This is a genomic window from Pseudomonas sp. GL_091 (genome assembly GCF_057837725.1).
This window is the reverse complement of the sequence record NZ_CM174451.1, coordinates 2,543,919-2,599,932: the sequence shown is the minus strand read 5'-3', so window position 1 is coordinate 2,599,932 and position 56,014 is coordinate 2,543,919. Positions and strand designations below refer to the sequence as shown.

Below are 56,014 nucleotides of genomic sequence, written 5' to 3'. Positions count from 1 at the left end.
GGCACTCCAGGTGTTGTTGTCCACTTCACCGGCATGGGTGTCGCCCGCTCGCCAGAAACCGCTGCTTTTGTAGCCCTGGGCACGTCCGGCCGCGTTGCCGTTCTTGCCATCGGCGCTGCTGTTGAAATAGCGCAGATCAGTCTTTAGCGCGCCGGGGCCGATGGCCATTGTGTGGATCAGGCCGAGGAAGTGCTGTTGGTAGAAATCTTCGAGACTGCCGTAGTAGTACTGGGCGGTCAGGTCCTTGGTGATCTTGTAGTCGCCACCGGCGAAGACGAAGGTGTCGGAGTCGGCCAGCGCGGTGCTGGCCGGGGTACCGGCGGGACGCGTCGCGCCGCCGATGCGCAGATCGATATCGTCGGTGGAGCTGCGGGTCTTGGTGCTTTGCAGTTGACCGGCGGTAAGGGTCAGGCCGTCGATTTCGCTTGAGGTGATCTGCCCGCCTTCAAAGGTTTGCGGCAGCAGGCGACCGTCGTTGAAGTTGATCACCGGCAGCTTGGGTTGCAAGGTGCCCAGGCGTGCTTCGGTCTTGGAAATGCGCACTTTGCCGGTCACGCCGCCCTTGGAATACTCATCGACCGCATGGCCATCGCTGTCCGTGGGAAACAGCGCCCCCGGCGTGCGGTCGATACCGGCCTTGCCCGCGCGACCGCCGCTGTCCAGCTTCAGCCCCGTCATGGCGATAGCGTCCAGGCCAAAACCGACGGTGCCCTGGGTAAATCCGGAGATCACGTTGAGTTGCAGCCCCTGCCCCCACTCCTTGGCCTGGCTGGTGTAGGCGGCATTACCCACCTTGCCCTGGCTTTCCCGGTTGTCCGAATTGAAATAGAAATTGCGCAGGCTCAGCGAGGCCTTGCTGTCATCGATAAAACCGGCGGCGATGGCCTGGTGGGTCAAACCACCCAGGGTGATGGCCAGGGCCAGGGGTTGCAGCTTCATTGTGTTTACTCCGGTGCGGGTCTCTTTTTTTTTGGCGTCCAGGGTCCTGATCCCCTCGTGATCTGACGTTTTCGCCCATCGCTATATATTTTTGTATATAGCGATGGGCGAAATTTAAGGCATGCAGGTCTGCAAGCGCCGTCAGTGGTACGGGATTGAGGCTCGGAAAAGATCGAAACAGGTCTGGCGGCCTGCATCTTTCTAGAAGCTGACTTTTAAGTCAATAAATTTAACAAAAGTGAATGGAACGTTTAATCACGCCTGCTAAAGCTTTTGATGGGCTGATCGGCTCATCGAACTTCCCTTCGATTCATGATCAATCCGGCAACAGTGTTTATCCCCCCGACCGATTTTTGCGCCCCCGCCAAACGCCTAACATCGGCTCTACCCAAGTGAGCAAACCCAATCAGATGCAACCCGCTCACAAGGCTGAACACCCCTTGCAGGACAACATTTCAAACCACGAGGTGAAGATCATGAAACTGTTGAACATCGCACTCTTTGTTGCCCTTGGCGCCGCTGGTGCCCAGGCCTTTGCAGAAGACAGCCACTCGACTGCCGCCACCGGCCAATCACCCGTTGAAACCTACACATACGGCACCAGGCTGGATATCAAACGCGTCATCGATGTATCAGAAATAGCCAATGAATGCGGACCGGTCCCGGCGCGTATGACCTACGAAGATTCCCAAGGTCAACGCCGCACCATCGAATATCAAGTCATGGGCAGCGGATGCTCGAACGGTTGAGCACGGTACGGACGATGGAGGGTCGACACTCCATGCGTACAGCACCAGCCACATCGCTACACAGATGCACCGACAATTTTTTCATCAGCGGCGAGCAACCCCGGAATGGAATGCTTCAGAAATTCCACCCAGGTTTTTATTTTTGCATCCACGAACTTGCGTGACGGATAGATCGCAAACAGGTTCAGTTCTTCAAGCCGATACCCCGGTAATACCCGCACCAAGGTCCCCGCCCGCAGGCCCTCGACAGCCGAAGCAATCGGCTGAATGCCAATCCCCATCCCGTTCTTGATCGCGAATGTCATGGCGTCAGCCGTGTTGACGTGAAAGGGCGACGCCCGCGTGCTGAACGTTTCTATCCCCTGGGGACCTTCGAATACCCAGTTCTCGGCCGGCATGACCGTGTTGACGATTCGCAGGCAATCATGGCCGCCAAGATCACTCGGCGACTCGGGAGTCCCGCGCTTGCTCAGGTAGGCCGGCGAGGCGCAGAGAATGCTGTAGGTGATGCCCAGCCGCTGGGCGACGAATCCGGAATCGGGCAGGTCCCGCGCCAGCACAATCGACATGTCATAGCCTTCCTCGAGCAAATCCGGCAGCCGATTGGTCACGGTCAGGTCAAACAGAACCGAAGGATAGGTTTCTCTGTAGCGGGCAATGGCGCCGATCACGTAATGGTTGCCGATGGCCGACATGGCGTGAATTTTCAGCCGGCCTGCGGGCATGACCTGAGCGGTGCCCGCCTCTTCGTCGGCCTCGCGCATGTCCTGCAGGATCCGCTCGCAGCGCTGCAAATAGCGCACGCCGGCTTCGGTCAGTGCCAGGCGTCGGGTGGTGCGGTTGATCAGCCGCGTCTGCAGCCTGGCTTCCAGGCTGGAAACAGCTTTAGAAACGTTGGTCGTGGTGGTGTCCAACGCCGCGGCCGCCGCGGTGAAGCTGCCACTTTGGGCCACCGCCGCGAAACAGCGCAGGGTCTGGAAAACATCCATCGTTTCACCTCAAGGGATCAGCAAACAGGACGGCCCCGTGACGGACCGCCCTGGCGTCAGCAACTACTGCTTGCGCGGGATGAACCCGGGGACACCGGTTTCAACCACCGAGTTGAAGCGTATACGGGTTGTGATGTCTTGTTGAATCTCCATCATGGCCCTGAGCGGCAAGGTCGAGATATCGATGTTTTCCCGGATATGGCTCGGCGTTGCCGAAGTGGTCAGGAACGCCACCCCGCGTTGTACCGCCCAGGCCAGCGCAACCTGGGCCGGGGTTTTCTGCAGGCGCCGGGCGATGCCGGTAAGCACCGGGTCTGCCAGCACATTTGGTTCCATGCCATGCCCCAGTGGCGCAAACGCCAGCACGATGATCCCGTGTTCCTTGCAGAATTCGAGCAACTCCCACTCCGGCAAATAAGGGTGGGCCTCGACCTGCACCACGGCGGGTTTTATCCGGGCGACGGCAACCAACGCCTTCAGCGCCTGCAGCGTGATATCGGACACACCGATGGACCTCGCCCGTCCCTCATCCACCAGCCGCTCAAGCGCCCGCCACGTCTCGATCAGTGTCACGCCGTCGTCGTAGATGACATTGCCCTGCTCGTCCCTCGGGTCCTGGTTGTCACCGGGTTGAAAGGCAAACGGCGTGTGGATCAGGTAGCAGTCGATGTAGTCCACTTGCAGGCGCTGGCAACTGGCTTCGAAGGCGGGCTCGACGCGCTCGGGACGATGGTTGGTGTTCCACAGTTTGGTGGTGATGAACAGCTCCTCGCGGCGGATCTTGCCCGCCTCCAGCACTTCCTTCAGTGCAACACCCACCTGCGCTTCGTTGCGATAACGCTCGGCACAATCGAAATGGCGGAAACCGGCGGCCAGCGCTTCCTTCACCGCTTCAGTCGTGGTGGCGAGATCGCGGAACAACGTACCGAACCCAACCGCCGGCATCTCGACCGCCCCATGATTGAGCAGGAATCCGGTATCGCGCAGTCCGTCGTGAAAGGCTTCATAAGTCATGTCATTACTCCAGGCCGCAGCCGTTATTGATACGAAGGTTTCTGCCCGTCGCCAGACGCCACGCGTTGCTCGAAGGCACCGACGGCATTGCCGCCCAGCGCAATGAACAGCTGCACGGTGTCGAGGTACTGCGCGGTATTCACGCGGATCTGTGCCAGCAGCGCCTGCTCGTAGGCACGCTGCGCTTCCAGGACCTGGAGGATGCTGTTCTCGCCTTGTGCAAAGGCTTGCTGGTTCAACTGCAAACTGGTTTCGGCCGCGCGCAATGCGTCGGTCTGGGCCAAGTGTTCCTCGGCGTCGTGGTTGATCGCTTGCAAGGTGTCGGCGACCTGGCCGAACGACGTGATGACCGTTTGCTGGTAACCGGCGAGCGTCGCCTTGTAACCGTCGACGGCGGCCTGCTGCTGCGCCTTGAGCGTTCCGCCGTCGAAGAGCGGCCCGGCCAGCCCCGCAGCGAAACCCCAGAGTGCCGCGCCGCCATTGCCGGAAGCCGCCTGCGCCAGGGACGCCGACAGCGTGACATGGGGATAGAGGTTGGCCGTCGCCACGCCCACCGCCGCGCTGGCCATGTGCAGTTGCGCTTCGGCTTGCAGCACATCCGGCCGGTCGTGGGCCATCTCCGAAGGCAGGCTCATCGGCATGTTCGACGGCAGGGCAAACTCGCTCAAGTCGAAGTCGGGAGCGAGCCAGTCCGCCGGCCCCTTCCCCGTCAGAATCGACAATGCGTGGCGTGCCGCGTCACGTTGCTGAGCGAGGGGCGGCAACAAGGTGCGGTCCTGGGCGAGACGGGTCTCGGCCAGCGACACATCGATCTGCGTGGTGGAGCCATTGAGGTGGGCCATGTGCACCAGTTCAAGGTTTTTCGCGTCATTGGCCAGCAGCTTTTCCACGGCCTGTATCTGCGCGTTGGCGGAAGCCACCAGCAGCGCCTGGCTGGCGACGTTGCCGGTCAGGGTCAGGTACGCCGCTTCGTAGCGGTGCCTTTGCAGGTCGGTAAACGCCTGCTGTTGTTCAACCAGCCGCTTGTTGCCGCCGAACACATCAAGGTCGAACCCCACTCGCGGTCCTATCGCGTAGAAATTGGCGATGGAGGGTTCCCTGGCGTTGTGCAGCCGTTGACGACCGGCCACGGCAGCGAAATCGACCTGCGGATACAGCGCACCCTGCGCCGCCGCAACAGAAGAAGCGGCTTGCCGGATCGTTGCATCGGCTGCCACCAGATCCAGGTTGCCGTCGATTGCACGACGCACCACGCGGTCGAGTTTCGGCGAGCCAAAGGCGGACCACCAATCGCCATTGACCTTGCTGCCGAGGTCGATACGAGGGTTGCCACCCTGGGCCAGACGCTGCTCGGCCTGTGGGTCATAGTGCTGCGACGCACTCGCCGCCGGTGCTTGATAGTCGGGGTCAACGGTGCAGGCCGTCAGGAATGCAAGCAGCGACAACGCCGCGATCTTCGTTTGCAGCAGATATCTGTTGATGACCAGCGCATAAGCATTCATTTGGCAAACTCCACGAAAACTAATTGGCCGCAACGGGCTTGCGAAGAAACAACACCAGCGGGCTCACCACCAGCATCACCACCATCAGGATCTTGAACTGGTCGATCACGGCGATGAACGCGGCCTGGCCGGTGATCATTTCGTTGAGCCCGTCGAGCACCTGCAACGGCGCCGAGGTCAGCGAATGCGCAGCCGCGCGGTAGGGCGTCAGGTTGCTGGCCAGCGCCGAGTGCATCGCCTGGGTGTTGTTGAAGAAGAACAGCTGCACGATCGCCACGCCCAGCGTGCTGCCGTAGACCCGGGCCAGATTGAACAGGCCGGTGCCTTCGGGGCGCAGCGTGGGGTCGAGCGTGCTGAACGCGACCTTGGTCACCGCCGGCATCAGGATGCCCAGGCCCACGCCCTGGATCGCACCGGCGACGGCCACGGGCCACTCGTCCATCAGCGGCGAATAGCCGAGCATCAGCCAGTTGGCATAGATCACGATGGCGACACCGGCCGCCACAAAGAAGCGACGGTCGAAACGCTCGGGCAGCCGCCCCATCAGCAGAAAAGCGCCAACCAGGCCCATGCCACGGGGAATCGTCAAGGCGCCGGTGGTGTCAGGCGGATAGCCGAGAATCTCGTCCAGCATCGGTGAGGTCAGGGCCATGGTCGACAACAGCACGAAACCGAGGGCGAAAAAGATCACCGTCGACAACACGAAGTTGCAGTCCTTGAACAGGCGCTTGTTGAGGAAATGCACGTTCGAGGTCAGCACATGCACCACGAACAGGTAGATCCCCAGCGCAGACGCCACGGCTTACAGCCAGATCTCGGGCGATGCGAACCAGTCCAGGCGCTCCCCCCGGTCGAGCAGCATTTGCAGGCTGATCATGCCGAGGGTGAAGGTGCCGAAACCGAAGAAATCGAACACCGGCGGTATCTCGGCCTTCTTCTCGGTCAGCAACAGCGCCGCCACCAGGAAGATAAACGCCGACAGTGGCACGCTGAGGTAGAACATCGGCCGCCAGCCAAAATGCTCGGCGATCCAGCCACCGATACTCGGGCCGCTGATGATGCCGAACAGCACGATGGCGGTCCAGCTCGCGCCGAACTTCGCACGCTTGTCCAGCGGCAAGGTTTCCATGGCGATCGCCATCGACAACGGTGCCAGCACGCCACTGGCGATGCCTTGAACGATGCGCGCCCCCACGAACTCCAGCGGCGTCGTCGCCGCCGTGGCGAGCAGCAAGCCAAGGACAAACAACGCCAGCGCCGCCTGATACACCCACTTCAAGCCAAAGCGCCCGGCCAGCCAATTCGCGAGCGGCATGCTGATCGCACTCGCGGCCAGGTACGAGGTGAAAATCCAGCCCGCCTGATCGTCGCTCATCGACAGGCTGCCCTGGATCAATCTGAGCGCCGCGTTCGGCAACGGCAGGTTCGCCGACTGCATGTAGGTCGCCAGCAAGGCGGCGAACCTGAGCGAACGCGCGCCCTCCCCACCGGGGCTTACCATCGATTGGGCGTTCATCAGGAGTTACCTGCGCTCAGCAACGCCTTGAGCGGGTGCCACCAGGGGCTTTGAAACCGGGTGTCGATCCGCACGGTAGCGCTGGTCCCGGAGAACAGCGGCAGTGCCGGGTCCACTTCGTCGAGCTCGAGCCGTACTGGCACCCGTTGCGTGACCTTGACCCAGTTACCGGTGGCGTTCTCCGGTGGCAGCAATGCGAAATCCGACCCGGCCCCCGGGCTCATGCTGGTGACGTGGGCCTTGAACACGCGATCCGGGTAGGTATCGATGCGGATGGTGGCTTCCTGGCCCGGGCGCATGTGGGTCACGTCGGTCTCGCGGAAGTTGGCCTCGATCCAGACCTCGTGACCGGACAACAAGGCAAAGGCCGGTGCGCCGCTATTGAGATGGTTGCCCACCTGCAGGTCGTCGACCTTGGCCACGATGCCATCCTGCGGCGCATACACCGTGGTGTACGAGAGGTACAACTGCGCCTCGTCGAGCTGCGCCCTGGCCTCGCGCACCGTCGGGTGACTGTCGGCATCGATGTTCGGATTGCCGTTCAACGCAACCACGGTGCTGGCGATCTGCTGCTCGATGGACGCGATCCGTTGCTGCGCCACTTTCACGTCGGTGTCGGCGCGCTCGTAGATGGACTTCGACACGAACGCCGAGGCGATCAGGGCCTTCTTGCGGGCAAAATCCTTTTGGTCGAAGTCAGCCGACTCTTTCGCCGATTGCAGTTCCGCCTGTTGCTGGCGATAGCTGGCCTTGAGCCCGTCGATACGCAGCCGCGCCACGCTCAGTTGTGCTTGCGCGCGGTCGACGGCGATCTGGAAGGGTTTCGGGTCGATCCGGAACAGCACCTGGCCCTTGCGGACCTGCTGATTGTCCTCGATGGCGATCTCTGCCACTTGCCCGGAGATCCGCGCATTGATCGATGCCTTCGCCACCCGGGCGTACGCGTTATCGGTCGAGACATACGCCTGCCCCGACACATGGTGGGCATAGCCCAGCGTCGCGAACAGGATGGGAACACCCACCATCAGCCAGGGACGCAACCTCTGTTTGAGTGGTTTGCGGATACGCGAGCCAGCCGGGTTGGGGCCAGGGTGCTCGAAGGTCTGCGAAGCCGGGATATCGAACGATTTGGTCATGATCGAGTTCACCTCTAGCCGGGTAATCGGGCCGGCATCGGCAACAAGCGCCAGCGGCCCGGATGTCAATAAATGCTGTAAACAAGCAAGCCCGTGCGCAGCCTGGAGGATCACTCCCACCGCGTCGGTTTCGTCGCCGCAACACTCAGTTCGCGCTCGGCTACCACAAACCCTGACTCAAGGAATTTCTGATTCCTTAATTTTGTGCGATGGTGTAAGAATATCCCTCGACCCACCCTCCCACAAGGATTTTGTACGATATGGCACAAAATAAATCGACAGAGGGCAAAAGCCGCGGCCGCCCTCGGGCCTACGACCCGCAGACAGCGTTGCAGCAGGCACTCGGTGTGTTCTGGAATACCGGCTATTCCGGCGCGTCCCTGGACAGCATCGCCGCCGCCGCCGGCATGAATCGCCCCAGCCTCTATGCGGCATTCGGCGACAAGCACGCGCTCTACATCAAAGCGCTGGAGCAATATTGGGAGTTTGCCGCGGCGTCAATGCACGAGTCGCTGACGGACCTGGACCTGCCGTTGGCCGAGGCCTTGCAGCTTTTCTACGAGGGGCAGTTATCGATTTACTTCTCGGGCGACGGCCAGCCTCGCGGTTGCTTCGCCATCGGCACGGCAACCACCGAGGCGGTCGAGGACCCGGAAATTCGCGAGGTGCTGTCCGACCGGTTGAGCCGGCTGGATGCCGATCTGGAAATTCGATTGCAAGCGGCGAAAGAGGCCGGCGAGCTGAAAGACAATGCAGACCCGGCCGCCCTTGCCGTGCTCGCCTCGTCTCTGCTGCACAGCATTTCGATACGTGCCCGGGCCGGTAAATCCCGAGCCGAGTTGACGGAACTGGCACGCAATGCGATCAGAGTGATCTGCGGTGAGTGAAAAGCTCGAAGATATCCTCGCCGGGCAATTGGCCGTGATCTTCTGCGGCATCAACCCCGGAATGACGGCCGCCGCCCAGGGGCACCATTTTGCGGGGCGCGGCAATCGTTTCTGGCGCACGCTGCATCTCGCCGGGTTTACCCCCGAGGAAGTGCGGCCGGAAAACGATCGGACAATCTTGAGCTATCGATGCGGATTGACTGCGGTGGTGGAACGGCCGACGGCCAGTGCGGATCAGCTGTCCTTGCACGAGTTCACCGCCGCCGCTGCCGACTTCGAACAGAAAATCGCACGCCATGCGCCGCGTTTCGTGGCGTTTCTGGGCAAGGCGGCGTATGCCGCGCTGTCCGGTCAGCGGGACATTGCCTGGGGCCTGCAAACCAAAACCTTCGGCCATGCCACGGTCTGGGTCCTGCCCAACCCCAGCGGGAGAAATCGTGGGTTCAGCCTCGAGCAACTGGTCACGGCGTACCGTGAACTGCGCTTGGCCGTCGACGAACAGCGGCGAGTGTAATCACGTCGGCGGAATCGTCGCCAGCATACCGATCAGGATGGTCAACAGCAGAAAACCGCCGAGAAAAATCGTCATCTTGGCCATGGGGCCTCCCACACAATGAATTGGCGGTACAGGGGGCGGCGTGTGCTGCCCGAACGTCGTACCGAAGACTTATTGTGGGCTGGCGGCTGTATCCGTTACAGAGGCAGATTGCGCTGAAAAATACGGATCAGATCCACTTTCAGGCTGTACTTTCGGGGGTTTTCCAGGCAAGAGCTTGCGCGCGACGTCCACGAAAGGCGTGACGATCAACCCCTGCAGCGTCAGGTAACGCTCGTGATCCTGCTCACCGGTGCCGAAATGGATGACCTCGGGTGTGGACCGGGTGACATAGAGCGTGCCGAACATCCAGTCCCACAGTGACAGATTGATGCCGAAGTTCTTGTTGAAGTGTCGCGGCGCATCACTGTGATGAATCTGGTGTTGCGCCGGGCTGCTCAGCACCCGCTCCAGCACCGGCCCGAAGGAAAACCAGACATGGCTGTGACGCAGGTTGGCCGCCAGGGCATTGAAGATGAACACGATGTAGGTCACGCCAAACAAGGTATAGCGGCTGATCTCCCCGCCACAGACGTACCAGAAGACACCGGCAAACGCGCCGACGCAGATGATGTCCGTGAGCTTTTCGACCACCTCTTCCAGAAAGTGCACGCGGCTGGCCGTCGCCGGCACCAGCACGGGCGCCGAATGATGGACTTTGTGGAAGGCCCACAGATACCGCGAATGGAAAGCGCGATGGCCCCAGTAATGGCTGAAATCCTTGACCAGAAATACGCCCAGCCCATAGAGCAGGGTCAGCGCCAGGTGCTCCTCCACTTGCGTACGCGCGCCCCACAGCTGGGTGAAGAACCCGATGTAGTCCGCTGAACGCAAGACATACGGATCGACCAGACCGACGATGGGCAGCACCAGGGCAACCTTGAGGATGGCGAGTACGAAGTAGTAGCGGTAGTCGAGCAGCGCCGAGCGGTGCAGGTACACCCGGCGGCCGCCGATGAACTGCCCGAATGAGCGCGCGTCGGTCAAACCCCGGGATTTACGCAGGTGGAACAGGCAATAAGCGACGCCGTAAGACATGCAGAGAAAGGCTAGACCGAGCCTGCCGTTGAAGTCGAAAATGCCCAGGAACTGCCGGGTGACCGGCTCGATCACCCACTGGGATAAATAAAGATGGATTGTGGCAAGAACATCCATACCGAGCTGCCCGACGTAAATGGAAGGGCAATTGTAAATGAGAATGAGTCTTTAGTGTGTTGAATTATGACCGGCTGTCAGCCACCCAGCGCAATGATTGCAAGGATCAGTACGGCCCCCGTGGCGGCCAGGATCGCCCCACCCTGCCATTGCGTGGCGCCAGCGTATCTGGCGAGCAGCCAGCCTGCGATGAACAGCACCACGAGGCCGATCAGGTTGGACAGGCGGATGGCGAGTGCCGTCTGATCGAGCAGCATGAATGGCACCACCAGCGGAAATGTCGAGCACACGACCAACAGGAAAACACCGAGAGCGCCTTTGAAGTCGCTCCAGCCGAGGCCGGCCCTGATCGGCAAGGGGGGCTGCTCGAGCAGCCGACGGCGCAACAACTCCAGGCCCTCGCTGCCGGCCGCCGCAGCGAATTGCAACGGCAACACCTGCGCAACGAGCGCCTGACCGACCGCGGCGTCCGTGCCATTGCGCAGGGCCAGGTACAGCTTGATCCTGCGCGTGCGCTCGACCAGTGCGCGCAACAGGTACATGACAGCATCGGCCAGTCCCCAGGCGAGGTTGCAGCCGAGTGCGGCAATCATCATCGTGCGTTCGGCTGCCTGGTCTGCCGTGGCCACACTGATGGTGCCGGTGAACGTCATGGCCATCAGCAGGCCGAAGATCACCTCGGTAATGCGCTCGACAGGGTCAAGTACAGGCACCCTTTCGAATTGGCCATGGGTTTGCATGAATTCACCTCGCCGGGGTCTGCCTGCACGATATCGGTCAACGCTTGGGCCAGGCACCGGTTGCCCGAGCTGGATATCCGCGTTCCCGTCAAGTGTAGATTGAACGGCTACACTCATGCGCACACGCCACCTGTTTCAAGAGGAGTGATTCATGCTTGATTACTTCGCGCTGGGCATACTGATATTTGTCGGGCTCGTCTTGTTTTACGGGATCATCCTGCTCCACGACATCCCCTATGAAATTGCCGTCCACCGCAACCATCCTCACCAGGATGCGATCCACGCCACCGGCTGGGTCAGCCTGTTCACCCTGCACGCGCTGTGGCCGTTCCTGTGGATCTGGGCGATGGCCTATCGAGAGGACCGGGGCTGGGGTTTCAGTGACGGACATTCACCCAAAAGTCATGTGGTTCACCTCGAACAACAGGTCGCCGAACTGCAAGGCCGGATCGAGCGCCTGGAGGCGGCTGTGGGCACGGCACCGGGCAGGCTGCCAACGGACAATCTCGGCGAGGGCCTCTGAGCCATGGATCTTTTACTCATTCTGACGTATGCCGCACTCTGCGTTGCCATCTTCAAGATCTTCCGCATCCCCCTGAACAAATGGACGGTGCCCACGGCGGTGCTGGGCGGGGTCGTGATTATCGGCACGCTGATTTTCACCATGAACTACAACCACCCCTACTCCGAGGTGGCGCGTTCCTATTTCGTATCGGTTCCGGTGATACCCGTGGTCAGTGGCCAGGTGATCGACGTGCCAGTGAAGACCAACCAGCCCCTGGAAAAAGGCGATGTGCTGTTTCGCATCGATCCCACGCCTTTCGAATACCGGCTGAAATCCCTCAAGGCACAACTGATTGCCGCCCAGGCCGATCGCGCCCGGATCACCGAGCTGATCAAGCGTAATTTCGGCACCCAACGGGAACTGGACATTGTGGTCGCTCGCAGTGATGACCTGAAGGCGCAAATGGACAACGTGCAGTACGAACTCGACAACACCACGGTCCGCGCGCCGAGCAAAGGCTTCGTCACCCACGTTTCGTTGCGTCCGGGCATGATGGCGACCAAGTTGCCGCTGCGCCCCTCGATGGTCTTCATTCCCGCCGAAGGGCATTACTTCGCGGCGTGGATGCGGCAGAACAGCCTGTTGCGCCTGACCGAGGGCGACGAGGCCGAAGTCGCATTTGACGGCATCCCCGGGAAGGTGTTCGAAGGCAAGGTCAAGACCGTGGTTTCGGTCATCGCCGAAGGCCAGGTCCAACCGTCGGGCACGCTGATCGGCTTCACCGGTTCACCTCCGGCCGGCCGGGTTCCGGTGATCATTGAAATCACCGATCCCGACTATGCCCAGTACGCCGACCAGATGCCCGGCGGCGCCTACGGCCAGGCAGCGTTGTACAGCCAGCATTTCCATCACATCGCGATGATGCGCAAAATCCTCCTGCGCATGGCCGCCTGGATGAACTACATCTTTCCGTTCCACTAACCGGGCAGCATCGGCAACTGGCTCAATCCTTGAATTGGGTCAGTTGCCGGTTCAGCGAACCGGCCGGATCGCGATAGAACACGTCGTCGGCGTACGGATACCACCAGTCCTGAATCTTCGGCTGGTGGTCGATGATGACCATTTTCGAACGGCGGAACGCTTCCAGCCCCTGACGCCCGAGCTCACGCCCAAGACCCGACATCTTCCAGCCGCCGAACGGCAGCGCATCGTTGTCGATCAGCGGATTGTTGACCCAGACCATCCCCGCCTCCAGACGCTCGGCGGCTTCCATGGCTTCGGCCAGATCAGTGGAAAACAGCGAGGCACCGAGGCCGAACGGCGAATCGTTGGCCAAGCGCACCGCCTCATCGAAATCGCTGACCCGGCAGATCGCCGCCACCGGGCCGAAGCACTCTTCCTGCAGAATCGCCATGTCGCCGGTCACGCCGATGAGGATGGTCGGCTCATAGAACCAGCCGACGCTGTGCCCAGGTGGAATCCGCCCGCCACACACCACTGTCGCGCCCTTGGCCACGGCGTCATCGACCAGGCGCATGACTTTATTGCGCGCCGCCTCGCTGACCATCGGCCCGATCTCCGAACGTTCCAGGCCATGGCCAATGCGCAAGGCACGGGTGCGCTCGGCGAACCTGGCGACAAATTCGTCATGGATTTCATCGACGACGTAGAAGCGTTCCGCCGAGGTGCAGATCTGCCCGCTCAAGTGGAACGCGGCTGTCACCGCCCCCGCCGCTGCCACTTCCAGCGGTGCATGCCTGGAGATGATCAGCGGATCGCTGCCACCGGCCTCGATCACGCACGGTTTCATTCGTTCGGCGCAGGCCACGGCCACCGCCTTGCCTGCCGCCACACTGCCGGTGAACGCCACCGCGTGGGTCTGCGCCGACTGCACCAGCAACTGTGCAGTCGCTGCATCACCCGGCACACAGGACACCAGCCCCGGCAATAGCGCGGTGAAATGCTCCATGAACTTGAGGGTGCACAGGGTCGTGGCTTCCGCCGGTTTGATGATGCAGGCATTGCCCGCCGCCAGGGACGCGGCAACGGTCCAGCACATCAACAGGATCGGAAAGTTGAACGGCATGATGTGCACGCTGACGCCGTACGGCTCGTAACGCACATGCTGGAACGAACCGATCTGCGTGGTGCCGGCGACCTTGCCGGCATCGTCCCGGGCCATTTCCGCGTAGTAGCGAAAGATCGGCGCGCAGTTCGCCAATTCGCCCATGGCTTCGGGAAACGGCTTGCCCATCTCCAGGGTCATCAGGCGTGCGACTTCACGGTTGCAGGCCACGTTCTGTTCGATGGCATTGGCCAGTTGATGCAGGCGCGCGGCACGGCTTTTGGCATCCACTACGCGCCATTGTTTTTGCGCGGTGGTGGCGGCTTCGATGGCGGCTTGCACGTCGGCTTCGCCACACACGCCGACTTGCCCGACCGGTTGCAGGGTCGCCGGGTCGAGCACTTCGCGCACACGGCCATCGGTCAGCGGCAGGAATTCAGAATTGATGAAGCGCAATGCGGTGTCAGGGTTGAACGTGGCCATGGGATGATCCTTGAACCAATCGATAAGGGGTTTCACGCAACGTCGCCAGGGTCTCGGCGGGCAGTTCTTCACGCCAGCCCGGCACGTGCCGGTCGAGCCATTGCCGCAGCGGCGCAAAGGCCTCGGCATCCAGGGCGCGGATGAACAAACCCAGGGTGCGCGGCAGGTGCGCCAGGTAACCGTGCTTGCCGTCACGGCCGGCCAGGCGTACGAAAATCCCCAGCACCTTGGCGTGACGCTGGGCGGCCAGGCACCGGTAATCTTCGAGAAAACCCGGCGCATCCAGCTCCGGGCGCTGCAACAGGTAATGACTGATCAGTGCCGCCCGCAGCGCTTCGGGCACATCGCGCCGGGCGTCTTCGAGCAGCGACATCAGGTCATAGGCCGCCGCCCCGACCAGGGCGTCCTGGAAATCCAGCAAGCCGCAGGCGGCCACGCCTTCACGGCCTTGCAGCAGCATCAGGTTGTCGACGTGAAAGTCGCGCAGCACCAGGGTTTCGCGGCGTTTTGCGACGTTGCGGCAGGCGTCGGCGAACAGCGCCAGATACGACTCGCGCAGATTTTGCGCCGCGCCCTTGCCGATCAGCAGCGGCGCGTACCAGTCGATAAACAGCGCGTACTCGTCCGCCAGTCGCTGCCCGTCGTAAGGCGCCAGTTCCGTGGCTGGCGCTGCGCGATGCAACGCCACCAGCGTATCGACCGCCAGGTGATACAACGCCGACTCCGAATGCCCGGCCAGCAGCAGCCGGGTGTAGGTGTCGTGACCAAAATCCTCGATCAACGCCAGCCCCGCCGCCTCGTCCACCGCCAGCAAGGCCGGCGCGGACAGGCCCAGCCCCTGCAACTGCCGGGCGATCCGCACGAACGGGCCGATGGGCTCGCTGTGTGGCGGCGAATCCATCAGCAACAGGCCGGCGCCGTCCAGGCGAAAATAACGCCGGGTCGAAGCATCCGCCGGCAAGGCGACCAGCAAGGCTCCGGCGTAACCGGCGCGGGCCAGAAAGGCGGCGCGCTGGGCTTCACGGGTTGGCAATGACGCCAGTGCATCTGTCATGGCAGTCACCGGATCATGTAGACCTTTTTGATAGTCTCGTGGACGGTGCACACACCCTTCCAGTCCTTGCCGAAGAAGGCGGCGGTGTCCGGCTTGATCTCGATCACTTCGCCAGACTCGTGGACGTAAGTGCAGCGGCCTTCGAGAAAGTGGCAGAACTCGTCGCTGGTCACATGGCAGAACCACTTGCCCGGGGTGCAGATCCAGATACCGCATTCGGACTGGCCTTCGGGGCCTTTGTGCAGCACCACGCCGGAGACACGGGATTCGCCTTCAAGCATGGTCGGGATCACGCCCCAATCCTTAACGTCGGTGATGCTCAGCGGGTCGTACAGAAACGGGGTCGTCATGTGTTGCTCTCCAATAAATCAGGTTTTTGTAGGAGCGAGCTTGCTCGCGATGGACGTCAACGATTACGCGCCATGCCAGATGCCAAGCGGCGCCCTTGGGTTTTTCGCGAGCGAGCTCGCTCCTACAGGGGGTATTCAGGCTCAAGCCAGCATGTACACGTTGCGCAGGGTCTCCCGGACGTCGCACTCACCGGTCCAGCCGGCCGGGAACAGCACCAGGGTGTTGGGGCGCACTTCGATCACTTCGCCGTTGTCGTTACGGTAAGTGGCGTGCCCGGCGATGAAATGGCAAAGCTCATCCCGGGGAATCGACAGCCGCCAGCGGCCGGGAGTACACACCCACAATCCGCTTTCCGGGCTGTTGTTCGGGCCCTTGAACAGCAAGCGGCCGCTGGAATGCGAGACGCCTTCGACGGCGTCACTCTGCACGCCCCAGTCCACCAGGTCGGTGCGGCTGCTGACGGCTTCGAGGTACGGCGTGATACCCGCCGTAGTGGATGAATCAGGCATCGTTGAGCACCTTGTCGAGAATCGCGGCCGCGTCTTGCGGCCCTTTGCGCGATTGCATCTGCGCGCTGGTGCGCTGCAGGCGTTGGCGCATCGCCTCGTCGTTGAGGCACGCGTGGAGTTTTTCCGCGAGCTGTTCTTCGCTCCATTCATAACGGTCGAGCTTGAAGCCGTGACCGCTTTCTTCGGCGCGCATGGCGTTGTCGTGGCCGTCCCAGACGTAGGACATGACGATCGCCGGTTTGCCGAAGAACAGGCATTCGGTGAAGCTGTTGTTGCCGCCGTGGTGGATCACCGCATCGACCTGGGCGATCACCGAGGGCTGCGGGAACCAGTTGGAAATCTGCACGTTGTCCGGCAGGTCCGGGTATTCGTCGAGGTGTTCGCCGACGTTGAACAGCGCCCGGTAAGGCAGCTTGCCCACCGCCTCGATCAGGCGCTTGAGCAGCTCTACATCGCCGGACCCGAGGCTGCCGAAACTGGCGTACAGCAGCGGCTTGTCGTTGTGGGCACGGAACTGCGGAATCTCGTAGGGCGTGTCGTGGCGCACGCAACCCTGCAGGTAATGGAAGCGCTCGGCCGGCAATGGATGGCGGCGGTCGAACTTCACCGCATCAGGGTACAACAGCAGGTTCATGAACGGCGAGGCTTCAAAGAAGGTGCCCAGCGGATAGGGTTCCTCTCCGTGGGCCTTCAGGAACTGGTTGAAGTCGTCGTGGATCGGCCCGACCACTTCCTCGAAACGCTGGCGAAACTGCGCGTGGCCGGCCTTGTCGTCGATGCTCATGCCCGACAGGTGCGGCGGGATATCCGGGTCTTCGATCTCGTTTTCCGAGCAGGAAATGATCCGCACCCACGGCTTGCCGTATTGCTTGATTGCCGGGAACAGGATCACGTTGTCGACGCAGATCAGGTCGGGCTTGACCTTGTCCAGCACCGCCGGCAGGTCCTTTTGCGCCCACTTGGCGGTTTCGACGATGGCCGCCCAGCATTCCTTGACGTAGTTGTCGATCTGCTCCAGCGGCGACTTGCGGAAATTCGGAATGTGGCCGTTGATGAAATCCACCCAGTAGCGAGCCATCTCTTCGGCCGGCATCGGCGCCGACATGTTGACCATGTGCTCTTCAAAACCATAACCGGCGTAGACACCGCTCATGCCCGGGTCGGTGAGGAACACCGCTTTATGCCCCAGGGCTTCACAGGCCTGGGCGATTCCGACTGAGTTCAGCGCCGGGCCGTAGGCGGCTTCGGGGAAGAATGCGATCACTTTGTGTTTCATCGAGTGCTGCTCCTGCCTGGTCTTTTTATTGTTCAGCGCGTCAATACGCGGGCATGCCGGGCCTGCCAGCCCAGCCGGATGGTCGTGTCGATTGCAAAATGGGCGAATTCGAACTGTGAGGACGGCACGCGCACGATCAGCGGCTTGTCGCTGAGGGGTGTCTGCACGTGCAGGTTGGTGTCGAGACCGTGGTAGGCGACTTCGACGATCTTGCCGCTGACCTGATTGGCGCAATCGCCGCCCTGCTCCGTCAGCACTTGCAGGCGTTCGGGACGAACCACCACGGCGACGGATTGGCCGGTCACCAGCGGTGCGTCGGTTTCGACGCTCAGCTCCTGGCCGTTGACCCGCACCGAGTGCTGGCCCGAGCGCACGCCTTCGAGCAGGTTGCTGACGCCGATGAAGTTGGCGACAAAACGGCTGTTGGGGTTTTCGTAGAGTTCGGTCGGGCTGCCGCACTGGCACACCTTGCCGCCATCGAGCACCGCCATGCGGTCGGACATCACCAGGGCTTCTTCCTGGTCGTGGGTGACGATGATGAAGGTGATGCCGCTCTCGTGTTGCAGGCGCTTGAGTTCCAACTGCATCTTTTCCCGGAGCTTCTTGTCGAGAGCGCCCAAGGGTTCGTCGAGCAACAACACCCGCGGACGTTTGACCAGTGCCCGGGCCAATGCCACCCGCTGACGCTGGCCACCGGAAAGCTGATCGGGCTTGCGCTCGGCCAGTTCGCCGAGCTGCGCGGTGCTCAACACTTCATCGACCCGGCGGCGGATTTCGCTTTCCGGCAGGCGCTCCATTTCCAGGCCGTAGGCGATGTTCTTGCGCACGGTCATGTTGGGAAACAGCGCGTAGGACTGGAACATCAGGTTCAGCGGACGCTTGTTCGCCGGCAGCGGCGATATGTCATTGCCATCCAGGTAGATGCAGCCACCACTGGGGGTCTCGAAACCGGCGAGCATGCGCAGCAACGTGGTCTTGCCGCAGCCCGACGGCCCGAGCAGCGCGAAGAACTCGTTCTCGCGGATGCTCAGCGACACCTCGTTGACCGCCAGGCCGTTGCCATAAGACTTGCTGACCTTATCCAGGATCAGTACCGCAGATGAATTATTCATGGGTGCGAGGAGCCTTGTTGAGACGCTGCGAAGCCAGCAGCGCGGTGATGCTGACCAGCATCACCAGCGTCGCCAGAGCGTTGATTTCCGGGGTGACGCCGAAGCGGATCATGGCGTAGATCTGCATGGGCAACGTGGTCGAGGCCTGGCCGGAGCCGGAGTTGAAAAAGGCGATGATGAATTCGTCCACCGACAGGGTGAACGAGAGCAAACCACCGGCCAGCACACCGGGAAAAATCACCGGCAGCAGTACCCGGCGCAAGGTAGTGAACCAACTGGCGCCGAGGTCGATCGAGGCTTCGAGGATCGAATAGTCGAAGTGCTTGAGCCGCGTGCGCACCACCGCGCAGACGAAGGCGATGTTGAACACCGCGTGGCTGATGATGATCGAGTGCAGCCCCAGGCCGACCTTGAGCAGGTTGAAGAAGCTGAGCAGCGCAATCGCCAGCACGATGTCGGGAATGATCATCGGCGCCATCAGCAAGGTGTCGACCACCTGGCCTTTGTGGTTGTCCTTGCGGCGCAACTCGATGCCCAGCGCCAGGAACGTGCCGAGCACGCAGGCAATGAAGGTCGCCGACAAGGCAACGATCAAAGTGTTGAGCGCGGCCGACAGAATCGCCGTGTTGTGCGCCAGTGCCGCGTACCACTTCAGCGATACGCCGCCCCAGGCGGTGGGCAATCCGGACTTGTTGAACGACAGCAGGATCAACACCAGTATTGGTATATAAAGGAAGGCGTACACCAGCCCCAGGTGCGAACCCAGCACGGTGGCGCTGACAGAACGAGACTGACTCATGAGCGCGCCCCTTCTGCTCGACGGGCCACCAGGGCCTGGATGAACAACAGGATCAACATGATCGCGATCAGGAAGAAGCTCAGCGCCGCACCGAACGGCCAGTCCCGCGCCGTGAGGAATTGCGAATAGATCAGGTTGCCAACCATCTGCACCTGCTTGCCGCCCAGCAGGTCGGCAGTGATGAAGTTGCCGATGCTCAGCACGAAGACAAACACCGCGCCCGCCGCGATACCCGGCACGCTCAGCGGCAGGATGATCCGGCGAAAGGTCATCCAGCCCGAGGCGCCGAGGTCTTTCGAGGCGTCCCACAGTTCGTTGTTGATCCGCGACAGCGACGAGAAAATCGCCAGGATCACAAAGGGGATGTAGTTGTAGACCAGCCCCAACACCACGGACGACTCGGTGTACAACAGGCTGATGGGTTCACCGCTGTAGCCGAGCATTTGCAGCAAACGGTTGATCAGGCCTTCGCGGTTGAGCAGGACGATCCAGGCGTAGGTGCGGATCAGGTAGTTGCTCCAGAACGGCAGCATCACCAGAAACAGGTACACCGCCTGACGCCGCCGTGGCGCGCGGGCAATCGCATAGGCCGCCGGGTAGCCGATCAACACCGCGAACACCGTGGCCAACCCGGCAATCTTCGCCGACTTGAGCAGGATGCCCAGGTACAGCGGATCGAACGCGCGCTGGTAGTTTTCCCAGGTGAACAACCAGTCGATGCCGCCATAGGCACCCCGTTCGACGAAGCTGTAGACCAGCACCAGCAGGCACGGAATCACCAGGAACATCAGCAGCCAGCCGAAGCCGGGCGCAAGAAGCCAGGCCGACAGACGCCTGTCAGCATGCAAAGCACTCATTACCCATATCCTCCCGCCTCAGGACAAAGGCGGCTTGCGAGCGTGGCGAGGCATGCCGGGCATGCCTCGGGTCGACGTGGTGTTAGTTCTGCGCCGCCATGATTTCGGTCACGGCGCGGGTGTAGGCCTTTTGCGTGGTGCCGCCCAGGTCGCGCAATTGCTCCATTTTCAGCAGCTCGGCGGGGGCGATGGTCAGGTTGGGGTATTGCTTGAGCAGGTCGGCGGACAATCCGGCCATTGCCGCCTGGTTGGGGACTTTGTAGAGGATGTTTTCGGCGACCCAGGCGTGGTTGTCCTTGGCCAGCATGAAGTTGATGAACTTGAAGGCTTCGTCCTGGTGCTTCGAGCTCTTGAGCACCACCATGGTGTCCACCCACAGGTCGGAACCTTCCTTGGGCACCACGAACTTGATCGCCGCGTTGGCCTGGGTGCCGTAGTTGCACCAGCCGTCCCAGGCGTGGGCCATCAGCGATTCGCCAGAAGCGAGCTTGGAGTAGAAGGTGGTGTCGTCGAAGGAGAGAATGCGTTTTTTGGTGGCGATCAGTTGATCGCGAACCGCAGCGATTTGTGCGGGGTCACTGTCGTTGACCGACCAGCCCTTGGCGAGGAAACCGGCGCCGAGCATCCAGCGGTCGGTGGCGAGCATCGTCACCTTGCCCTTGAGGGCATCGCTCGGATTGAGCAACTCGTTCCAACTCTGTGGCGCCGGCGTCACCTTGTCGGAGCGATAGCAGATGCCGGTGGTGCCCCAGGTGTAAGGCACGGAGAACCGGTTGCCCTGGTCATATTCCAGGTGCGTGGCTTCGGGGTAGAGGTTTTTCAGGTTGGGGACCTTGACCGGATCGATGTCCGCCAGCAGCCCCTGTTTGTGCAGGACTTCGGCGAAGGGCGAGGAGACGAACACCACGTCGTACCCTTCACCACCGGACGCCATCAGCTTGCCCATGATTTCTTCGTTGGTGGCGTGCAGCGCCTTGTCGACGTCCACACCGCTGGCCGCCTTGAACTTCTCCAGCGCATCCGGGGCCATGTAGCCATCCCAGATGGAAATCACCATGTCTTTCGCACTTGCAGCCTGTGAAGCGATCGCCAGGGAAACGGCCAATCCCACGCACAGAAGATCATTCAGCTTGCTCATAAATACTCACCCGACGATTGTTTATTGTTGTGTTCGAAGGCAGTACGGCAAAACGAGAAACGATTGCTGGTGTTTTTTTTTAGAAATTAGGACCAGTATCAAAAGATGTCAACGCTTTTTTCCGGCCTGACGATTGGCCAGCGCATGACATAAGATGAGCACCTGAGCCCGACAGCGGATCACCACGAGAAAAGACGCTTGAGCACGACAGCCGAAAAAAAACCGCGCACCAATCACCTGGAACTGGCCCGCCGCATCCTCGATCACACCCAGGAAGGCGGCCTGGTGGCCGGCGACCCGGTGGCCGAACAGGCCCTGGCCCGCACGTTCCAGGTCTCGCGCACGCTGATTCGCGGCGCGCTGAAAGTGCTGCTGGAAGAAAACCTGCTGAGTCACGAAGCCGGCAAGGGCTACCGATTGCTGGCCTCGCCATCGGGCCAGGCCTTCAACGCCGCCCTGCCGCAAGCCGAGGAAGAAGAACTGGCCGCCTCGGTACTGCGCGACCGCATGGCCGGGCGCCTGGGCGACAGCATCAGCATCAGCGAACTGATGCGCCGCTACGAAATCGGCCGGCCGGCGGCACAAAAGGCCCTGCAGCAATTGAGCGAAAACCAGGCCATCGAGCGCGGCCCCGGCCAGTCCTGGCTGTTTCGTCCGTCGCTGAACAGCTTGGCCGCTCTGGAAGAAAGCCTGAAATTCCGCCTGATTCTCGAACCCGAAGCCTTGCTCAGCCCGAGCTTCAACGCCGACCCGCAACGCCTGGCGCTGTTGCGCAGCGCCACGCAAAGCCTGCTCGCCCGCCCCGTGGAAGACTTCGACATCCAACAGTTTCGCGAACTGGACATCAGCTTCCACGAACTGCTGGCCCAGAGCTGCGGCAACCGCTTCATCAGCGACGCCCTGCTCCAGCATCAGGGCCTGCGGCGCCTGCCGAACCTGCTGCCCTCGGTGAGCGTGCACCGCCTGCAGGAAGCCCTGCGCGAACACCTGCAAATCATCGCGCAGATCGAACGCGGGCAGATGGAGATCGCCGCCGACCTGCTGCGCCTGCACCTGCGCCTGAGCGCCGCGCAACGCCCGCAAACCGCCAACCGTGGCATCCCGCAAAGTCATCTGTTCGGGCGGCGCTAACCGGCTCGCAAAAACATGATGATTTTTTTTTGAAAATAAGACAGCATCAAAAACACCTTCAGGAGCGGCGGGGCTGACCCGCCATGGACAGTCCCTCGCCATGCAAAAACAAAAACTGATCGCCCTGTTTCCGGAAGCCAGTTTCGGCGCGGCCTTGAACTGCATTGGTATCGCTCAGTCGCTGCGAGAGCTGGGCGCCAGGCCGGTGTTCATCTGCCATGAGCATTTCCAGGGGTTGTTCGCCGAATACGGGTTCGACGAGTACCCGATTCCGCAAGCGAGCCCATTGTCGGCGGCGGAACACCAGCACTACTGGGAGCGCTTCATCGAGCGCAGCATTCCGTACTTCGACCAGACCCCGCTGGCACAGATCGACAGCTATGTGGCGCCGGCCTGGGAAGCCATCATCGACACCGCGATCGAAGCGGAAAAACCCTTGCAGCAGTTGCTCGGCCGCCTCAAGCCCGACGTGATCGTGCTCGACAACGTGGTGATGTTCCCGGCCATCGCCAACGCCGGTTGCCCCTGGGTGCGGATGGTGTCCTGCGCCGAAACCGAACTGCCGGATGCGGCCGTTCCACCCTACCTGTCCGGATGCCTGGCCAGCGACACCCAGGCCTGCGAGCGTTACACCAAGCAGTACCTGAAGGCTGTCGCACCGGCCCATGAACGCTTTTCGCAATTTCTCCTCGGCAACGCCACCGCGCCGTGCCCAGCGGGACAGTTCCTCACCGACTCGCCATGGCTGAACCTGCTGCTGTCACCGACGCCAGTGCGCTATGAGCGCCAGCAACCGCTGGACCCACAACGCTACGTGTACCTCGACGGTTGCGTGCGACGGGAAGCGCCGTACATCGTCCCGGACTTTCCACGGCACAACGACGCGCCGCTGATCTACCTCAGCTTCGGCAGCCTCGGCGCCGCCGACACCGGGATGATGAAGCGCCTGATCAACACTATCGAAACCTTACCGTACCGCTTCCTGGTCAACGTCGGCGCCTACCGCGACATGTACACCACCGTGCCGGACAACGTGTACCTCGACAGCTGGTTTGCCCAGCCGGCGGTGCTCAAGGAATGCCAGTTGTTCATCCACCACGGCGGCAACAACAGCTTCTGCGAAGCGCTGTACTTTGGCCTGCCATCGCTGATCATTCCCTATTGCTGGGACGGCCACGACAACGCCGCCCGCGCCGAGGAAGTCGGCGTCGGCCGCTACCTGCCGCGCTTTGCCGATCCACTGGCCGCCCTGCCCGCCGCTCTCGAACAGCTGCTGGCCGACCAACCGATGAAACAACGCCTCAAATCGTTCAGCGAGCGCATGCAGGCGACCCGCGGCACCGACATTGCCGCGCGCGCGATCCTGGCGCTTCCAGACCTCTAGCCATAACAACAAAAAATCGTCGGGCAACCGAACGCAATCGTCGCTGCCCGACACACCGCCGGAGTTTCAGCATGAATGCCCCACCGCGTCTCGATTCGCTCGACAACGTCCTGCCCCATCCCTTTTGGCAAGACACCGTCACCCCACCGCCCGCCGCACCTTCCGTCACCGGCACGGTGCAGTGCGACCTGGCGGTGGTTGGCGGTGGCTTTACCGGATTGTGGACGGCGTTACTGGCGCGCCAGCGCAACCCGGGGCTGAGCATCGCGATCATCGAGGCGCGACGCTGCGGCGGTGAGGCCAGTGGGCGCAACGGCGGGTTTTGTGCTCCAAGCATTTCCCATGGAGTGTCCAACGCCCTCAAGCGTTGGCCGGATGAAGCAGAGCAACTGATCCGCCTGGGCCGGCAGAACCTCGATGAGTTGGCCGCCGACCTGCAACGCTTTGGCATGCACGTCGAGTTCGAACGCCAGGGCAAACTCAACGTCGCCAGCCAGCCTTGGCAGGTCGACGGGCTGCGCTCGATGCAACGCAACTATGCGCGGTTCGGTATCGACTGCGAGTGGCTGGAAGGCCGCGATCTGGAACAGAAACTTGATTCACCGGCGTATGTGGCCGGCCTGTTCGAGCCCAATTACGCCCTGCTCAACCCGGCGAAAATGGCCGCTGAACTGCGCCGTGTTTGCCTTGAGCAAGGCATTCAACTGTTCGAAAACAGCCCGGTCCTGCAACTGGATGCGAACAAAGACAACTTGCGCCTGCGTACAGAAAACGGCGAAGTGACCGCTGGAAAAGTCGCCCTCGCCACCAACATCGCCCCGCCGCTGCTCGGCCATCTGGCATCGAGCGTGATCCCGGTCTACGACTACAGCCTGGTCAGCGAACCCTTGAGCGATGCGCAGCTGCAAGCCATCGGCTGGACCGGCCGCTACGGCATCGCCGACGCCGGCAACCAGTTCCACTACCTGCGCAAGACCGCCGACAACCGCATTCTCTGGGCCGGCTTTGATGCCATCTACCATTTTGGCGGGCGCCGCGACGAAGCCCTGACCCAGCGCCCGCAAAGCTTCCAGCGTCTGGCCGAGCAGTTTCACCAGACTTTCCCGGTCTTGGGCGACGTGTGTTTCAGCCACGCCTGGGGCGGCATCATCGACACCTCGGCGCGCACCACGATGTTCACCGGTTGCGAACACCAGGGCCGCGTCGCCTACGCCTTGGGTTTCACCGGCCAGGGCGTATCTGCCAGCCGTTTCGCGGCATTGAACATGCTCGACCTGCTGGCCGGCGAGCGCACCGAACGCACCGAATTGCTGATGACCTCCAAGGCGCCATTCCGCTTTCCGCCCGAACCCTTGCGTTACGTCGGCGTGAAACTGGCCCAGCGCTCACTGGCGCGGGAAGACCGCGACGGTCACCGCAACCTGCTGCTCAAGACCTTCGATGCCTTTGGCATCGGTTTCGATTCCTGACCCGGAGACCACCATGTCCACAGCCCTGCCCCGGCACGTCATCGACTTCGCCAGCGAGCTTGCCCCCCGTGAAACTGAAATCAACGACCCGGCCGTGGTCGACGCGCCTTATCGCAGCAAGAGTTGGCGGCACTTTGTGCAGCCCGGGAAAAACGCCGTGGCCGGCATCTGGGAGGCGGGACCGCACCGGGAACGTTGCCAGTGCGATTACGACGAGCTGTGTCACATCCTCGAAGGCAGCGTACGTCTGACCGATGCCGAGGGCGTCGCGCGCACGTTCGGCCCCGGTGACTCCTTCGTGGTCGCCAGCGGATTCAATGGCACCTGGGAAAACCTCACGACGGTGCGCAAGGTCTACTTCATCCTCGGCTAAACGGCCCCGACCGCGACGTCCGGCTGCTGACGCACCTGATTACGCCCGTTGCGCTTGGCCTGGTACAGCGCGTCGTCGGCGCGGGTCAACAGGCTTTCCGGTGTGTCGCCGGGTTGTACCTGGGCCACGCCGAACGAGGCAGTGATGGTGTCCAGCACCGTGTCGGTGCCCCGGGCCTTGACCCGCAGCGCCTGGATTTTCAGGCGCAAGCGCTCGGCAAAAGCGCCCGCGGCGGCCAGGTCCGGGCAGTTCTTGAGCACCACGCAAAACTCCTCACCGCCATAACGCGCCGCGAACGCTTCTCCGGGGAGCGAATCGCGCAACACCCGGGCGACATGCTGCAGCACGCGGTCGCCCAAGGGATGGCCGTACTGGTCGTTGAATTGTTTGAAGTGGTCGATATCCAGCATCACCAGCGCCACGCCCGTCGCCACGTTGCTCATGGCCTGCTCAAGCTGGCGGTTGAAGGTGGTGCGGTTGAGCAATTCGGTCAGGCCATCGAGGGTCGCCGCCAGTTGGGCGCGCTCCAGTTTGTCCCGCAGGCTTTTGATTTCATGCTGCGCCGACTGCAACTGGGCGAGGAAATGCTCCTGCTGCCCCTGCATCAGGCGGGTGCTCTGTTGCAGCTGGACCAGGATGCTCGGCAAGCGCTCGCTGGCGGGCTCTTCGAGCATTTGCAGGTATTGGCCGAGGCTGGCCTGGAAATTCTGATTGCCTTTCACGCTGCGCGAAACATCGCGCTCCATGTCATCAACCAGATTGATCGCGTCCTGCTGCCCGGAGCGGGCGTCCGCCAGCTCATCGCGGATGATGTACTCGCGAAACAGTTTGGTGGCCGAATCCGGCGGGAAATAGTCGAAGTCGTTGACCAGCCGGTCCAGGTGCCGATTGAGCTCCGGCTCCTGGCCCTTGCTGTAGGTGTACCAGAGCGCGTAGTGCACCGGGTTGGGCGCAATGTTGTGACGAACCATCAGCGGCACTGCTTGCTTGAGCAATGCCGCGGCCTCGCGGGAGTCTTCCGGATACTGCGCTAGAACAGTCGCACGCGTGTCTGATTGGCTCATGGTTTCACTGTGGTTGTTATTATTTGGCGATTGGCAAACTCGCTGAGCATAGCCATACGCCCGACAAACGACCATCCCGAATTACACAATCATTTCAACCCGGTACGCCCGTTCCACAGGCCCGATCAACTGTTGGTCGGCATCAGACCGGCCATGTTCTGGCGCCAGCGGTACGCGGTATCACGATTGGCCAGCCAGTAGTACAGCGGTGTGGTGACGATCAGGCCGATTAACTGACTACCATCACCACTGCGCGAAGGCAGCAAAGCTTGAACCCGAGGTTTTACACGAGGCTTTTTTGTAGGAGCGAGCCTGCTCGCGATGGCGGTGCATCAGTCAACGAAGATGTTGGATCTGATGGCCTTATCGCGAGCAGGCTCGCTCCTACAGGGGTTCTTTGGTGCCTGTATCAGCGCGCAGCCCAGGCATTGAAGCGCTGTTCAAGCTCCTCGCCATGGTCGACCCAGAACTCCGCGTCCACGGCTCGCGCGCCGGCCAGGTTGGCCTCGGCGGTCGGCAGTTGCTCCTGCACGTCCTTGGGCAGCAATGGCAGGGTCTGGCGATGCACGGGCCCGTAAGGGATGGTTTCCGAGAAGACTTTTTGCGTCTGCGGCTGGCTGGCGAACGCGATGAAATTTTCCGCCAGCGCCTTGTTCGGCGTGCCTTTGACCACCGCCCAGTATTCCGGGTCGTACAGGCTTTGCGGCCAGACGATGCTCAGCTTCATGCCTTCCTTTTGCGCCGAGGCAATCCGGCCGTTGTAGGCGGCGCTCATCACCACGTCCCCGGCCACCAGCCATTGCGCCGGCTGCGCGCCCGCCTCCCACCACTGGATGTTCGGCTTGATCTGGTCGAGCTTGGCAAAGGCCCGCGTCACGCCTTGCGGGGTGTTCAAGACCTTGTACACGTCGTCCGCCTTGACGCCGTCGGCCAGCAATGCGATTTCCAGGGTGTACTTGGCGCTCTTGCGCAGGCCGCGCTTGCCCGGGAAGTCGGCGACATTCCAGAAGTCGGCCCAGGACTGCGGCGCCTTGGCCTGCTTGCTCTGGTCGTAGGCCATGACCATCGACCAGACGTAAGTGGCCACCCCGCACTCGGTCAGTGCACCCGGCACGAAGTTCGCCGAATCACCGAAGCGTCCCTGATCGAGCTTCTCGAACAGGCCCTCCTCGCAGCCGCGCAACAGCTCGGGGCTTTCGACTTCCACCACGTCCCAACTGGTGTGGCCGGCGGAGACCATGGCCTTGATCTTCGACAGTTCGCCGTTGTACTCGCCGGCGATGATGTTGCCCGCGTCACTGGCGTTGAAGGGCTGGAAATAGGCCTTATCCTGGGCCTGTTTGGTAGCACCACCGAAGGAAATCACGGTGAGGTCCTGGGGGGCCGCCCACACACTGGCACTGAGCAACGCCAGGGCAAACGGAACACTGCAACGCAAGGATCTGGACATGGATCGCTTCCTCAGGCCTTGGCGGCCCGTTGTTGTTATGGGTGTTCGGATTCACTCAAGTAAGCCGCCAGGCGATCCATCAGGCGGTCACAGGCCGCCATCTGAACAACGCTGACAAATTCATCGGGCTTGTGCCCCTGGTCCATGCTGCCGGGGCCGCAGACCACCGAAGGAATGCCGGCCTGATCGAACAGCCCGCCTTCGGTGCCAAAGGCCACGGTGCTGAACTCGTCGCTGCCGCACAGTTGGCCAATCAGCCGGGCCGCCGCGCTGTCGACGGGTGTCGCCAGGCCGGGATAGGCCGAGATTTTTTCAAAGCGGATACCGGTATCGGTGTCCACGGCCTGCATGGCCGGCAACAACGTCTGCTCGGCGTAGTCCTGCAGTTCGTCGACGACCACTTGCGGGGCGAAGTCCGGCAAGGCGCGGATCTCGAAGTCGAAACGGCAGTCCGCTGGAACGATGTTCAGCGCTGTACCGCCCTGGATCACTCCGACCTGCACGGTCGAGAACGCCGGATCGAAGCGCTTGTCGTGCAATGACGGCCGGGCCAGGGTGGCGCCGATGTCGCCCAGCCGACCGATCAGGCGCGCGGCCTGCTCGATGGCATTGACCCCATAAGGCGCGTAGGCCGAATGACAGGCAGCGCCGCGTACGTGGCATCGCATCGCCAATTTGCCCTTGTGGCCGAGCACCGGCTTGAGTTCGGTCGGCTCGCCGATCAGACACAACGCCGGAGCCGGGATGCGTTGGGGCAGCACTTCCAGCAAGCCGCGCACACCGAGGCAACCGACCTCTTCGTCATAGGAAAACGCCAAATGCACCGGGCGCTTCAAAGGGCTGGAGAGAAACATCGGCACCGCCGCCAGCACGGAAGCCAGATAGCCCTTCATGTCCGCGGTGCCGCGGCCGTAGAGCTTGCCGTTCGCCTCGCTCAGGCTGAACGGCGCGACCGTCCAGGCCTGGCCGTCCACCGGCACCACGTCGGTGTGCCCGGACAGCACGATGCCGCCGGCCACACGCGGGCCGACCGTGGCCAACAGATTGGCCTTGGTCCGCTCGGCGTTGTAGATCAGTTCGCAATCCACGCCCAGTTCGTGCAGGTAGTCACGCACGAATTCGATCAGCTCCAGGTTCGAATCGCGGCTGACCGTGGCGAACCCGATCAATCGCGCGAGCATGGCGCGGCTGCGCAACTCACTCATCGCCGGGCACTCCATACGCGGGGGCCAGGGTCGGATTGAGGGCGCGGGTCAGGTAGTCCTGCAATTGCGGCTCGTAGGCCGTCCACAGCTTGCCCAACTCGCCAATCGGGTTTTCATCGGCCCAATCCACCCGCAGGTCGACCATCGGCCAGGTCAGGTCACCGACCACCGACAGCGCCGCCGAGTGCACCGCGCCGGCTTCGCCACCGGCATCCTGCCCGGCCTGCAAGGCGTTCATCAGCCGGGTGGCGAGGCAGCCTTCGCTGTTTTCGAACGCCGCGACCATCGACTCGATCACCCCACTGTTGGCCAGCAGGTTGCCGGCCGCCACGCATTGGTCACCGGCCAGGGCATTGTTGATGCCCAGGGCATGGTTGCCGCTGAACACCGCCGTGCGCCCATGGGCATCCACCACCGCCACCTGCCGATACTGGCTGTAGCCGTTGCGGGTCAACGAGTGGTCCAGCGCCTGGGGCGGCGCCGAGCCGTTGGCCAGTTCATCGAGGATCTGCGGGCCGAGGGCCGGCAGCGTGATGTTCTGGCTCGACACCGCGCCGACACCGGCACGCAGCCACGGGCAGCGCGCGCCGACGGCAATGCTCGAAGAGCTGATGGCAATGCCCAGCTGGCCGGTCTCGGCGCAGCGACCCACGATGGAAAAAGTCATGGCGAACTCCTTATTCAGGGATGACAGCGATCACATCAATTTCCATCAGCCACTGCGGCTGGCCGAGGGCGCTGACCACCAGGCCGGTGGAAATCGGGAACACGCCCTTGAGCCACTTGCCGACCTCCTGGTACACCGGCTCGCGGTAGCGCGGGTCGATCAGGTAGGTGGTGGTCTTGACGATATGGCTCATGTCGCTGCCCGCCTCCTCCAGCAATTGCTTGACGTTGCGCATGGCCTGCTCGGCCTGGGCACGCGGATCGCCAAGGCCCACCAGTTGGCCGTTGAAATCGGTGCCGACCTGGCCACGCACATACACGGTGTTGCCGGCGCGCACGGCCTGGCACAAATCGTTGTCCAGCGTCTGGTTCGGATAGGTGTCTTTGGTGTTGAACATGCGGATGCGGGTATGAGTAGGCATTAACGAACTCCCATGAGGCTGGCTTTCTGAATAGGTGCACGGGCAGCTTCCGCTTGACGCTGGGTCGCATCCCGATAGTTGAGATAGGTGTGCTGTTTAACGATGTGATCGGCGATGTGCTTGGCGTCGTGCCAAACGCCCCAGATGAATGCGGAGCCGCGGCGGGACTGCCAAGGCAACCCGACGAAATACACCCCCGGCTCGGCCGACACGCCGCGCTGGTGCTGCGGTTTGCCGTTTTCCTTGAAGGCATCGACCTTCAGCCAGCTGTAATCGGTGGAGTAACCGGTGGCCCAGATGATCGTGGTGACACCGGCCTTGAGCAGGTCCAGCTCCAGGATTGGATTGGTCACGCAGTCCGGGTCCGCCAGCATGGCCCGGGCTTCGGGTTCCAGCGGCAGGTCAAGGCCGTTGCGTTCGATATAGGCGTCGGCCTTGTCGAGCAGCGCCAGGTAGTTTTCATCGCCACGTTTAATGTTGTCGGCGAGGTTGTTTTCGAAATTCACCACAGCGCCGTTGAACGCCTGGGTCAGGCCGACCAGGGTCATGCCCTGATGGGCCAGGCGGCGGAAGTCCACGGTGTGGCCGCCACGGGCGCCGCTCACGGCGATGGTCACGTGTTCTTTGCCGGGCTGCATGGCCTCGGCATCCCACTCGCCGAGCACCCCCAGCCACCAGCAGAAATCACGGTTGCGATAGGCACGGGGCGGACGATCGTGTGCCCCCACCGACAGGTAGACCTGCTTGCCGGAACGTTGCAGTTCATCGGCGATCTGCACGCCCGAGGAACCTGCACCCACCACCAGCACCGCGCCTTCGGCCAGTTGCCGCGGGTTGTAGTACTGGGCGGAGTGAATCTGGGTGATGCCGGCGATTTCGGGAGCAATCGGCGGAATGGCCGGACGCTGGAACGGACCAGTGGCGACCACTACATGCCGGGCCTCGATTACACCGTCGGAGGTTTCAACGGTGAAGCCCGGACGGTCGGCATTGCGCTCGACTTTCTTCACGTCCACGCCGGTGCGGATCGGCGCGTTGAACTTCTTGGCATAGGCTTCGAAGTACTCAGCCACCTGCTCTTTCCCGGCGAAGGCATCCGGGTCCAGACCGTCGAATTCCAGCCCCGGGAAACGATCGTGCCAGGCCGGACCGTTGGCTACCAGCGAATCCCAGCGACCGGTGCGCCAGGCTTCGGCGATACGATTGCGCTCCACAACGAGGTGAGGCACACCGAGCTTGCTCAGGTGTTCACTCATGGCCACGCCGGCCTGGCCGGCGCCAACAACAAGCGTATCAATTGCGGTTTTATCAACTGTCATGGCTGTGCACTTCTGAAAGGTGGTTTGATTCAGGTCGGTCATGGCTGCCGCCTCGATTCTGATCACTGTTGTTCTTCTGCTGCGGCTATCGGTGTCAGGGTGTTGGCCGCATTCTGTTCGGAGCCGGGAAATAGCGAAATTATGTTTTTTGTGGTCGCTGGCGAGGAAAAAGCGTCGAGCCGACCGGTTGGCTGTGCAAGGTTGCGGTCGACCCGATCCCGGCCTATGGTCCAAGCGATGCAATGACCGCGACCGGCGCGAAGACCCGGCGCGGATTGCTGTCCATCCAGTGCGGATTCACGCAAGGAGTGATGACATGCCCGACAATTCCCGTCCTGCCGTGCTCGAACTGATCGGCAATACACCTCTGGTACGCGTCAGCCGATTCGATACCGGCCCGTGTACGCTGTTTCTCAAACTCGAATCACAGAACCCCGGCGGTTCGATCAAGGACCGCATCGGTCTGGCGATGATCGATACCGCCGAACGCGATGGTCGCCTCAGGCCCGGCGGCACCATCGTCGAAGCCACCGCTGGCAATACCGGCCTCGGCCTGGCCCTGGTCGGCCGCGCCAAGGGCTACCGCGTGGTGCTGGTGGTGCCGGACAAGATGTCCACCGAGAAGGTCTTGCACCTCAAGGCCATGGGCGCCGAGGTGCACATCACCCGCTCCGATGTCGGCAAGGGCCATCCCGAGTACTACCAGGACGTCGCCGCACGGCTGGCGGCGGAAATTCCCGATGCGTTCTTCGCCGACCAGTTCAACAACCCGGCCAACCCGCTGGCCCACGAATGCAGCACCGCGCCGGAGATCTGGGCGCAGACCCAGCATGATGTGGACGCCATCGTCGTCGGCGTCGGTTCGGCCGGTACCCTCACCGGCCTGACCCGCTTCTTCAAACGGGTGCAGCCGGACCTGGAAATGGTCCTGGCCGACCCGGTCGGCTCGGTGATGGCCGAATACAGCCGCGGCGGGACCCTCCCCACCCCCGGTTCCTGGGCGGTGGAAGGCATCGGCGAAGACTTCATTCCGTCGATTGCCGACCTGTCCAGCGTGCGCCACGCCTATTCGATCAGCGACGAAGAAAGCTTTGATCACGCCCGCCAACTGCTGCGCGCCGAAGGCATACTCGGCGGCTCGTCCACCGGCACCTTGCTGGCGGCGGCGTTGCGTTACTGCCGCGAACAGACCCAGCCGAAACGGGTGGTGAGCTTCGTCTGCGACACCGGTACGCGTTACCTGTCGAAGGTCTACAACGACCAGTGGATGAACGATCAGGGCCTGCTGCAACGCAAGCACTACGGTGACCTGCGCGACCTGATCGCGCGGCGTTTCGAGGATGGCCGGGTGATCAGCGTCGGCCCGGATGACACGCTACTGACGGCTTTTCAACGCATGCGCCTGGCGGATGTCTCGCAGCTACCGGTGTTGGTGAACGGCAAACAACTGGTCGGCGTGATCGACGAGTCCGACATCCTGCTGGGCGTGCATGAAGACGTTGCGCACTTTCGCAAGGCCGTATCCAGCGCCATGACCGACAAACTGCAAACCCTGTCCCCCGGCGCCTCTCTGGCGGATCTGGAAGCCGAACTGGGCCGTGGCCTGGTGGCGATCATTCAGGATGCCTCGGGCTTCCACGGCCTGATTACCCGAACCGACATGCTCAACCATTTGCGGAGATCCCTGCCATGAGTCAGCACGATGAAAACGCCCCGCCACGGGGCTTTGCCACCCGGGTGATCCATGCCGGGCAAACGCCGGACCCTTCGACCGGGGCCTTGATGCCGCCGATCTACGCCAACTCCACCTACCTGCAACAGAGCCCCGGGGTGCACAAAGGCCTGGACTACGGGCGTTCGCACAACCCGACGCGCTGGGCGCTGGAGCGTTGCGTGGCCGACCTCGAAGGCGGCACTCGGGGTTTTGCCTTCGCCTCGGGGCTGGCGACCATTTCCACGGTGCTGGAGCTGCTCGACGCCGGCTCGCACATCGTCTCGGGCAACGATTTGTACGGCGGCACCTTCCGCCTGTTCGACAAGGTGCGCCAGCGCAGCGCCGGACACCGCTTCAGCTTCGTCGACCTGACCGACCTGGCGGCGTTCGAGGCCTCCCTGCAAGACGACACCCGCATGGTCATGGTCGAGACCCCGAGCAATCCGCTGTTGCGCCTTACGGACCTCGCCGCCATCGCCCGCACCTGCCGCGCCCGCGGCATCATCTGCGTGGCCGACAACACCTTCGCCAGCCCGTGGATCCAGCGCCCGCTGGAACTGGGCTTCGACATCGTGCTGCACTCGACCACCAAGTACCTCAACGGTCACTCTGACGTGATCGGCGGCATCGCCGTGGTCGGGCAGAACGCCGAACTGGCCGAGCGCCTGGGCTTCCTGCAAAACGCCGTCGGCGCCATCGCCGGCCCGTTCGATGCCTTCCTCACCCTGCGCGGCGTGAAGACCCTGGCCCTGCGCATGGAACGGCATTGCAGCAACGCACTGGACCTGGCGCAGTGGCTGGAGCGCCAACCGCAAGTCGCACGGGTCTACTACCCCGGCCTACCGTCGCACCCGCAACACGAACTGGCCCAACGGCAAATGCGCGGTTTCGGCGGGATGATTTCCCTTGACCTCAACAGCGACCTGGCGGGCACCAAACGCTTCCTTGAGAGCGTGCAGATCTTCGCCCTGGCCGAGAGCCTCGGCGGCGTGGAAAGCCTGATCGAACACCCGGCGATCATGACCCACGCCACCATTCCACCCGATACCCGCGCAGAACTGGGGATCGGTGATGCCTTGGTGCGGTTGTCGGTGGGGGTCGAGGATGTGGAGGATTTGCGTGCGGATTTGGCGCAGGCGTTGGCACTCATGTAGGAGCGAGCTTGCTCGCGATGGCGGTGGATCAGTCGACATTGACGCTGACTGACACTCCGCCATCGCGAGCAAGCTCGCTCCTACAGTTTCTTTTTGGCCCTCTCCCCTGCTGCAACGCTGGTCAAGCCCACAAGAGTCCCTATAATCGCGGCGTTTTCGTCTACCCTCACGAAGCGTCGTGCAGCAATCAGCTTGTGCGGGGCGCATCGACATTTTTCCGCTATTGAACCGGAGAACTTCCATGCTCAAACGTACCCTGGCAATGGCCATTGGCCTGACCTTGTCCCTTTCCACCCTGCTGGCACAGGCCGCCGAGACCCTCAAGGTCAGCGCCATTCCTGATGAAGCCCCCACCGAATTGCAGCGCAAGTTCAAGCCCCTGGGCGAGTATCTGGAGAAGCAACTGGGCATGAAGGTCGAGTTCGTACCGGTGTCCGACTACCCGGCGGTGGTCGAGGCGCTGGCCACAGACCGTATCGACATGGCCTGGCTGGGCGGCTTCACCTTCGTGCAGGCTCGACTGAAAACCGGCAATGCCATTCCATTGGTACAGCGTGAGCAGGATGCGCAGTTCACCAGCAAATTCATCACCGCCGACCCGGCCGTCAAGTCGCTGGCCGACCTCAAGGGCAAGTCGTTTGCCTTCGGTTCGGTGTCTTCCACGTCCGGCAGCTTGATGCCGCGTTATTTCATGCTCAAGGACGGCATCAAGCCTGAAACCTATTTCAGCCGCGTCGGTTACTCCGGCGCCCACGACGCCACCGTCGCCTGGGTTCAGGCTGGCAAGGTCGATGCCGGCGTACTCAATGCCAGTGTCTGGGAAAAACTGGTCAAGGCCGGCAAGGTCGACACCGACAAGGTCAAGGTCTTCGCCACCACGCCGGCCTACTTCGACTACAACTGGACCGTGCGCGGCACCCTCGACCCGGCCCTGGCTGACAAAATCAAGGCGGCCTTCCTCGCGCTCGACCCGGCCAACCCGGAGCAAAAAGCGATTCTGGACCTGCAAGCCGCCAGCCGCTTCATCGAGACCAAGCCTGAGAACTACAAGGGCATCGAGGAAGCCGCGCGCGCTGCCGACCTGCTGAAATGACACTGCATCTGAACCGGGTCAGCCTCACCCACGGCAATGGCGTGCGTGCGCTGCATGAGATCGACCTGCACATCGCTGCCGGTGAGCAGGTCGCCATTATCGGCCCGTCCGGCGCCGGCAAGTCGAGCCTGCTCAACGTGCTGGCCACCGCCCTGCGCCCGGACGACGGCGCGGTCGAGGTGCTCGGCGAGCACGCCTGGCAGCTTGGCGCGCATCGGCGTCAGCAGCTGCGGGCGCGCATCGGCCTGGTTCACCAAGCGCCACCCCTGCCACCGCGGCAACGGGTGGTCACGGCGGTGCTGGCCGGAAAGCTGGGGCAATGGAGTTTTGCCAAAAGCCTGCTGAGCCTGCTGCATCCGGTGGATGTTCCGGGGGCGCGGGCGGCACTGGTCAAGCTGGACCTGGGTGACAAGCTGTTCGCCCAGTGCCAGCAATTGTCCGGCGGCCAACTGCAACGCGTGGGCATTGCCCGGGTGCTGTACCAGGCGCCCGAAGTGCTGCTGGCCGATGAGCCGGTGTCGGCGATGGACCCGGTACTGGCCGGGCACACCCTGTCGATCCTCTGCCGCCACGCCCGGGAACACAACGTGACCCTGGTCGCCAGCCTGCATGCGGTGGAACTGGCCCTGACGCACTTTTCACGCATCATCGGTTTGCGCGACGGTCAGGTCCTGTTCGATCTTCCCGCCAGCGACGTCGACCACGATTTGCTCGACAAGCTCTACGCCAACGAGCAACTGCTATCGCCGCCCGTTCCGGTGGCGCCCTTGAGCCTGCAGATTCCACGATGCTGACGCGCGATACACGAGACCCGGCCACCCTGCCCCGCCTGTTGCTCAGTCTGTTGGCGCTTGCGCTGCTGTGGCCCGGTATTCATTTCAGTGAACTGGATTTGGGTGTGCTGCTCCAGGCCGACAGCCAGAGTGAGATGGGCCGGTTTGTCTCAGCCTTCTGGCCACCGGCCCATGGCGAAGAGTTCCTTCAGCTGCTGTGGCAAGCCACGCTGCAGACACTCGCCATCGCCACCGCCGGCATGGCTTTGGCTTTGCTGTTGGCCGTGCCTGCCAGCTTGTTGGCCAGCCGCGCACTGTCGTTGTCGGCAGCTTCGCGCAGCGGTCGCCCGAGCGCCTTGGGCCGACTACTGCGCTGGCCGGTGCGCGGGTTGCTGATCTTCCTGCGCAGCGTGCCGGAAATTGTCTGGGCCTTGCTGTTCGTGCGCGCCGTCGGCCTTGGCCCGACGGCCGGGGTGCTGGCGATTGCCATCACCTACAGCGGCATGCTGGGCAAGGTCTACGCGGAGATCTTCGAGTCGGTCGACCAGCGTCCCGCCCACTCACTGCTGCAAGCCGGCAGTGGCCGGTTGGCGGCGTTCTGCTACGGCATCCTGCCCAATGTCGCGGCGGAGTTGCTGTCGTACACGGTGTACCGCTGGGAGTGCGCGATCCGCGCGTCGGTGGTGATGGGCTTCGTCGGTGCCGGCGGGCTGGGCCAGCAGATTGACTTGTCGTTGCGCATGTTCGCCGGCGGTGAAGTGGCGAGCATGTTGCTGACCTTTTTCGTCCTGGTGCTGTTCGCCGATCAGATCAGCCGCCTGCTGCGCTGGAGGTTCGCATGAATCGCCTGATCAACCTGCTGCTGATCCTGTGCATCGGTGCGGCGGTCGTCGCTTCGTTCCGCTATCTGGGGATCGACCTCGGTGAACTGACCGGCAGCGCTAACCTGAAGCAGATGGGCGCCTACGTGCTGCGTTTTCTCAGCCCGGACCTGAGCGCCGGCCATCTGCAAGCCATCGGCCGTGGCGCAGTGGAAACCATGGCCATGTCGGCCCTTGGCACCCTGCTCGCGGCGGTATTCGGCCTGGTGCTGGCACTGCCTGCGGCCGGGCGTTTCGGTTGGCCGCTGCAGAGTGCGTCGCGCCTTGTGCTTAACGCCCTGCGCGCCATTCCCGAACTGGTGTGGGCCGCGCTGATGGTGCTGGCAGCCGGACTCGGCCCCAACGCCGGGACCCTGGCATTGGCGATGCACACCACCGGGGTGCTGGGTCGATTGTTCGCCGAAGCACTGGAAAACACCCCGCCGCAACCGGCCGAAGCCATCCGCTTGCAGGGCGGCAACGTCGTCTGGGCCTTCTGCTACGGCACCCTGCCCAACCTGTTTCCGCAACTGTTGGCGTACATCCTGTACCGCTGGGAAAACAACATCCGCATGGCCAGCGTGCTGGGATTTGTCGGAGCCGGCGGTTTGGGGCAGATGCTCTATGTCAGCCTCAGCCTGTTCCAGGAGGCCCAGGCGAGCACGGTGATCCTGGCCATGTTGTTGTTGGTGTTTGCCGTTGATGGGCTGAGCAGCTGGAGTCGGCAGCGCTGGGTCAAGGCGTGATGGGGAATTGCATAGACTTGCTCACCTGATTGCATCGACCTGAGCAACCATTTGTATGGAGTTGACTACCGCGTTTTATGGCTATGACCGGTTGAATCCACAACCCAAAGCGGCCAGTGTGTCGTCGTGATCGTGGGCAAGTCGGATCGCCGCCTTAACATATACAGGGGCGCGCATCGGCTGACAGGACGCAAGGGGAGACAGAAACTGAAAGTTCATTAGCGGTCAGCTGTGGATGAACGTCCAGAGATCGGTATTCAGTTTATCGATAGCGTCTTTAAAGTCCTTGGTGGTGATTTTCTGACTTTCGTTCTCTAGCTGGTTGCCGAATACCTTACGCACCACTTTGGCCATTGTTTGATTGGTTCTTGCGTCAATGAACTCTGCTTCAATGAATAGATTAGTGTCTTGATCCCTGTGACCGGTAGCTGCCTGTGTCGCTCCGACAACGGCCGCAATCGGCATCACTTCATACCACTTCATGCCTTCGTTCGAAGCGCTGACGCCAGTGATTGCCGCACGCAGAATCAGGGGGCGTGACCTGGCCGGTGCGGCGGCGGCGTTAGACACCCTCTGGTATTTCTGGCCCAGCACAATTTTGGCCTTTCTGGACATGAAGTCCTGCAAGTCGGCCAGCGTCTGTTGATTGACCTGCTCATTGGGTTTGGGCGAGGGATAAAACTCCAGCGTTCTGAACGCTATGGTGTCATACGCATTCGGGTTCCACGACGGGCTCACCCAGCGCATTGCCTTCTCACCCGTGGCGGTGGTCACTTCTTGCAGGTTGTTGTAGTTGGACAGGAAGCCCGAATATTGCTCACGTTCAGTGACTTGGGAGGTGCAACCGCCGAGTAGCAGGTATGTCAGTGCGACGCCAACAAACAGTTTATGGTCCAAGGACATGGTGGGCTCACTCCACGATTTAGTCGTGCTCAGTCAACTGAAAAACAGAAACGCCAAGTCATGTTCCCCTTCACGGCTTGAATGCAGACGTTGTCGAACTGATAGGAGATTTGATTGCCATTGTGAACTGGATCTGCTGCGCCGACATGTCGCAGAGCCAGACCCCAGCCCAACTGGCGTTGATGCCCCCAGAGCTTAGCCCGTTCTTGCAGATCTGCGGCACGATCTCAAGGTCCGGCACTGGCCGTTTTCTGCCTGTGGTGAGAGGCTGAAAACGACCCAATATAGCCTTCCAGCATCCAGGTCAGATATTGTAATTACTGGGGAGACAGCAGATCTCAGCCTGTCATACAGGCGGAAAGTCCTCATACGATTTTGGGAAGTACCCCCAAATTCTCAGAACGTCGGCGCGCACGTCAAACTCGAAACCAATTTTTGCGACCACCTTCGATATTTCGTCTGTATGGTCAATGGTTGTACGCGCAAGCAGCCGTCCTTTTGAGGGGACTGCTTCCGACAAGCCAATGTCGAACCATTCGACGGACGCAAATGGAAACGGCAAATGGTAAAACCATTCGACATCCCACTCTGAGACATGTCCTGTGACGCACTTGGATCGGTACGACGGACGCCACCCCTGAAGCTCGCGGAAATGGTTGATCAGCTCATCCCACTTGGTATTGTTCGATGCGCTTGCCAGGTTTCTCGCAGCCACGGCAGCACGGATTTTCTTCCGTATTGGATCATCATTGCGCGCGCCGGCCCTCGGTAGTTCGCACATATTCAGTCCTATCGATTTTTTGGTGTTCAAGAATGAATGACCGCTCCTGGCCCAGAGTGTGTAAAAACGCTAAATCGGGTTTTCTATAGCGACGCTAGGAGACCGTGCTCAGGTTTTGCAAACTGATCAAGGCCACGACGTTTCCAGGAACAGTTAGTACGGCTCAGCAGCCTCTTAAAGTCTTTTGGATGGGGTAAAAAAGACCGGTTTTCACGCCGTTAGCGCTTTCATCAAGCCAGTGGTGCCGATGATTTTCATAACCCTTTTCAGATTGTAGGCGAGCACATTCAGGCTCATCTCCGCACTCACCCCGTTAAGCTTTCGGGTCAGGAAGTGCGTCGCGCCCATCCATTGTTTGAGCGTCCCGAAGGGATGCTCAACAGTCCGTTTTCGGATTCGCATCATCTCCGGCGCGTTGCTCAGCCGGGTCTGCATTTCCTCCAGCACGGCTTCATGCTCCCAGCGCCGGACTCGCCGCTCCGTGCTCGGTGTGCACTGCGGTTTCATGGCGCAGCCCCGGCATTTCGAACTCCAGTAACGGTGCAACGTCAGGCCTTTTTCAACGTTGGTATAGCGCCAGATCAGCGCCTCTCCAGCCGGGCAAATGTATTCGTTTTTTGCCGTGTCATAGATGAAGGCATCGTTATTGAAACGCCCGTCAGCCTTGGCTCCGAAGGTCATCGGCTTGGGCACATAGGCGGTGATGTTGGCATCGTGACAAGCCAGGATTTCTTCGCTTTTGAAGTAACCTCGGTCAGCCACTACCGACAGCGCTTCTGGCGCCATCGCTTCGCGGGCCTGCTTGGCCATCGAGCTGAGTTGATCGCGGTCGGAGCCGACGTTGGTGACCTCATGCGCAACGATCAAATGGTGCTGGGTATCGATTGTTGACAGCCTTGAATTTACTGCCATCGATGGCAACAAGATTTTCTCCAAACAATCCCAACTGCTGACAGAGCACGACGAACTGACGACAAACGCCTCGGATGGCCTTGCAGTTGTCTTTTCGGAAGTTGGCAATGGTCTTGAAATCGGGCATCAAACGCCCGGTCAGCCACATCAGCTCGATGTTGCGTTGGGTTTCTCGTTTCAGCCGTCGGCTCGACTGAATGCGGTTGAGATAGCCGTAGATATAGATCTTCAGCAGGATCGCAGGGTGGTAAGCAGGACGGCCTGTGTCAGCGGGAATAGCGCCGTCAAAGCCCAAGGAGACCAAGTTGAGTTCGTCGACGAAAACGTCGACTACACGCACTGGATTGGTGTCGCTGACGTAATCGTCGAGGCTCTCGGGAAGCAAGGTGCCTTGACCCCGATGTTCACCTTGAATAAAGCGCTTCATGGGCGATCCTTGCGATGAAATCCTCAGAAATCATAGCAATGGTTTTCGGGCTGGATAGATACTCAATCGTAGACCTATTGAACCAGCTGCCGGATCCCTAGAGACAAAATCAAACCACCGCATAATCGATCAATAGCTTTTTTCCTCCTTCGATACGCTGAAGCGATCTGAGGTTGCGAAAGAGCGATTGCGACCACTCCATACCAAGTCATCGAAACCACCACTACGACTGCCAGCATCGACAAAAACGTGCTTGGTGAAACGTGGGTGGGGGCTGCCGCTGAGAAAATAGCGGCATAGAAGGCCATGGATTTAGGGTTGCCAATGTTCGTAACGACCCCCTGAATGAATGACTGCCGAAAGTTTCCGACGACAGCATTATTACAGGGGGCAAGCGCGCTCTTCCCGGCCTTGAGCAGCAGTCGGAATCCAAACCACATCAGATAGGCTGCCCCCAGAATTTTTACGATCAGCGCCGCCCAAGGGAACGCAGCAAATACAACGCCAATACCTGCGATTGCACAGGTGGCCCAGAATAAATTGACCAATACGATGCCTGCTACCAAGGCCAAAGCTTCTGACCGCGTAGCAGCTACCGCTTTGTGGACTACTGCAACGAAATTTGGCCCTGGAATAACGACACCTGCCAGGTAAACCAAAAAGACTGTCAAAACGGCGGGACCATCGATCATCTGCATTCCTTGCGAGTGTTGTGGCTAGGGACGGTCTTTCAGATCAAGTCCTCCCGCAGACTCAACGTACAACGAAATAATAATTCGATACAGGGCTTTTGAGAGTAGTTGTGTTTTTACACGCTCTCGGCCGAAAGCTGCCGACCATCAAGGGCTGCTACCGACCTGGAGCAGACGGCGAACAGAATAATAGCAAATTAGTGGCTATGCTTGGTCTGCTGTCGAAACTGATCAGGCAGTCCGGCAGGCTGCGCGGAAATGACCCGCAACGTGCCCTATGTCACCCGACTATTCTGCGTGAAGCATCCAGTTCAGGGGCGCAAATCCGCAACGACACTCGGGAAGACATGGAGCAAACCCTGCACCTGCAGGCGCAGGGTTTGGACTGGATCTGTCGGGATCACTCAGGATCGAATCGACTGTCGCTACGGTGCGGCTGGGCACTGCGAAAACGGGGATATGCTCACCCCAGACATGCTGGCCAAGGTCTGCACGCTCGCCAGAGGCGCAAAACGAGGCTGAGGAAATTGAAAGGAACAGAACATCTGGCAAAAGTGATTGCCGACGTTCAGTTCTACAATGGAGAGCGAGGAGAATCGTTACCTGAAACGATGATGTCAAATGCAGCAAATGAAAATGATTTCGTTTTATCGCCGAAATGTTAAGAGACTGCTTCCGAGAGTAAAAAATTTCACCATGAAATTAGCATCGCCAAATGCATTGCTTAGTGTCGAATAGTTGGTTGGCGTGACACTTAAGACGTATAGCTTCGGTAGCTATTGCTTGTCTCGGGAGCTTCGCTCACGAAAACCAGCGTGAATCCAGGACAGAGAAAAAATTTGGCTAATGCTACGTGCGGTTTGTTCTCAGGTTCAGGTGTTGGCACAAAAGGTTAATTGGTTTCCGAATACCGCTTCTATTGGTCAATTTAGAAGGATTATGTTTGGAGATTGTGAAATGGATTTTTTCAGGAATAAAAGCGCCGCAAAGCAAGCCATACCCACCAGTTCAAATAAGCCGCGCTCGACCAAATGGCACCGCATGTACTTTTTTCTTGCGGGATTCGACGTGCTGGTTGTTGTGCTGAGCGTGCTATTGAATCACCTGATCGTCGATACCTATCACCGCTCCATCACGGCAAACCAGTCGTGGGTCCAACAGCTGTCGAGCTATTCAACGCTGGGCAGCCTGGCTTCCAAAGTCAATGCGCCGGGCAATAATGTGTTCGATACACATAATGTTGAAGCCGAATCGCGGAACATGAATGAAGCCTTGCGCGCCTTCAGCGAGCATTTGGCAATGGCCAAAAAACAGTTGGAAGTACGGATCGCCAATGAGGCTGAACACAGTGCAGATATACAAGCCTTTACCCTTGCATTGAAGGATGAGGTGGGTGCAATTGATGCCGCGATGGTCGAAATGGTGAACGAGGCCTTGCTGATCTTTTCCTACTTCAGGGAGGGGCAGTCGGATAATGCCGGCAAACGCATGGCAACGATGGACAGGAAGTATGCCCAGTTGCTCGCCTCACTCAGTACCGTGCGGGATCGCGTTGGCCTGATTCAAAGCAAGCTCCTGGAGGAGGAGCTTGAGTCGGTCGAAGAACTGCGCCGGGTCGAATACGCGATCATGGTGTTCGTGCTGCTGATGGTCAGTGCGGCCGTTATCTACGGGGGCAAGATCAGGCGCGAAATGGAGTCGCAAGCAGCTGAAAGGGAAGGTTATCTGGCAGTGCTGCGCGAAAGCGAGAAGCAGGCCCGCCAGCAAGCATCGCTGCTGGACAAGGCCCAGGACGCCATTGTCGTTCACGGGATGGATAACCGCATCCTGTACTGGAACAAAAGTGCCGAGCGTCTCTACGGTCTGTCAAAGGAAGAGGCACTCGGCAAATCGGCACAGGAGTTGATCTACCAGGGTAGCGCCGCTTTCAATGCGGCCACTGACAGCCTGATAGAAACGGGTGACTGGGCGGACGAAGTTACACTTCGACGCCGGGATGGCTGCACCATCACGCTCGAAAGTCATCGAACCCTGGTGCGAGACGATGATGGCCAGCCGCAATCCGTTCTGTCGATCAATACTGACATCACCCACCGTAAGACCGCTGAGCAAGAGGTCCAGCGTTTGGCTTTCTACGATCAGTTGACCGGGCTGGCCAACAGGCGGCTCATGTTGGACCGGTTACAGCATCTGCTGGCGGGCAGCTCCCGTAGCCTGCATACGAGCGCGATAATTCTCATTGACCTGGATAACTTCAAGGCACTGAACGACACGCTGGGGCATGACAGAGGCGACATGTTGCTGCAGCAAGTTGCTCTGCGCCTTTGCGGCTGCATACGCGAGAGCGACACCGTGGCTCGCCTGGGCGGAGACGAATTCGTCGTCCTGCTGGATGGCCTTAATGAGAATCCTCCAGAAGCAGCTATCCAGGCCAAGGCTATTGGCGAAAAGATTCTCAACGCTCTGAACATTTCCTACCAGTTGGATGGATATGAGCACCACAGCACCCCCAGCCTCGGCATTGCGCTGTTCCAGGGGCAGCTGAGCACAGTGGACGATATTATGAAGCGCGCTGACCTGGCGATGTATCGCGCCAAGGCGGCGGGCCGCAATACCATGCGCTTCTTCGATCCGGAAATGCAGGCGGTTGCCACGGCACGCGCCAGACTGGAAGTAGACTTGCGCCAAGGCTTGCAGGGCAACGAATTCCTTCTTCATTACCAGCCGCAGGTGAATAGTGAGGGCCGTATCATTGGCGCAGAGGCACTGATGAGATGGCAGAATCCTGAGCGCGGAGTCGTGTTTCCAGGCGAGTTCATTCCATTGGCAGAGGAAACGGGGTTGATTCTGCCGTTAGGCCGTTGGGCGCTGCAGGTAGCCTGCACTCAGCTGGTTGCCTGGGCAAAGCATTCGGAAACCGCCCGACTGGGTATGGCTGTGAATGTCAGCGCCCGCCAGTTTCACCATCCGGACTTCGTCGAGGAGGTACTGCAAGTACTGAGATACACGGGGGCCGATCCGAAGAAATTGAAACTGGAACTGACCGAAGGCCTGCTGATAGAGGATATGGAAGGTACTGTCGCCAAAATGATCGAGTTGAAACAGATCGGCATAGGCCTTTCGCTGGATGATTTCGGAACCGGCTACTCGTCACTGTCATACCTGAAGAGCCTTCCGCTGGATCAACTCAAGATCGACCAGTCCTTCATCAGAGATGTGCTGGTTGATCCCAACGACGCCGCCATCGCCTGCGCGATTGTGAGCCTGAGCCAGATATTGGGGCTTTCGGTGATTGCAGAAGGTGTGGAGACAGAAGCTCAGCGCACCTTTCTGGTCAAGCATGGCTGCCAGACCTACCAGGGCTTCCTGTTTTCCCCGCCACTGCCAGCCGAACAATTTGAGGAGTATGTTCACGAAAGATTAATGGCGAGCACTGATTTCCCACGGACCAAGACTAAATCGCCATAACTTCGTAGGTGCCTGGGAACGTCCTTTCGGCTGTGGATTCAACCCAATGCGGACGATGAGAGGTCGACTCAAATGTGCCTCGCACCCGCAACTGCCGGAGGTAGCCTCGAACAGCTAGTAGGAGCGAGCTTTCTTGCCCACCTGAGGATTTGCAGAACCACACATCATGGTTCTGCAAATCGCTCACAGGTGTATTTAGCCTTGAAGTGCCGTCATCAGGACTTGTACCAACTGACCACCTTCGGGCGTAGCCCAGCTTCCTGCGAGCTCCGCGATCAACTGATTGGTAGTGGTCAGCGTTACACCGCCCTTTTCCATCCGGCGCAGGGCGATATCATCCACCATTTCGCTAGGGGAACTGCCGCCATCAGCAACCACCTGTACTTCATAACCATCGCGCACCAGGCTCAGCGCCGGATAGACCGTGCAGACGTCATTGGTGACCCCGGCGATGATCAGTTTCTTGCGCCCCGTAGCCTTGACCGCTGAGGCGAAGTTCTCATCGTCCATGGCGTTGACGATAAACAACATCTCAGGCTATGAGCTCGTAAGGGGCTGTCTTCTAATACAATGGGAATCTAACGCTTGTTAGGTGCCAGATCATTTTTGATCCTTGTGCCTCCTTGTCGTTTTTTCTCGGCGCATTCAAATGATTGTTCTGGCCGAAAGCGGCCCTTGGTCAATGTCCGTTAGTGGCCGTTTTCTGCCTCATGCGACAGGCTGCTTTTGGCCCAGAGTGTGTAAAAACGCCCGGACAAACCCTTGCTATGTTTTCTGAGAATTTCATCGCAAGGGAAACCCATGAAACGGTTTATCCAGGGTGAACACCGAGGTCAAAGCACCTTACTTCCCGAATGCCTCGACGACTATGTCAGCGATACCAATCCGGTACGCGTGGTTGACGTTTTCGTCGATGAACTCAACCTGGCCAAGCTGGGTTTTGATGGCGTCATTCCAGCCGAAACCGGCAGACCTGCATACCACCCTGCGATCCTGCTGAAGATCTATATCTACGGTTACCTCAACCGCATTCAGTCGAGCCGACGCCTTGAGCGAGAAGCCCAGCGCAACGTCGAGCTGATGTGGTTAACCGGGCGTTTGATGCCCGACTTCAAAACCATCGCCAACTTCCGAAAAGACAACAGCAAAGGCATTCGTGGGGTCTGCCGCCAGTTCGTTGTGCTGTGCCAGCAGTTGGGGCTTTTCGAGGAAAACCTGATCGCTATCGACGGCAGTAAATTCAAGGCGGTGAACAATCGTGACCGCAACTTCACCAGCGCCAAACTGAAGCGGCGAATGGAAGAAATTGAGTCGAGCATCAACCGTTACCTGACTGCGCTTGATGCGGCTGATCGGAAGGTTCCAACTGCCTCCGAGCTAGATGCCACGCGTCTGGAAGAGAAAATCGCGAAACTTAAAACTCAAATGAAAGAGCTTCTGGTGATCGAGGTTCAGCTCAACGAATCCCCTGACAAACAGGTCTCACTGACCGATCCTGACGCCCGTTCGATGAAGACACGCGGCAACGGAATCGTTGGCTACAACGTGCAAACAGCGGTCGATACCCAGCACCATTTGATCGTGGCTCACGAGGTCACCAATGCTGGTTCTGACCGAGACCAACTCAGCTCGATGGCGAAGCAGGCTCGGGAAGCGATGGCCTCAGAAACGCTATCGGTAGTAGCTGACCGAGGCTACTTCAAGGGCGAGGAAATCCTTGCCTGTCACGACGCCAACATCACCGCCTATGTACCAAAGCCAATGACCTCCAGTGCCAAGGCGGAAGGACGATTCAACAAAGATGCCTTCATTTATGACCCGACGAAAAACGAATATGTCTGCCCGGCGGGAGAAGCACTGATCTTGCGCTTCTCAAGCGTTGAGAAAGGCATGAATATGCACTGTTACTGGAGTTCACGTTGCCAGAGTTGCGCGCTAAAACCCCAGTGCACACCGAGTACGGAGCGGCGAGTCCGTCGCTGGGAACACGAGGCCGTGCTGGAGGAAATGCAGCGTCGAATGAACCATGCACCTGACATGATGCGAGTCCGAAAAAGGACTGTTGAGCATCCCTTCGGGACGCTCAAACAATGGATGGGCTCGACGCACTTCCTGACTCGTAAGTTGGTCGGAGTCAGCGCGGAGATGAGCCTCAATGTGCTCGCCTACAACATGAAACGAGTCTTGAAAATCATCGGTACAGAAGGCTTGCTGAAGGCGATGGCGGCGTAAAAGCCCCAGCTTTTGCTGCTCCAAGAGGCGCTAAAGCGCTTCATAAACGCTTTGCAGCGCTACCGGTGCTAATCATGGCAAATGTTTAGGTAATCGCCTCGCCCGAGAGCGCTGGGCTTAGGCATCCCAGATACGAAAGTGTTTTTACACACTCTGGGCCGATAGGTGCCCGTCGCGACCGGCTGAAAATGACCCGACGTTCACTGCTCAACCAAAAAAACCTTCCTGCGCGCCAACACAGGAAGGGGTTTTTGTTTGCGGCCGATCAGTCTTTAGCCTGACTCAACTTGGTGAACAGCTCGGTCGGTACTTTCTTGCCGTTGGAAATGTACTGGTTGGTACGGAACTTGTACACCTCACCCTCGGACAGGAAACCGTCGCTGTTGGTGTCCATCGCCTTGAATTCCTCAGTGCCCTTGGGCGCCACGGCCAGCAGTTCCTTGAGCGACACACGGCCGTCATGATCGGCGTCGGTGCGTGCGAAAGAAGCGTCGCCGCACTTGCCTTCACCGCACTTGCCCTCGGCCTGGGTCTTTTGCGCGCTGGCTTCGGCACCGCACTTGCCTTCGCCACACTTGCCTTCGCTGGTCTTCTCCGCGGAAGCCAGCTGATAGCCCTGAGGTAAGGCTTCGGCCGAAAACGCCGAGGACGCGAAGTTGATACCGCCGACCAGTGCAACAGCGATCAGGCCAATACGGGTTTTGTTCGACTGGATACGAGACATGTTGATACTCCGGATCATTTGCGTGGCTTGACCGTTATTGGTCGCGCCACAAGGGTTGATAAACCTGGTTGCGAGGTGCGTTGTGCATCTCGCTTTGGCAGGTCTATTTGGCCCCGGTGGTGTATCCCGGCTGTATCCGTAAAGCGCTGGTTTTGTATGGTTGTATGCGGATGCCGCGCCCTGATACACAGCGATACACGAAAGCCGGTAGTCAGTTGCTCATGTCCGCAAGAGCGCTTGTTTAAAAAGGTCGTAGGTTATTTCCTGAGGGCTACAAGACCTTGCGTCGTTGCCTACGGTTACGCCAGAATCCGCCGGCTTGTGCGCCTTGCCCCTGGTCTCTATCGTCTCCGTGCCACTGCCCATCAGTGGTCGGGTTTAGCAGCCCGCGATAACTTGGCTGTGCATGCATCTGTCATGCAGGTATTTCATTGCCTGTACTTGATGGTGGCTGTACGTGGGGCGCCCTCGGGCGCGCCGGATTGCTGAGTTTCCCGGTCTGCTAACCTGCGTACAGCTGCCACCCCTCTTCGTTTAGCAGCAAGAGGATTGGCACCCATCAGGAAACTCAGCTTATGTTCAAGGTAACGCCAAACCCGCCGGACACCGATCCGGCATCCCCGTACGAACCCGATTCAAACAAGCTCAACGAGGCCGCCGAACGTGCCCTCGCCTTCCACTTCCCATCGACTGCCGACATCAAAGCCACACCGCGCACGCCTGGCTCCCTGTTTACCGTCGACCCCAAGGTCGATACCGAAACCCTGATGGTGTACCTGGTCGAGACGTTGGCCTCGGTCGATGTCATGGTGCACCAGTTGGTGGATCATCTGGACGGAGGGTCGCGCAATGCCCTGCTGGGGATTTCCAACAGTGTGATGTTGGCGGAGATCACGGCGAATCGGGTGCTGGACCAAATCGACCCGCCCGAAAAATCACTGAATCTGTGGCTAACGCTGACCCTGTGGCGAGGACACTTGCCTGTGGCGAGGGAGCTTGCTCCCGCTGGACTGCGCAGCAGGCCCTGCTTTTCAGGTGAAGAGCTGGGGCCGCTACGCGACCCAGCGGGACGGTGCGGCGGTCCGACAAGCTCCCTCGCCACAGGCTTTGCGTGTTTGATAAAACCTGCTTGCGCGTCCTGTCGAACGAGATCAGTCTCAGGAGCAGCATCGGCCTTCGCCCATGCGCTCCGGGCACGGACGAACGCATACCCCTCAGCGAGGATATGAAGATGAAATCCGCTTTCGTCGTCCTGCTAATGGCCCTCGCACTGTGCAACTCGCCCCTGGTGAGCGCCGCTCCCGCCGCCGACGCCGTTGTGCCCTTCCACGTCGATATCCAAGATCAACAGCTCACTGACCTGCGCAACCGCATCGCGGCAACGCGCTGGCCGGACAAGGAGACGGTGGGCGATCGATCACAGGGTGCACAGCTGGCGAAACTGCAGGAGCTGGTTCGCTACTGGGGCACGAACTATGACTGGCACAAGGCCCAGGCGCAGCTCAATGCCTTGCCCCAGTACACGACCACCCTCGAGGGGGTCGCTATCCATTTCATCTGGGTGCGCTCGCCGCAGCCGAATGCTTTACCGATGATCCTTACCCACGGTTGGCCAGGCTCGGTACTGGAGTTCATCAAGGTGGTCGGCCCGCTCACCGATCCGGCCGCTCACGGGGGTAATAGCGCGGATGCATTCGACGTGGTGATTCCGTCGATCCCCGGCTACGGCTTCTCCGGCAAACCGCCTGAACCCGGATGGGACCCGGACCATGTGGCGCGGATCTGGGGGCAATTGATGCAGCGGCTGGGGTACTCCCGCTACGTCGCCCAAGGTGGCGACTGGGGCGGTCCCATCACTAGCGCCATGGCACGCCAGTCCGTGCCCGGGTTGCTGGGTATTCACCTCAACCTGCCGGCGACGGTCCCGCCGGAGGCGACCGCTGCACTCGCTGCCGGCGGTCCCGCGCCTGCGGGGTTTTCCGAGCAGGAACGCGCGACCTACGACGCGCTGGCCGCATCCATTAAGCAGGGCAACCTGGCCTACAGCGCGATGATGGCCGCGCGGCCGCAAATGATCGGCTACGGCGTAACGGACTCCCCGGCATTCCTCGCGGCGTTCATGCTCGGTCACCCGGGATTTGCCAAGTGGACTTATGGCGCCGACCCACAGCAATCGCCAGGCAAGGATGAAGTGCTGGACGACATCACCTTGTACTGGTTGACGAACAGCGGTGCCTCGGCGAGTCGGCTGTATTGGGAAAACAAAGGTCGCAGCCCGCTTTTTTCTGCGGCACAAAAGACCGGCGACATCACACTGCCGGTGGCCGTCACGGTATTCCCTGATGATGTCTATTTCCCGCCGGAGAGCTGGGCCCGACGTGCCTATCGCAACCTGATCTACTTCCATCAGGCGGCCAAGGGCGGCCACTTCGCAGCCTGGGAACAGCCGGAGCTCTTTGTCGAGGAACTGCGCACAGCATTTCGGCCGCTGCGCTGAATCCCTGGGCCGCTTTCTATCAATTGGGGTCCAGCAACCCGCCGCTCCAGTTGCGTGACACCCGGCTGCCGGTGAATTTCGCTACCCCCATGCCTTGGGGTATCAGGCGATCGCGATAGCGCGTCACCAGGCGCCCCGCTTGTTCAGCATGCAGTACCACTTCGGACGACGGATCACCCGGGCGCCCGAGGATTCGTGCAAAGCGTTGGCCTTCCTCGACGAAATCCCCCAGCTCTTTTTCGAAAATCAGCACGCCGGGTTGCGGGGCGATGATGGTTTCCATGTGGCCCATTTCCACGGCTTCGACGGGCCAGTCTGCGGGCGCCACTGACTCATCGATGACGCCGCAACCGCACAGCCAGTTGTACAGCCCTTCGGCATCGGACTCGGCAAAGCGGTCGCTGACATCGCCCTGCCCGCGCAGCTCCAGGGTGGCGGCCATGCGGTGCTCGGTGACGCCTTCACGCAACCACGGGGCAATGATGGTTTCCTCGAAGGAGCCATCGCCGCCGTCATCCCAGATGATCCCCACGTCCATCTTCATCGCCGCCGCCAGTTCGCGACCGCGCGGCCAGAAACTGCGGTGCACGTAGAGGTACGGCAAGGCCTCGTCATCGGTGTGCAGGTCAAGCATCACATCGGCCGGGGCGGCCAGTTGCACCAGTTTTTTCTGCCACTCCTGAACGCAGGTCGAAGGTCGTGCCATGGCCGCCGACTGGTCGAACGAGCGATTGAAGTTATGCCCGGTAGCGTCGTGATAGCGGCCGAGAATCCGCCCCTGGCGAAACTGCCCGATGCCCAGTGGATTGGCCTGTGGTACCACGGTCAGGTTGCCCTTGAGCCGGCCTTGGGTTTCGGCGATTTGCAGCCGTTGCATCAGCAGGTGCAGGACCAGCATCCCGGCGATTTCATCGGCATGGACGCCGGCCTGCAGGTGCACGTTTGGCCCGCGGCCATCGCCTGCATAGCGCCAGGCACCGACCCGCACGGCATCGCCGTTGTTGTTGCGAACACTGAACGAAATATCCTGCGGCATTGGCTTTCCCTCCCGTCATGAACCTTGAAAAACGTTGTATCGCCGGTGCCGAGGCTGGTGATTGAACAGACGTTCAACTAAGCTCGGCATCGTGGAACCTCACCCAAGGACAGCCTTGTGACAACCGATGCCCCGAAAAACCGCCGCGCCGAACCCGATGACCGTCGCGAAATGCTGGTGGCCGCCACCCTGCGCTGCCTGGGCCGCGACGGTCACGCCGGGATTTCCGTGCGACGCATTGCCACCGAAGCCGGGGTGTCCGTGGGGTTGCTCAACCACCACTTCGGCAGCATCGAGGTACTGATCGCCGACACCTACCAGCGGCTCGCGAGTGAACTGACCACCGCCCTGCTCCAGGAAATCGAGCAGGCCCAGACACCCGCGCAAAAGATCGATGCCTTTCTGGAAGGCTCGTTCTCGCCCAGGGTCATGGACCCGAAACTGCTCGGCGTGTGGGTGGTGTTCTGGAGCCTGATCCGTCACTCCGAACACGTCAGCCAGTCCCACGAAAAAAGTTACCGCGCCTACCTCGACCTGATCCGCCAGTTGCTCGACGGGCTGGCCGCCAGCGAAGGCTTCGTGATTCACGACACGCGCCTGGCCGCCATCGGCTTATCGGCGATGCTCGACGGTCTCTGGCTCGAGTGGTGCCTGAACCCCGAGACCTTCAGCGCCGCCAACGGACTGCATATCTGCCGCTGCTGGATAAAGGGGCTGCGTCACGGAGCATTCAGCACCGACGACGTCCTGTGACGGATGCCGGCCGAAGATCATCGCCAGGGTGCCACTGACGGCGATCAGCCCGGCGCCGACCATCAGCGACATGTCCATCAGCGTGCCCCAGACCAGGCTCGACAAGGCAAACGCCCAGATCAGCCCGGTGTATTCGAACGGCGCGAGCAAGGTCGCGGTGGCACGGCGGAAACTGGCGAACAACAGAAACTGGCCAATGCCGCCCACCAGGCCGGCGCCGAGCATGCCCAGCCAGGCGGGCGTCGGCGCTGGCGTGTGGGTCCACGGCAGGGCAACTGCCATGCAAATCACGAACACCACGTTGGTGATCAGCATCTGCTCCAGCACTGAGGTCTGCTCATCCACCTGACGCAACTGGATATAAGTGAACGCCCAGCACATCGCCGCCAGCAGGGTCAGGACGATCGGCAACGGATCGCTCATGTTGTCGGGGCGACAGGCGATGACCACCCCGACAAAACCGATGATCAGGCTGAACCACTGCCAGCCGCTGGCGTGCTCCTTGAGAATCACCGCCGCCAGCACCGTGACCATGATCGGCGCGGAAAAATACAGGGTGGTCATCTCGGCCAGGGTCAGGTCCCGGGCCGCCGTGTAGTACAGCACCCAGGCGACAATCGACAGCAAGCCGCGCACCACCAGCAGGCGCCGGCTCGGCGAGCGCCAGGCCCGCTGGATCAGGCGCAGGCGCCCCGCCAGTAACACTGCCACGACCACCACGGCGGCGCGCCAGAACAGAATGGTGACCACCGAATAGTCGGCCACCAGCCACTTGATGACCGCATCCTGCAACGACAGGAAGGCGTAACCCAAGGTGCACAGGCCAATGCCCTGCAACGACCGGTCAACCCGTGGCGAACTCATCAGGCCGACCTGCGCACGGGCGTCCCGCGCCGCTCGGCAAAGGCAAACAGCGCCTCGATCAGGAAGGTCAGGCAAACATAGACTCCGGCTACCAGCAACAGGGGTTCGTACACTTGCAGGGTCTGCGCGCGGACCACGTTGGCGGCGCCGAGCAGATCGATCACGGCAATGGTCGAGGCCAGCGCCGTGGACTTGAGCAGCATCACGGTTTCCCCGGCCAGGGTCGGCAGCAACAGGCGCATCGCCCGGGGCAAACGCACCCGCAGCAAGGACTGGCGCGCGGTCATGCCGAAGGCCGACGCCGCTTCCATTTCACCCTTGGGCACCGCCAGCAGACCACCGCGAATCACTTCGCCGACATAAGCCCCTACCGACACCACCAGGGCAAACACGATGTACCAGTAACCGTCGCGCAAATATGGCCAGAGGAAACTGCCGCGAATCAGCGGGAACTGGGCAAACAGGCTGCCCAGGCCGTAGTAGAAAATGTAGATCTGGATCAGCAACGGCGTACCGCGGGTGACGCTGGTGTAGAACAGGCTGACCTTGGCGATCACCTTGTTTTTCGAGATCCGCGCCAGCGCCACCAACACCGCCAGGACAAAACCGAACACACTTGCGATCAACAGGATCGCGAGGGTGGTTTGCAGCCCCCGGCCCAACAGTGCCGCGTATTCAACTATCCACGCTGGAATCATTTCATTCTCTCTGCCGGTTCAGTCAACAAGAGGCATCCAGCGACGAATGCGTCGCTCCAACCGTCCCGAAAGGTAGTTCGACGCCAAGGTCACCGCGTAATACAACGCGGCAGCCGTGAGGTAGAACAACAGATAGTGGCGCGTCGACCCCGCGCCTTGCTTGGCGGTGTACAGCAGCTCGTTGGTGCCAACCACGCTGATCAGCGCACTGTCCTTGATCAGGTTGATCCACAGGTTGGCCATCCCGGCCATCGCATACGGCGCCATGATCGGCAGCGTGACCCGACGGAACAGCCCGAAACCGTTGAGGCCGAACGCCTTGGCCGCTTCGATCTGGCCGAAGGGAATCGCCTGGATCGCCGCGCGGAAAATCTCCGAGGCGTAGGCACCCTGCACCAACCCCAGCACCACGATGGCCGCCAGCGCACCACTGACATCGACCACGCCGTAGCCGAGCCGGGTCATCAGCGAGTTGAGGAGCATGGAGCCGACGTAGTACAGCAACAGAATCAGCAGCAATTCCGGAACCGCCCGGAACAAGGTGGTGTAGCCGCGCATCAGCGCCGCAATCGGCTTCGGCGCGCCAAGCTTGAGGCACGCCACCACCAGACCGATGGCCAACCCGAGCACAAAGGCCCCGGCGGAAATCTGCAGGGTCATCCAGAGCCCCTTCAACAGCGCACCGCCCCATCCCTGCTCGGTGAAATTGATCAGATCGAACATTGCCGGCATTTCGTTCTCCAGTCGGAGTTCACAATCCCTTGTAGGAGCGAGCTTGCTCGCGAAAAACGTCAACGATGACGCGGTCACTCAGTAGAGCCGCGGTGCACTGACGTCCATCGCGAGCAAGCTCGCTCCTACAGGTTTTGCATTTGCCACAGGATCTGTGTTCAGGTCAGAACGCAGGCTTCACGCTGGTGCCGAAGTAGCTCTGGGACAGCTCGTCGTAGTCCTTGCTTGCCAGCAACTCCTGGATGGCCTTGTCCAGTTTGGCCTTGAGTTCGGTGTCGTCCTTGCGCAGGCCGGCCCCCACGCCTTTGCCGAAGATCGGGTCATAAGGCACGGTGCCGAGGTAGGCCAGGTCCTTGGCATCCGGGGTCTTGATGAACGCGGCCATGGCGGTGCCGTCGGCCATCATCAGGTCGATGCGCCCGGCAATCAGGTCGGCGTTGGCCGAGTCCTGGGTGTCGTAGTATTTAACGTCGGCAATTTTTTCGTAGTAGGTCTTCAGGTAGCTGGCGCTCACGGTCGAGTTCTGCACGCCGATGATCTTGCCCTTGAGGTCATCCGGGTACTTCTTCACCGCCGCCTCTTTCGGACCGACGACGGCAATCACCGAGTCGTAGTAGGCCTTGCTGAAGGCGATCTGTTTTTCCCGTTCCTCGGTCACCGACATCGAGGAAAAGATCACGTCGATCTTCTTCGCCAGCAGCGACGGAATGATGCCGTCCCACGCCACTTCCTTGATCTCGCAATCGGCTTTCATTTCGCTGCACAGTTTGTGGATCAGGTCGACTTCGAAGCCCTTCCACTCACCATTGGCCTGCTTTTCGGTGTACGGCGGATAGGGTTCCGCTGCCACCGCGAACCGGATCGGTTGCGCTTGCGCCGCACTCATGCCGGCCAGCATTACGCAGGCCGCACCGGTCAACCAGTTTGCAAAACGTCGATTTCCCATGTTGTTTTCCCGTCTTTTTATGATGAGTTAGCGAGTCTGATGAGCGTTGACGAATTGTCGGCAACGCTCGCTGCGTGGGTGTACGAACACTTCGTCCGGCGAACCGGTTTCCTCGATCAGCCCTTGATGCAAGAAGGCGACTTTGGAAGAGACAT

The 56,014-nt window shown here is 60.7% G+C and carries 51 protein-coding genes and 5 pseudogenes (2 of these 56 only partly in view); 20 read left to right on the top strand and 36 right to left on the bottom strand.

All coding sequences use genetic code 11. The features are described from left to right. Positions 1–939, bottom strand: partial view of an OprD family porin gene (locus tag AC3ITY_RS11925; RefSeq protein WP_489309283.1) — the 5' portion only. It extends 426 nt beyond the left edge of the window; only the first 939 of its 1,365 coding nucleotides appear in the window; its start codon is at positions 937–939; its stop codon lies off the left edge, out of view. A 476-nt stretch (positions 940–1,415) separates the two neighbouring features. On the opposite strand from AC3ITY_RS11925, the gene AC3ITY_RS11920 reads away from it, so the two are divergent. Next, on the top strand, positions 1,416–1,688 hold the full coding sequence (locus AC3ITY_RS11920) for a DUF2790 domain-containing protein (RefSeq protein WP_489310846.1): 273 nt from the start codon (positions 1,416–1,418) through the stop codon (positions 1,686–1,688). Between the two features lie 56 nt (positions 1,689–1,744). On the opposite strand, the gene AC3ITY_RS11915 is transcribed toward AC3ITY_RS11920, so the two are convergent. From AC3ITY_RS11915 to AC3ITY_RS11895, 5 genes and pseudogenes are all read right to left on the bottom strand, one after another. After that, entirely contained in the window at positions 1,745–2,677 is a 933-nt protein-coding gene (locus tag AC3ITY_RS11915; protein WP_489309281.1) for a LysR family transcriptional regulator, read from the bottom strand. 63 nt (positions 2,678–2,740) lie between these two features. Next, entirely contained in the window at positions 2,741–3,691 is a 951-nt protein-coding gene (locus AC3ITY_RS11910) for an aldo/keto reductase (RefSeq protein WP_489309279.1), read from the bottom strand. Between the two features lie 23 nt (positions 3,692–3,714). Beyond that, a complete protein-coding gene (locus tag AC3ITY_RS11905; RefSeq protein WP_489309277.1) occupies positions 3,715–5,193 on the bottom strand; it encodes an efflux transporter outer membrane subunit in 1,479 nt (492 codons plus the stop codon). 19 nt (positions 5,194–5,212) lie between these two features. After that, positions 5,213–6,709 (bottom strand): annotated as a pseudogene (locus AC3ITY_RS11900) (DHA2 family efflux MFS transporter permease subunit). Next, a complete protein-coding gene (locus tag AC3ITY_RS11895; RefSeq protein ID WP_489309275.1) occupies positions 6,709–7,845 on the bottom strand; it encodes an HlyD family secretion protein in 1,137 nt (378 codons plus the stop codon). The pseudogene AC3ITY_RS11900 and the gene AC3ITY_RS11895 overlap by 1 nt, the downstream one beginning before the upstream one ends. Before the next feature lie 260 nt (positions 7,846–8,105). Here AC3ITY_RS11895 and AC3ITY_RS11890 point away from each other — a divergent pair, with 260 nt between their 5' ends. Next, positions 8,106–8,732, top strand: coding sequence for a TetR/AcrR family transcriptional regulator (locus AC3ITY_RS11890; RefSeq protein ID WP_489309273.1), 627 nt, complete (start codon positions 8,106–8,108; stop codon positions 8,730–8,732). Continuing rightward, positions 8,725–9,246: a G/U mismatch-specific DNA glycosylase gene (gene mug, locus AC3ITY_RS11885; protein ID WP_489309271.1), complete on the top strand. Its 522-nt coding sequence runs from the start codon at positions 8,725–8,727 to the stop codon at positions 9,244–9,246. Before AC3ITY_RS11890 ends, mug begins: the two co-directional genes overlap by 8 nt. Positions 9,247–9,399: 153 nt before the next feature. On the opposite strand, the gene AC3ITY_RS11880 is transcribed toward mug, so the two are convergent. Together AC3ITY_RS11880 and AC3ITY_RS11875 are read right to left on the bottom strand one after the other, a co-directional pair. After that, positions 9,400–10,482, bottom strand: coding sequence for a sterol desaturase family protein (locus AC3ITY_RS11880; RefSeq protein ID WP_489309269.1), 1,083 nt, complete (start codon positions 10,480–10,482; stop codon positions 9,400–9,402). 77 nt (positions 10,483–10,559) lie between these two features. Continuing rightward, entirely contained in the window at positions 10,560–11,222 is a 663-nt protein-coding gene (locus tag AC3ITY_RS11875) for a hypothetical protein (RefSeq protein WP_489309267.1), read from the bottom strand. Positions 11,223–11,373: 151 nt separating this feature from the next. On the opposite strand from AC3ITY_RS11875, the gene AC3ITY_RS11870 reads away from it, so the two are divergent. Both AC3ITY_RS11870 and AC3ITY_RS11865 read left to right on the top strand, forming a co-directional pair. After that, entirely contained in the window at positions 11,374–11,745 is a 372-nt protein-coding gene (locus AC3ITY_RS11870; protein WP_489309265.1) for a DUF3302 domain-containing protein, read from the top strand. Between the two features lie 3 nt (positions 11,746–11,748). Further along, positions 11,749–12,708 carry an HlyD family secretion protein gene (locus AC3ITY_RS11865; RefSeq protein ID WP_489309263.1) on the top strand — a complete coding sequence of 320 codons (960 nt, stop codon included), beginning with the start codon at positions 11,749–11,751 and terminating at the stop codon, positions 12,706–12,708. Positions 12,709–12,730: 22 nt separating this feature from the next. Here the strand turns inward: AC3ITY_RS11865 and AC3ITY_RS11860 are convergent, their stop codons facing one another. From AC3ITY_RS11860 to AC3ITY_RS11820, 9 genes are all read right to left on the bottom strand, one after another. Further along, on the bottom strand, positions 12,731–14,275 hold the full coding sequence (locus AC3ITY_RS11860) for an aldehyde dehydrogenase family protein (protein ID WP_489309261.1): 1,545 nt from the start codon (positions 14,273–14,275) through the stop codon (positions 12,731–12,733). Beyond that, entirely contained in the window at positions 14,256–15,329 is a 1,074-nt protein-coding gene (locus AC3ITY_RS11855) for an aminoglycoside phosphotransferase family protein (protein WP_489309259.1), read from the bottom strand. The genes AC3ITY_RS11860 and AC3ITY_RS11855 overlap by 20 nt, the downstream gene beginning before the upstream one ends. A 5-nt stretch (positions 15,330–15,334) precedes the next feature. Next, positions 15,335–15,679, bottom strand: coding sequence for a cupin domain-containing protein (locus AC3ITY_RS11850; RefSeq protein WP_007976122.1), 345 nt, complete (start codon positions 15,677–15,679; stop codon positions 15,335–15,337). A 141-nt stretch (positions 15,680–15,820) separates the two neighbouring features. Then, positions 15,821–16,189 (bottom strand): cupin domain-containing protein, encoded by a 369-nt coding sequence (locus AC3ITY_RS11845; RefSeq protein WP_007999022.1) that lies wholly within the window; start codon positions 16,187–16,189, stop codon positions 15,821–15,823. Then, positions 16,182–17,465: a nucleotide disphospho-sugar-binding domain-containing protein gene (locus AC3ITY_RS11840; RefSeq protein ID WP_489309256.1), complete on the bottom strand. Its 1,284-nt coding sequence runs from the start codon at positions 17,463–17,465 to the stop codon at positions 16,182–16,184. Before AC3ITY_RS11840 ends, AC3ITY_RS11845 begins: the two co-directional genes overlap by 8 nt. Before the next feature lie 32 nt (positions 17,466–17,497). Beyond that, entirely contained in the window at positions 17,498–18,577 is a 1,080-nt protein-coding gene (locus tag AC3ITY_RS11835) for an ABC transporter ATP-binding protein (protein WP_223455675.1), read from the bottom strand. Further along, positions 18,570–19,376 carry an ABC transporter permease gene (locus AC3ITY_RS11830; protein ID WP_223455674.1) on the bottom strand — a complete coding sequence of 269 codons (807 nt, stop codon included), beginning with the start codon at positions 19,374–19,376 and terminating at the stop codon, positions 18,570–18,572. Before AC3ITY_RS11830 ends, AC3ITY_RS11835 begins: the two co-directional genes overlap by 8 nt. Continuing rightward, positions 19,373–20,233, bottom strand: a complete 861-nt coding sequence (locus tag AC3ITY_RS11825; RefSeq protein ID WP_056727353.1) for an ABC transporter permease — start codon at positions 20,231–20,233, stop codon at positions 19,373–19,375. Before AC3ITY_RS11825 ends, AC3ITY_RS11830 begins: the two co-directional genes overlap by 4 nt. 82 nt (positions 20,234–20,315) lie before the next feature. Further along, positions 20,316–21,371, bottom strand: coding sequence for a polyamine ABC transporter substrate-binding protein (locus tag AC3ITY_RS11820; protein ID WP_489309253.1), 1,056 nt, complete (start codon positions 21,369–21,371; stop codon positions 20,316–20,318). Positions 21,372–21,569: 198 nt separating this feature from the next. Between AC3ITY_RS11820 and AC3ITY_RS11815 the strand changes: the two genes are divergently transcribed. The 4 genes from AC3ITY_RS11815 (at position 21,570) to AC3ITY_RS11800 (ending at position 25,728) form a co-directional block, all read left to right on the top strand. Beyond that, positions 21,570–22,502: a GntR family transcriptional regulator gene (locus AC3ITY_RS11815; protein ID WP_489309251.1), complete on the top strand. Its 933-nt coding sequence runs from the start codon at positions 21,570–21,572 to the stop codon at positions 22,500–22,502. Positions 22,503–22,602: 100 nt separating this feature from the next. Beyond that, on the top strand, positions 22,603–23,886 hold the full coding sequence (locus AC3ITY_RS11810) for a nucleotide disphospho-sugar-binding domain-containing protein (RefSeq protein WP_489309249.1): 1,284 nt from the start codon (positions 22,603–22,605) through the stop codon (positions 23,884–23,886). Positions 23,887–23,957: 71 nt separating this feature from the next. Then, positions 23,958–25,355, top strand: coding sequence for an NAD(P)/FAD-dependent oxidoreductase (locus tag AC3ITY_RS11805; RefSeq protein WP_489309247.1), 1,398 nt, complete (start codon positions 23,958–23,960; stop codon positions 25,353–25,355). A gap of 13 nt (positions 25,356–25,368) precedes the next feature. Further along, on the top strand, positions 25,369–25,728 hold the full coding sequence (locus AC3ITY_RS11800) for a cupin domain-containing protein (protein ID WP_223455669.1): 360 nt from the start codon (positions 25,369–25,371) through the stop codon (positions 25,726–25,728). Here the strand turns inward: AC3ITY_RS11800 and AC3ITY_RS11795 are convergent. From AC3ITY_RS11795 to AC3ITY_RS11765, 7 genes are all read right to left on the bottom strand, one after another. Next, a complete protein-coding gene (locus AC3ITY_RS11795; protein ID WP_489309244.1) occupies positions 25,725–26,792 on the bottom strand; it encodes a GGDEF domain-containing protein in 1,068 nt (355 codons plus the stop codon). The genes AC3ITY_RS11800 and AC3ITY_RS11795 overlap by 4 nt on opposite strands. A 125-nt stretch (positions 26,793–26,917) precedes the next feature. Further along, positions 26,918–27,058, bottom strand: a complete 141-nt coding sequence (locus AC3ITY_RS11790; RefSeq protein ID WP_223543625.1) for a hypothetical protein — start codon at positions 27,056–27,058, stop codon at positions 26,918–26,920. A gap of 143 nt (positions 27,059–27,201) precedes the next feature. After that, on the bottom strand, positions 27,202–28,242 hold the full coding sequence (locus tag AC3ITY_RS11785) for an ABC transporter substrate-binding protein (RefSeq protein ID WP_489309242.1): 1,041 nt from the start codon (positions 28,240–28,242) through the stop codon (positions 27,202–27,204). Positions 28,243–28,277: 35 nt separating this feature from the next. Next, positions 28,278–29,447 carry an acetylornithine deacetylase gene (gene argE, locus AC3ITY_RS11780; protein WP_489309240.1) on the bottom strand — a complete coding sequence of 390 codons (1,170 nt, stop codon included), beginning with the start codon at positions 29,445–29,447 and terminating at the stop codon, positions 28,278–28,280. Next, positions 29,440–30,114, bottom strand: coding sequence for a DUF1028 domain-containing protein (locus AC3ITY_RS11775; protein ID WP_489309238.1), 675 nt, complete (start codon positions 30,112–30,114; stop codon positions 29,440–29,442). The genes argE and AC3ITY_RS11775 overlap by 8 nt, the downstream gene beginning before the upstream one ends. A 10-nt stretch (positions 30,115–30,124) precedes the next feature. Continuing rightward, on the bottom strand, positions 30,125–30,535 hold the full coding sequence (locus AC3ITY_RS11770; RefSeq protein WP_046042476.1) for a RidA family protein: 411 nt from the start codon (positions 30,533–30,535) through the stop codon (positions 30,125–30,127). Next, positions 30,535–31,896 carry a flavin-containing monooxygenase gene (locus AC3ITY_RS11765; RefSeq protein ID WP_489309236.1) on the bottom strand — a complete coding sequence of 454 codons (1,362 nt, stop codon included), beginning with the start codon at positions 31,894–31,896 and terminating at the stop codon, positions 30,535–30,537. Before AC3ITY_RS11765 ends, AC3ITY_RS11770 begins: the two co-directional genes overlap by 1 nt. Before the next feature lie 274 nt (positions 31,897–32,170). On the opposite strand from AC3ITY_RS11765, the gene AC3ITY_RS11760 reads away from it, so the two are divergent. From AC3ITY_RS11760 to phnE, 6 genes are all read left to right on the top strand, one after another. Continuing rightward, on the top strand, positions 32,171–33,547 hold the full coding sequence (locus tag AC3ITY_RS11760) for a pyridoxal-phosphate dependent enzyme (protein ID WP_046042477.1): 1,377 nt from the start codon (positions 32,171–32,173) through the stop codon (positions 33,545–33,547). After that, positions 33,544–34,722: a trans-sulfuration enzyme family protein gene (locus tag AC3ITY_RS11755; RefSeq protein WP_489309233.1), complete on the top strand. Its 1,179-nt coding sequence runs from the start codon at positions 33,544–33,546 to the stop codon at positions 34,720–34,722. The genes AC3ITY_RS11760 and AC3ITY_RS11755 overlap by 4 nt, the downstream gene beginning before the upstream one ends. Before the next feature lie 241 nt (positions 34,723–34,963). Further along, on the top strand, positions 34,964–35,815 hold the full coding sequence (locus AC3ITY_RS11750; protein ID WP_489309231.1) for a putative selenate ABC transporter substrate-binding protein: 852 nt from the start codon (positions 34,964–34,966) through the stop codon (positions 35,813–35,815). Next, entirely contained in the window at positions 35,812–36,609 is a 798-nt protein-coding gene (locus AC3ITY_RS11745) for a phosphonate ABC transporter ATP-binding protein (protein WP_489309229.1), read from the top strand. Before AC3ITY_RS11750 ends, AC3ITY_RS11745 begins: the two co-directional genes overlap by 4 nt. Further along, positions 36,603–37,430: a PhnE/PtxC family ABC transporter permease gene (locus AC3ITY_RS11740; protein WP_223503024.1), complete on the top strand. Its 828-nt coding sequence runs from the start codon at positions 36,603–36,605 to the stop codon at positions 37,428–37,430. The genes AC3ITY_RS11745 and AC3ITY_RS11740 overlap by 7 nt, the downstream gene beginning before the upstream one ends. Next, the gene (phnE, locus tag AC3ITY_RS11735; protein ID WP_489309226.1) at positions 37,427–38,194 is read left to right on the top strand and encodes a phosphonate ABC transporter, permease protein PhnE; all 768 of its coding nucleotides are present in this window, start codon (positions 37,427–37,429) and stop codon (positions 38,192–38,194) included. Before AC3ITY_RS11740 ends, phnE begins: the two co-directional genes overlap by 4 nt. Positions 38,195–38,419: 225 nt before the next feature. On the opposite strand, the gene AC3ITY_RS11730 is transcribed toward phnE, so the two are convergent. The 4 genes and pseudogenes from AC3ITY_RS11730 to AC3ITY_RS11715 form a co-directional block, all read right to left on the bottom strand. Beyond that, positions 38,420–39,097 carry a DUF3313 domain-containing protein gene (locus AC3ITY_RS11730; RefSeq protein WP_489309224.1) on the bottom strand — a complete coding sequence of 226 codons (678 nt, stop codon included), beginning with the start codon at positions 39,095–39,097 and terminating at the stop codon, positions 38,420–38,422. Between the two features lie 346 nt (positions 39,098–39,443). Next, complete coding sequence (locus tag AC3ITY_RS11725; protein ID WP_489309222.1) at positions 39,444–39,908, bottom strand: DUF6678 family protein; 465 nt, start codon at positions 39,906–39,908, stop codon at positions 39,444–39,446. Between the two features lie 180 nt (positions 39,909–40,088). Beyond that, positions 40,089–41,217 (bottom strand): annotated as a pseudogene (locus AC3ITY_RS11720) (transposase). 74 nt (positions 41,218–41,291) lie between these two features. Continuing rightward, positions 41,292–41,909, bottom strand: a complete 618-nt coding sequence (locus tag AC3ITY_RS11715) for a LysE family translocator (protein WP_489309220.1) — start codon at positions 41,907–41,909, stop codon at positions 41,292–41,294. A gap of 957 nt (positions 41,910–42,866) precedes the next feature. Here AC3ITY_RS11715 and AC3ITY_RS11710 point away from each other — a divergent pair. Continuing rightward, entirely contained in the window at positions 42,867–45,377 is a 2,511-nt protein-coding gene (locus AC3ITY_RS11710) for a putative bifunctional diguanylate cyclase/phosphodiesterase (RefSeq protein ID WP_489309217.1), read from the top strand. 195 nt (positions 45,378–45,572) lie between these two features. Here AC3ITY_RS11710 and AC3ITY_RS11705 read toward each other — a convergent pair. Further along, a pseudogene (locus AC3ITY_RS11705) lies at positions 45,573–45,905 on the bottom strand (isochorismatase family protein); the annotation flags it as partial. 273 nt (positions 45,906–46,178) lie between these two features. Here AC3ITY_RS11705 and AC3ITY_RS11700 point away from each other — a divergent pair. Next, on the top strand, positions 46,179–47,609 hold the full coding sequence (locus tag AC3ITY_RS11700; RefSeq protein ID WP_489304407.1) for an IS1182 family transposase: 1,431 nt from the start codon (positions 46,179–46,181) through the stop codon (positions 47,607–47,609). A 265-nt stretch (positions 47,610–47,874) separates the two neighbouring features. On the opposite strand, the gene AC3ITY_RS11695 is transcribed toward AC3ITY_RS11700, so the two are convergent. Beyond that, positions 47,875–48,333, bottom strand: coding sequence for an HvfA family oxazolone/thioamide-modified RiPP metallophore (locus AC3ITY_RS11695; RefSeq protein WP_489309215.1), 459 nt, complete (start codon positions 48,331–48,333; stop codon positions 47,875–47,877). A 575-nt stretch (positions 48,334–48,908) separates the two neighbouring features. Between AC3ITY_RS11695 and AC3ITY_RS11690 the strand changes: the two are divergent. Next, positions 48,909–49,265 (top strand): annotated as a pseudogene (locus tag AC3ITY_RS11690) (DUF6124 family protein); the annotation flags it as partial. 299 nt (positions 49,266–49,564) lie between these two features. Further along, positions 49,565–50,830 carry an epoxide hydrolase family protein gene (locus AC3ITY_RS11685; protein ID WP_489309213.1) on the top strand — a complete coding sequence of 422 codons (1,266 nt, stop codon included), beginning with the start codon at positions 49,565–49,567 and terminating at the stop codon, positions 50,828–50,830. 19 nt (positions 50,831–50,849) lie between these two features. On the opposite strand, the gene AC3ITY_RS11680 is transcribed toward AC3ITY_RS11685, so the two are convergent. Then, on the bottom strand, positions 50,850–51,866 hold the full coding sequence (locus AC3ITY_RS11680) for a M14 family zinc carboxypeptidase (protein WP_489309211.1): 1,017 nt from the start codon (positions 51,864–51,866) through the stop codon (positions 50,850–50,852). Between the two features lie 171 nt (positions 51,867–52,037). Here AC3ITY_RS11680 and AC3ITY_RS11675 point away from each other — a divergent pair. Beyond that, positions 52,038–52,523 (top strand): annotated as a pseudogene (locus tag AC3ITY_RS11675) (TetR family transcriptional regulator C-terminal domain-containing protein); the annotation flags it as partial. Here the strand turns inward: AC3ITY_RS11675 and AC3ITY_RS11670 are convergent. From AC3ITY_RS11670 to AC3ITY_RS11650, 5 genes are all read right to left on the bottom strand, one after another. Next, positions 52,479–53,483: a DMT family transporter gene (locus AC3ITY_RS11670; RefSeq protein ID WP_489309209.1), complete on the bottom strand. Its 1,005-nt coding sequence runs from the start codon at positions 53,481–53,483 to the stop codon at positions 52,479–52,481. The pseudogene AC3ITY_RS11675 and the gene AC3ITY_RS11670 sit on opposite strands and share 45 nt — an antisense overlap. Next, positions 53,483–54,181 (bottom strand): ABC transporter permease, encoded by a 699-nt coding sequence (locus AC3ITY_RS11665; RefSeq protein WP_223533165.1) that lies wholly within the window; start codon positions 54,179–54,181, stop codon positions 53,483–53,485. Before AC3ITY_RS11665 ends, AC3ITY_RS11670 begins: the two co-directional genes overlap by 1 nt. Positions 54,182–54,199: 18 nt before the next feature. Further along, positions 54,200–54,913: an ABC transporter permease gene (locus AC3ITY_RS11660; protein WP_489309206.1), complete on the bottom strand. Its 714-nt coding sequence runs from the start codon at positions 54,911–54,913 to the stop codon at positions 54,200–54,202. A 163-nt stretch (positions 54,914–55,076) separates the two neighbouring features. Continuing rightward, a complete protein-coding gene (locus tag AC3ITY_RS11655) occupies positions 55,077–55,859 on the bottom strand; it encodes a transporter substrate-binding domain-containing protein (RefSeq protein ID WP_223455631.1) in 783 nt (260 codons plus the stop codon). A 27-nt stretch (positions 55,860–55,886) separates the two neighbouring features. Beyond that, positions 55,887–56,014: the 3' portion of an aminotransferase class I/II-fold pyridoxal phosphate-dependent enzyme gene (locus AC3ITY_RS11650; protein WP_489309204.1), read on the bottom strand. The gene runs 1,876 nt beyond the window's last position; the window shows 128 of its 2,004 coding nt (coding positions 1,877–2,004); its start codon lies off the right edge, out of view — the gene reads right to left on this strand; it ends in the stop codon at positions 55,887–55,889.

Excerpts from the sequence above, each read along its gene's own strand:
- AC3ITY_RS11920 (WP_489310846.1), top strand. The coding sequence starts at position 1,416 with ATGAAACTGTTGAACATCGCACTCTTTGTTGCCCTTGGCGCCGCTGGT.
- AC3ITY_RS11915 (WP_489309281.1), bottom strand. The coding sequence starts at position 2,677 with ATGGATGTTTTCCAGACCCTGCGCTGTTTCGCGGCGGTGGCCCAAAGT.
- AC3ITY_RS11910 (WP_489309279.1), bottom strand. The coding sequence starts at position 3,691 with ATGACTTATGAAGCCTTTCACGACGGACTGCGCGATACCGGATTCCTG.
- AC3ITY_RS11905 (WP_489309277.1), bottom strand. The coding sequence starts at position 5,193 with ATGAATGCTTATGCGCTGGTCATCAACAGATATCTGCTGCAAACGAAG.
- AC3ITY_RS11895 (WP_489309275.1), bottom strand. The coding sequence starts at position 7,845 with ATGACCAAATCGTTCGATATCCCGGCTTCGCAGACCTTCGAGCACCCT.
- AC3ITY_RS11890 (WP_489309273.1), top strand. The coding sequence starts at position 8,106 with ATGGCACAAAATAAATCGACAGAGGGCAAAAGCCGCGGCCGCCCTCGG.
- AC3ITY_RS11880 (WP_489309269.1), bottom strand. The coding sequence starts at position 10,482 with ATGGATGTTCTTGCCACAATCCATCTTTATTTATCCCAGTGGGTGATC.
- AC3ITY_RS11875 (WP_489309267.1), bottom strand. The coding sequence starts at position 11,222 with ATGCAAACCCATGGCCAATTCGAAAGGGTGCCTGTACTTGACCCTGTC.
- AC3ITY_RS11870 (WP_489309265.1), top strand. The coding sequence starts at position 11,374 with ATGCTTGATTACTTCGCGCTGGGCATACTGATATTTGTCGGGCTCGTC.
- AC3ITY_RS11865 (WP_489309263.1), top strand. The coding sequence starts at position 11,749 with ATGGATCTTTTACTCATTCTGACGTATGCCGCACTCTGCGTTGCCATC.
- AC3ITY_RS11860 (WP_489309261.1), bottom strand. The coding sequence starts at position 14,275 with ATGGCCACGTTCAACCCTGACACCGCATTGCGCTTCATCAATTCTGAA.
- AC3ITY_RS11855 (WP_489309259.1), bottom strand. The coding sequence starts at position 15,329 with ATGACAGATGCACTGGCGTCATTGCCAACCCGTGAAGCCCAGCGCGCC.
- AC3ITY_RS11850 (WP_007976122.1), bottom strand. The coding sequence starts at position 15,679 with ATGACGACCCCGTTTCTGTACGACCCGCTGAGCATCACCGACGTTAAG.
- AC3ITY_RS11845 (WP_007999022.1), bottom strand. The coding sequence starts at position 16,189 with ATGCCTGATTCATCCACTACGGCGGGTATCACGCCGTACCTCGAAGCC.
- AC3ITY_RS11840 (WP_489309256.1), bottom strand. The coding sequence starts at position 17,465 with ATGAAACACAAAGTGATCGCATTCTTCCCCGAAGCCGCCTACGGCCCG.
- AC3ITY_RS11835 (WP_223455675.1), bottom strand. The coding sequence starts at position 18,577 with ATGAATAATTCATCTGCGGTACTGATCCTGGATAAGGTCAGCAAGTCT.
- AC3ITY_RS11830 (WP_223455674.1), bottom strand. The coding sequence starts at position 19,376 with ATGAGTCAGTCTCGTTCTGTCAGCGCCACCGTGCTGGGTTCGCACCTG.
- AC3ITY_RS11825 (WP_056727353.1), bottom strand. The coding sequence starts at position 20,233 with ATGAGTGCTTTGCATGCTGACAGGCGTCTGTCGGCCTGGCTTCTTGCG.
- AC3ITY_RS11820 (WP_489309253.1), bottom strand. The coding sequence starts at position 21,371 with ATGAGCAAGCTGAATGATCTTCTGTGCGTGGGATTGGCCGTTTCCCTG.
- AC3ITY_RS11810 (WP_489309249.1), top strand. The coding sequence starts at position 22,603 with ATGCAAAAACAAAAACTGATCGCCCTGTTTCCGGAAGCCAGTTTCGGC.
- AC3ITY_RS11805 (WP_489309247.1), top strand. The coding sequence starts at position 23,958 with ATGAATGCCCCACCGCGTCTCGATTCGCTCGACAACGTCCTGCCCCAT.
- AC3ITY_RS11800 (WP_223455669.1), top strand. The coding sequence starts at position 25,369 with ATGTCCACAGCCCTGCCCCGGCACGTCATCGACTTCGCCAGCGAGCTT.
- AC3ITY_RS11795 (WP_489309244.1), bottom strand. The coding sequence starts at position 26,792 with ATGAGCCAATCAGACACGCGTGCGACTGTTCTAGCGCAGTATCCGGAA.
- AC3ITY_RS11785 (WP_489309242.1), bottom strand. The coding sequence starts at position 28,242 with ATGTCCAGATCCTTGCGTTGCAGTGTTCCGTTTGCCCTGGCGTTGCTC.
- argE (WP_489309240.1), bottom strand. The coding sequence starts at position 29,447 with ATGAGTGAGTTGCGCAGCCGCGCCATGCTCGCGCGATTGATCGGGTTC.
- AC3ITY_RS11775 (WP_489309238.1), bottom strand. The coding sequence starts at position 30,114 with ATGACTTTTTCCATCGTGGGTCGCTGCGCCGAGACCGGCCAGCTGGGC.
- AC3ITY_RS11770 (WP_046042476.1), bottom strand. The coding sequence starts at position 30,535 with ATGCCTACTCATACCCGCATCCGCATGTTCAACACCAAAGACACCTAT.
- AC3ITY_RS11765 (WP_489309236.1), bottom strand. The coding sequence starts at position 31,896 with ATGACCGACCTGAATCAAACCACCTTTCAGAAGTGCACAGCCATGACA.
- AC3ITY_RS11760 (WP_046042477.1), top strand. The coding sequence starts at position 32,171 with ATGCCCGACAATTCCCGTCCTGCCGTGCTCGAACTGATCGGCAATACA.
- AC3ITY_RS11755 (WP_489309233.1), top strand. The coding sequence starts at position 33,544 with ATGAGTCAGCACGATGAAAACGCCCCGCCACGGGGCTTTGCCACCCGG.
- AC3ITY_RS11750 (WP_489309231.1), top strand. The coding sequence starts at position 34,964 with ATGCTCAAACGTACCCTGGCAATGGCCATTGGCCTGACCTTGTCCCTT.
- AC3ITY_RS11745 (WP_489309229.1), top strand. The coding sequence starts at position 35,812 with ATGACACTGCATCTGAACCGGGTCAGCCTCACCCACGGCAATGGCGTG.
- AC3ITY_RS11740 (WP_223503024.1), top strand. The coding sequence starts at position 36,603 with ATGCTGACGCGCGATACACGAGACCCGGCCACCCTGCCCCGCCTGTTG.
- phnE (WP_489309226.1), top strand. The coding sequence starts at position 37,427 with ATGAATCGCCTGATCAACCTGCTGCTGATCCTGTGCATCGGTGCGGCG.
- AC3ITY_RS11730 (WP_489309224.1), bottom strand. The coding sequence starts at position 39,097 with ATGTCCTTGGACCATAAACTGTTTGTTGGCGTCGCACTGACATACCTG.
- AC3ITY_RS11715 (WP_489309220.1), bottom strand. The coding sequence starts at position 41,909 with ATGATCGATGGTCCCGCCGTTTTGACAGTCTTTTTGGTTTACCTGGCA.
- AC3ITY_RS11710 (WP_489309217.1), top strand. The coding sequence starts at position 42,867 with ATGGATTTTTTCAGGAATAAAAGCGCCGCAAAGCAAGCCATACCCACC.
- AC3ITY_RS11700 (WP_489304407.1), top strand. The coding sequence starts at position 46,179 with ATGAAACGGTTTATCCAGGGTGAACACCGAGGTCAAAGCACCTTACTT.
- AC3ITY_RS11695 (WP_489309215.1), bottom strand. The coding sequence starts at position 48,333 with ATGTCTCGTATCCAGTCGAACAAAACCCGTATTGGCCTGATCGCTGTT.
- AC3ITY_RS11685 (WP_489309213.1), top strand. The coding sequence starts at position 49,565 with ATGAAATCCGCTTTCGTCGTCCTGCTAATGGCCCTCGCACTGTGCAAC.
- AC3ITY_RS11680 (WP_489309211.1), bottom strand. The coding sequence starts at position 51,866 with ATGCCGCAGGATATTTCGTTCAGTGTTCGCAACAACAACGGCGATGCC.
- AC3ITY_RS11670 (WP_489309209.1), bottom strand. The coding sequence starts at position 53,483 with ATGAGTTCGCCACGGGTTGACCGGTCGTTGCAGGGCATTGGCCTGTGC.
- AC3ITY_RS11665 (WP_223533165.1), bottom strand. The coding sequence starts at position 54,181 with ATGATTCCAGCGTGGATAGTTGAATACGCGGCACTGTTGGGCCGGGGG.
- AC3ITY_RS11660 (WP_489309206.1), bottom strand. The coding sequence starts at position 54,913 with ATGCCGGCAATGTTCGATCTGATCAATTTCACCGAGCAGGGATGGGGC.
- AC3ITY_RS11655 (WP_223455631.1), bottom strand. The coding sequence starts at position 55,859 with ATGGGAAATCGACGTTTTGCAAACTGGTTGACCGGTGCGGCCTGCGTA.